Annotated in this window: 51 protein-coding genes and 1 pseudogene (1 of these 52 only partly in view); 21 read left to right on the top strand and 31 right to left on the bottom strand. The window is 63.5% G+C overall.

The genetic code is table 11. The features are described 5' to 3' along the window. The 11 genes from hutH to SB765_RS06030 all read left to right on the top strand — a co-directional run. Positions 1-79, top strand: the final stretch of a protein-coding gene (hutH, locus tag SB765_RS06080) for a histidine ammonia-lyase (RefSeq protein WP_086978649.1). The gene continues 1,454 nt to the left of window position 1, outside the view; 79 of the gene's 1,533 nt are visible here — the last part of the coding sequence; its start codon lies off the left edge, out of view; it ends in the stop codon at positions 77-79. Between the two features lie 151 nt (positions 80-230). Continuing rightward, positions 231-1,634 carry an amino acid permease gene (locus tag SB765_RS06075; RefSeq protein ID WP_016502004.1) on the top strand — a complete coding sequence of 468 codons (1,404 nt, stop codon included), beginning with the start codon at positions 231-233 and terminating at the stop codon, positions 1,632-1,634. Between the two features lie 15 nt (positions 1,635-1,649). Further along, positions 1,650-2,855, top strand: coding sequence for an imidazolonepropionase (hutI, locus tag SB765_RS06070; protein ID WP_341796980.1), 1,206 nt, complete (start codon positions 1,650-1,652; stop codon positions 2,853-2,855). A 10-nt stretch (positions 2,856-2,865) separates the two neighbouring features. Next, on the top strand, positions 2,866-3,669 hold the full coding sequence (gene hutG, locus SB765_RS06065) for an N-formylglutamate deformylase (protein WP_341796979.1): 804 nt from the start codon (positions 2,866-2,868) through the stop codon (positions 3,667-3,669). A gap of 78 nt (positions 3,670-3,747) precedes the next feature. Continuing rightward, positions 3,748-4,719, top strand: a complete 972-nt coding sequence (gene pip / locus SB765_RS06060; protein ID WP_016489576.1) for a prolyl aminopeptidase — start codon at positions 3,748-3,750, stop codon at positions 4,717-4,719. Then, on the top strand, positions 4,716-5,153 hold the full coding sequence (dtd, locus tag SB765_RS06055) for a D-aminoacyl-tRNA deacylase (RefSeq protein ID WP_410931080.1): 438 nt from the start codon (positions 4,716-4,718) through the stop codon (positions 5,151-5,153). Before pip ends, dtd begins: the two co-directional genes overlap by 4 nt. A 263-nt stretch (positions 5,154-5,416) precedes the next feature. Beyond that, the gene (locus SB765_RS06050; RefSeq protein WP_341796978.1) at positions 5,417-7,156 is read left to right on the top strand and encodes a glucan biosynthesis protein G; all 1,740 of its coding nucleotides are present in this window, start codon (positions 5,417-5,419) and stop codon (positions 7,154-7,156) included. After that, positions 7,149-9,722, top strand: a complete 2,574-nt coding sequence (gene mdoH / locus SB765_RS06045; RefSeq protein WP_410931079.1) for a glucans biosynthesis glucosyltransferase MdoH — start codon at positions 7,149-7,151, stop codon at positions 9,720-9,722. The genes SB765_RS06050 and mdoH overlap by 8 nt, the downstream gene beginning before the upstream one ends. 280 nt (positions 9,723-10,002) lie before the next feature. Further along, on the top strand, positions 10,003-10,800 hold the full coding sequence (locus SB765_RS06040; protein ID WP_024717349.1) for a transporter substrate-binding domain-containing protein: 798 nt from the start codon (positions 10,003-10,005) through the stop codon (positions 10,798-10,800). Positions 10,801-10,877: 77 nt separating this feature from the next. Then, entirely contained in the window at positions 10,878-11,840 is a 963-nt protein-coding gene (locus tag SB765_RS06035; protein ID WP_016501998.1) for an amino acid ABC transporter permease, read from the top strand. Then, positions 11,833-12,567 carry an amino acid ABC transporter ATP-binding protein gene (locus SB765_RS06030; RefSeq protein ID WP_041168148.1) on the top strand — a complete coding sequence of 245 codons (735 nt, stop codon included), beginning with the start codon at positions 11,833-11,835 and terminating at the stop codon, positions 12,565-12,567. The genes SB765_RS06035 and SB765_RS06030 overlap by 8 nt, the downstream gene beginning before the upstream one ends. A gap of 120 nt (positions 12,568-12,687) precedes the next feature. Here SB765_RS06030 and SB765_RS06025 read toward each other — a convergent pair whose 3' ends face one another. From SB765_RS06025 to ubiE, 12 genes and pseudogenes are all read right to left on the bottom strand, one after another. Beyond that, positions 12,688-14,631 (bottom strand): methyl-accepting chemotaxis protein, encoded by a 1,944-nt coding sequence (locus SB765_RS06025; RefSeq protein WP_410931078.1) that lies wholly within the window; start codon positions 14,629-14,631, stop codon positions 12,688-12,690. 199 nt (positions 14,632-14,830) lie between these two features. After that, the gene (locus SB765_RS06020; protein ID WP_371321170.1) at positions 14,831-15,544 is read right to left on the bottom strand and encodes a methyl-accepting chemotaxis protein; all 714 of its coding nucleotides are present in this window, start codon (positions 15,542-15,544) and stop codon (positions 14,831-14,833) included. A 141-nt stretch (positions 15,545-15,685) separates the two neighbouring features. Beyond that, a pseudogene (locus SB765_RS06015) lies at positions 15,686-16,630 on the bottom strand (methyl-accepting chemotaxis protein); the annotation flags it as partial. Between the two features lie 218 nt (positions 16,631-16,848). After that, on the bottom strand, positions 16,849-17,556 hold the full coding sequence (locus SB765_RS06010) for a 16S rRNA (uracil(1498)-N(3))-methyltransferase (RefSeq protein WP_341796974.1): 708 nt from the start codon (positions 17,554-17,556) through the stop codon (positions 16,849-16,851). After that, complete coding sequence (tatC, locus tag SB765_RS06005; protein WP_043198305.1) at positions 17,553-18,341, bottom strand: twin-arginine translocase subunit TatC; 789 nt, start codon at positions 18,339-18,341, stop codon at positions 17,553-17,555. Before tatC ends, SB765_RS06010 begins: the two co-directional genes overlap by 4 nt. Continuing rightward, positions 18,338-18,715: a Sec-independent protein translocase protein TatB gene (gene tatB, locus SB765_RS06000; RefSeq protein WP_258654238.1), complete on the bottom strand. Its 378-nt coding sequence runs from the start codon at positions 18,713-18,715 to the stop codon at positions 18,338-18,340. Before tatB ends, tatC begins: the two co-directional genes overlap by 4 nt. A 3-nt stretch (positions 18,716-18,718) precedes the next feature. Further along, positions 18,719-18,988: a twin-arginine translocase TatA/TatE family subunit gene (locus tag SB765_RS05995; protein ID WP_341796973.1), complete on the bottom strand. Its 270-nt coding sequence runs from the start codon at positions 18,986-18,988 to the stop codon at positions 18,719-18,721. Positions 18,989-19,013: 25 nt separating this feature from the next. Further along, positions 19,014-19,349, bottom strand: coding sequence for a phosphoribosyl-ATP diphosphatase (locus SB765_RS05990; protein ID WP_016489563.1), 336 nt, complete (start codon positions 19,347-19,349; stop codon positions 19,014-19,016). A 1-nt stretch (position 19,350) separates the two neighbouring features. Next, the gene (gene hisI / locus SB765_RS05985) at positions 19,351-19,743 is read right to left on the bottom strand and encodes a phosphoribosyl-AMP cyclohydrolase (RefSeq protein WP_019472588.1); all 393 of its coding nucleotides are present in this window, start codon (positions 19,741-19,743) and stop codon (positions 19,351-19,353) included. Between the two features lie 72 nt (positions 19,744-19,815). Next, entirely contained in the window at positions 19,816-21,438 is a 1,623-nt protein-coding gene (gene ubiB / locus SB765_RS05980; protein ID WP_341796972.1) for a ubiquinone biosynthesis regulatory protein kinase UbiB, read from the bottom strand. Beyond that, positions 21,435-22,058, bottom strand: a complete 624-nt coding sequence (locus SB765_RS05975; protein ID WP_410931077.1) for an SCP2 domain-containing protein — start codon at positions 22,056-22,058, stop codon at positions 21,435-21,437. The genes ubiB and SB765_RS05975 overlap by 4 nt, the downstream gene beginning before the upstream one ends. After that, positions 22,058-22,828, bottom strand: a complete 771-nt coding sequence (gene ubiE / locus SB765_RS05970; protein WP_043198296.1) for a bifunctional demethylmenaquinone methyltransferase/2-methoxy-6-polyprenyl-1,4-benzoquinol methylase UbiE — start codon at positions 22,826-22,828, stop codon at positions 22,058-22,060. Before ubiE ends, SB765_RS05975 begins: the two co-directional genes overlap by 1 nt. Positions 22,829-22,952: 124 nt before the next feature. Here ubiE and SB765_RS05965 point away from each other — a divergent pair, with 124 nt between their 5' ends. Beyond that, positions 22,953-23,228: a polyhydroxyalkanoic acid system family protein gene (locus SB765_RS05965; RefSeq protein WP_003249289.1), complete on the top strand. Its 276-nt coding sequence runs from the start codon at positions 22,953-22,955 to the stop codon at positions 23,226-23,228. Positions 23,229-23,246: 18 nt separating this feature from the next. Here the strand turns inward: SB765_RS05965 and SB765_RS05960 are convergent, their stop codons facing one another. Beyond that, positions 23,247-27,962: a hypothetical protein gene (locus tag SB765_RS05960; RefSeq protein WP_410931076.1), complete on the bottom strand. Its 4,716-nt coding sequence runs from the start codon at positions 27,960-27,962 to the stop codon at positions 23,247-23,249. 225 nt (positions 27,963-28,187) lie between these two features. Between SB765_RS05960 and SB765_RS05955 the strand changes: the two genes are divergently transcribed. Continuing rightward, positions 28,188-28,607, top strand: a complete 420-nt coding sequence (locus SB765_RS05955) for a phasin family protein (RefSeq protein ID WP_410931075.1) — start codon at positions 28,188-28,190, stop codon at positions 28,605-28,607. A 10-nt stretch (positions 28,608-28,617) separates the two neighbouring features. Then, positions 28,618-29,418, top strand: coding sequence for a phasin family protein (locus tag SB765_RS05950; RefSeq protein WP_410931074.1), 801 nt, complete (start codon positions 28,618-28,620; stop codon positions 29,416-29,418). Positions 29,419-29,592: 174 nt separating this feature from the next. On the opposite strand, the gene SB765_RS05945 is transcribed toward SB765_RS05950, so the two are convergent. The 15 genes from SB765_RS05945 to gshB form a co-directional block, all read right to left on the bottom strand. Beyond that, entirely contained in the window at positions 29,593-30,207 is a 615-nt protein-coding gene (locus SB765_RS05945; protein ID WP_016501984.1) for a TetR/AcrR family transcriptional regulator, read from the bottom strand. A 13-nt stretch (positions 30,208-30,220) separates the two neighbouring features. Continuing rightward, positions 30,221-31,903: a class II poly(R)-hydroxyalkanoic acid synthase gene (phaC, locus tag SB765_RS05940; protein ID WP_410931073.1), complete on the bottom strand. Its 1,683-nt coding sequence runs from the start codon at positions 31,901-31,903 to the stop codon at positions 30,221-30,223. Positions 31,904-31,945: 42 nt separating this feature from the next. Beyond that, complete coding sequence (gene phaZ, locus SB765_RS05935) at positions 31,946-32,797, bottom strand: poly(3-hydroxyalkanoate) depolymerase (RefSeq protein WP_341796968.1); 852 nt, start codon at positions 32,795-32,797, stop codon at positions 31,946-31,948. 62 nt (positions 32,798-32,859) lie between these two features. Further along, a complete protein-coding gene (phaC, locus tag SB765_RS05930; RefSeq protein WP_016501981.1) occupies positions 32,860-34,539 on the bottom strand; it encodes a class II poly(R)-hydroxyalkanoic acid synthase in 1,680 nt (559 codons plus the stop codon). Positions 34,540-34,807: 268 nt separating this feature from the next. Next, positions 34,808-35,185 (bottom strand): gamma-butyrobetaine hydroxylase-like domain-containing protein, encoded by a 378-nt coding sequence (locus SB765_RS05925; protein WP_410931183.1) that lies wholly within the window; start codon positions 35,183-35,185, stop codon positions 34,808-34,810. A 187-nt stretch (positions 35,186-35,372) separates the two neighbouring features. Further along, complete coding sequence (gene hslU / locus SB765_RS05920) at positions 35,373-36,716, bottom strand: ATP-dependent protease ATPase subunit HslU (RefSeq protein ID WP_341796965.1); 1,344 nt, start codon at positions 36,714-36,716, stop codon at positions 35,373-35,375. Between the two features lie 76 nt (positions 36,717-36,792). Next, positions 36,793-37,323: an ATP-dependent protease subunit HslV gene (hslV, locus tag SB765_RS05915; protein WP_003249309.1), complete on the bottom strand. Its 531-nt coding sequence runs from the start codon at positions 37,321-37,323 to the stop codon at positions 36,793-36,795. Between the two features lie 212 nt (positions 37,324-37,535). Beyond that, positions 37,536-38,807, bottom strand: a complete 1,272-nt coding sequence (locus tag SB765_RS05910) for a dihydroorotase (RefSeq protein WP_341796964.1) — start codon at positions 38,805-38,807, stop codon at positions 37,536-37,538. Beyond that, entirely contained in the window at positions 38,804-39,808 is a 1,005-nt protein-coding gene (locus SB765_RS05905; RefSeq protein WP_008099987.1) for an aspartate carbamoyltransferase catalytic subunit, read from the bottom strand. The genes SB765_RS05910 and SB765_RS05905 overlap by 4 nt, the downstream gene beginning before the upstream one ends. Positions 39,809-39,820: 12 nt before the next feature. Next, entirely contained in the window at positions 39,821-40,339 is a 519-nt protein-coding gene (gene pyrR, locus SB765_RS05900) for a bifunctional pyr operon transcriptional regulator/uracil phosphoribosyltransferase PyrR (protein WP_016489547.1), read from the bottom strand. Between the two features lie 49 nt (positions 40,340-40,388). Continuing rightward, positions 40,389-40,814 (bottom strand): Holliday junction resolvase RuvX, encoded by a 426-nt coding sequence (ruvX, locus tag SB765_RS05895; protein ID WP_174370678.1) that lies wholly within the window; start codon positions 40,812-40,814, stop codon positions 40,389-40,391. Continuing rightward, the gene (locus SB765_RS05890) at positions 40,814-41,383 is read right to left on the bottom strand and encodes a YqgE/AlgH family protein (RefSeq protein ID WP_016501975.1); all 570 of its coding nucleotides are present in this window, start codon (positions 41,381-41,383) and stop codon (positions 40,814-40,816) included. The genes ruvX and SB765_RS05890 overlap by 1 nt, the downstream gene beginning before the upstream one ends. Positions 41,384-41,526: 143 nt before the next feature. After that, entirely contained in the window at positions 41,527-41,919 is a 393-nt protein-coding gene (locus SB765_RS05885) for a hypothetical protein (protein WP_410931072.1), read from the bottom strand. Positions 41,920-42,150: 231 nt separating this feature from the next. Further along, positions 42,151-43,056: an energy transducer TonB gene (locus SB765_RS05880; protein ID WP_016501974.1), complete on the bottom strand. Its 906-nt coding sequence runs from the start codon at positions 43,054-43,056 to the stop codon at positions 42,151-42,153. Positions 43,057-43,147: 91 nt separating this feature from the next. Further along, the gene (gshB, locus tag SB765_RS05875; protein ID WP_341796961.1) at positions 43,148-44,101 is read right to left on the bottom strand and encodes a glutathione synthase; all 954 of its coding nucleotides are present in this window, start codon (positions 44,099-44,101) and stop codon (positions 43,148-43,150) included. A 152-nt stretch (positions 44,102-44,253) separates the two neighbouring features. On the opposite strand from gshB, the gene SB765_RS05870 reads away from it, so the two are divergent. The 7 genes from SB765_RS05870 to trhA all read left to right on the top strand — a co-directional run bounded on the left by SB765_RS05870 (position 44,254) and on the right by trhA (position 53,980). After that, positions 44,254-44,655, top strand: coding sequence for a PleD family two-component system response regulator (locus tag SB765_RS05870; protein ID WP_341796960.1), 402 nt, complete (start codon positions 44,254-44,256; stop codon positions 44,653-44,655). A 47-nt stretch (positions 44,656-44,702) separates the two neighbouring features. After that, a complete protein-coding gene (pilH, locus tag SB765_RS05865) occupies positions 44,703-45,068 on the top strand; it encodes a twitching motility response regulator PilH (RefSeq protein WP_016489541.1) in 366 nt (121 codons plus the stop codon). After that, a complete protein-coding gene (locus tag SB765_RS05860; protein WP_016489540.1) occupies positions 45,065-45,619 on the top strand; it encodes a chemotaxis protein CheW in 555 nt (184 codons plus the stop codon). The genes pilH and SB765_RS05860 overlap by 4 nt, the downstream gene beginning before the upstream one ends. A 47-nt stretch (positions 45,620-45,666) precedes the next feature. Further along, the gene (locus SB765_RS05855; RefSeq protein ID WP_410911056.1) at positions 45,667-47,691 is read left to right on the top strand and encodes a methyl-accepting chemotaxis protein; all 2,025 of its coding nucleotides are present in this window, start codon (positions 45,667-45,669) and stop codon (positions 47,689-47,691) included. 23 nt (positions 47,692-47,714) lie between these two features. Beyond that, positions 47,715-52,658 (top strand): Hpt domain-containing protein, encoded by a 4,944-nt coding sequence (locus SB765_RS05850; protein ID WP_410931071.1) that lies wholly within the window; start codon positions 47,715-47,717, stop codon positions 52,656-52,658. Further along, a complete protein-coding gene (locus SB765_RS05845; RefSeq protein ID WP_016489537.1) occupies positions 52,651-53,124 on the top strand; it encodes a chemotaxis protein CheW in 474 nt (157 codons plus the stop codon). Before SB765_RS05850 ends, SB765_RS05845 begins: the two co-directional genes overlap by 8 nt. Before the next feature lie 238 nt (positions 53,125-53,362). Then, positions 53,363-53,980 (top strand): PAQR family membrane homeostasis protein TrhA, encoded by a 618-nt coding sequence (gene trhA, locus SB765_RS05840; protein WP_341796958.1) that lies wholly within the window; start codon positions 53,363-53,365, stop codon positions 53,978-53,980. On the opposite strand, the gene SB765_RS05835 is transcribed toward trhA, so the two are convergent. The 3 genes from SB765_RS05835 to SB765_RS05825 form a co-directional block, all read right to left on the bottom strand. Then, the gene (locus SB765_RS05835) at positions 53,981-54,700 is read right to left on the bottom strand and encodes a 16S rRNA (uracil(1498)-N(3))-methyltransferase (RefSeq protein WP_410931070.1); all 720 of its coding nucleotides are present in this window, start codon (positions 54,698-54,700) and stop codon (positions 53,981-53,983) included. Positions 54,701-54,863: 163 nt separating this feature from the next. Next, a complete protein-coding gene (locus tag SB765_RS05830; RefSeq protein ID WP_410911027.1) occupies positions 54,864-56,270 on the bottom strand; it encodes an adenosylmethionine--8-amino-7-oxononanoate transaminase in 1,407 nt (468 codons plus the stop codon). Positions 56,271-56,349: 79 nt separating this feature from the next. Continuing rightward, complete coding sequence (locus SB765_RS05825) at positions 56,350-56,841, bottom strand: hypothetical protein (RefSeq protein WP_410931182.1); 492 nt, start codon at positions 56,839-56,841, stop codon at positions 56,350-56,352. Between the last annotated feature and the right edge of the window lie 197 nt (positions 56,842-57,038).

The following is a 57,038-nucleotide window of genomic DNA, read 5'->3' as shown; positions in this document are numbered from 1 at the left end:
CATCGAAAAGGCTGTGGAACTGTTGGCCAAGGGTAGTTTGACCGGTTTGCTGCCGGCAGGTGTGCTGCCAAGCCTGTAATGCCCCCTGGGGCCGCTGTGCGGCCCATTCGCAGCACAAGGCTGCTCCTGCAAAAGCGACGCGCTCCCTTGTAGGAGCAGCCTTGTGCTGCGAAAGGGCTGCATGCCAGCCCCCTGATCTCACGACCACAAAAACAATTTAAGGACGTGACATGCAACAAGCTCAAGGTCTCAAGCGCGGGCTAAATGCCCGCCACATCCGTTTCATGGCCCTCGGTTCCGCCATCGGAACCGGGCTGTTCTACGGCTCCGCCTCAGCCATCCAGATGGCAGGCCCGGCCGTGCTGCTGGCTTACCTGATCGGCGGCGCCGCTGTGTTCATGGTCATGCGCGCCCTCGGCGAAATGGCCGTGCACAATCCGGTGGCCGGCTCCTTCGGCCACTACGCCAGTACCTACCTCGGCCCCATGGCCGGCTTCATCCTCGGCTGGACCTACGCCTTCGAGATGGTCATTGTCGCCATCGCCGACGTCACCGCCTTCGGTATCTACATGGGCTTCTGGTTCCCGGAAGTGGCCCGCTGGATCTGGGTGCTGGGCATCGTCTTCCTGATCGGCGGCCTCAACCTGTGCAACGTCAAGGTGTTCGGCGAGATGGAGTTCTGGCTGTCGCTGCTCAAGGTGGGCGCCATCGTCGCGATGATCCTGGCCGGCCTCGGCATCATGGCCTTCGGTTTCAGCCAGGTGGGTACCGGGCATGCCGTCGGTGTGAGCAACCTGTTCGACCATGGCGGCTTCATGCCCAATGGCGTGGGCGGGCTGATCGCCTCCTTTGCCGTGGTGATGTTCGCCTTCGGCGGCATCGAGATCATTGGCGTGACTGCCGGTGAAGCCAAGGACCCGCAGCGTGTCATCCCCAAGGCAATCAACGCCGTGCCCCTGCGCATCCTGCTGTTCTATGTGCTCACCCTGTTCGTACTGATGTGCCTGTACCCGTGGCCGCAGATCGGCAGCGAAGGTAGCCCGTTCGTGCAGATTTTCAGCAACCTGGGGATTGGCTCTGCCGCCGCAGTGCTGAACGTGGTGGTGATTTCCGCTGCGATCTCGGCCATCAACAGTGACATCTTCGGTGCTGGCCGCATGATGTATGGCCTGGCCCATCAAGGCCATGCGCCACGCAGTTTCGGCAAGCTGTCGAAACACGGTGTGCCATGGATGACCGTGGTGGTGATGGGCGCCGCGCTGCTGATTGGCGTGCTGCTCAACTACCTGATCCCTGAGAACGTGTTCCTGCTGATCGCTTCGATCGCCACCTTCGCCACCGTGTGGGTGTGGTTGATGATCCTGCTCACCCAAGTGGCCATGCGCCGCAGCATGAGCCGTGAAGAAGTGGCCCAGCTCAAGTTCCCGGTACCATTCTGGCCATACGGCCCGGCCATGGCCATTGCGTTCATGGTGTTCATCTTTGGCGTGCTCGGCTACTTCCCGGATACCCAGGCGGCATTGATCGTCGGCGTGATATGGGTGGTGTTCTTGGTGGCGTCCTACCTGCTGTGGTGCAAGCCACGCGCAGGGCAGGGCCAGCCAGTAGCAGAGCCTGTCGAGCTGCACCGCTAGCAAAGGAGATTGTGCATGAGAACCGTCTGGCAGCATTGCCATGTGGCCACCATGGCCGAGGGCCGTTACTCGGCCATCGAAGACGCGGCCATCGTCACCAGCGCCGGGCTGATCGAATGGATCGGCCCACGCGCCGAGCTGGCGCCGGTCGACGCTGACCGCACGGTGGACCTGGGCGGCGCCTGGGTCACCCCCGGGCTGATCGATTGCCACACCCACGCCGTGTTCGGTGGCAACCGCAGTGGCGAGTTCGAGCAGCGCCTGCAAGGCGTCAGCTACGCGGAAATCGCCGCCCAGGGCGGGGGTATCGCCAGTACCGTGCGGGCTACCCGTGCGGCCAGCGAGGACGAGTTGTTCGCCAGTGCCCGCCAGCGGGTGCAGGCGCTGATGCGCGATGGTGTGACCACCATAGAGATCAAGTCCGGTTACGGCCTGGACCTGGTCAACGAGCGCAAGATGCTGCGCGTGGCCCGGCGCCTGGCTGACGAGCTGCCGGTCGCGGTGCGCGCCACCTGCCTGGCCGCGCACGCCTTGCCGCCGGAGTACGCTGGCCGGGCCGACGACTACATCGCGCACATCTGTGACGAGATGCTGCCGGCCTTGGCCGCCGACGGCCTGGTGGATGCGGTCGATGCGTTCTGTGAACACCTGGCGTTCTCCCCGGCCCAGGTCGAGCGGCTGTTCATCAAGGCGCGTGAGCTGGGTCTGCCGGTCAAGCTGCACGCCGAACAGCTGTCGTCGCTGCATGGCTCGAGCCTGGCGGCCCGCTACCAGGCGCTGTCGGCCGACCACCTGGAGTTCATGACCGAGGAAGACGCCATTGCCATGGCCGCAGCCGGCACGGTCGCCGTGCTGCTGCCGGGCGCCTTCTATTTCTTGCGTGAAACCCAGCTGCCACCGATGGATGCATTGCGCCGCCACGGGGTGAAGATTGCCCTGGCCAGCGACCTCAACCCCGGCACCTCGCCAGGGTTGTCGCTGCGGCTGATGCTGAACATGGGCTGCACGTGTTTCCGCATGACGCCGGAAGAGGCCTTGGCCGGCGTCACCGTGCATGCTGCCACGGCGTTGGGCCTGGGCGACAGCCACGGCTCGCTGGAAGTGGGCAAGGTAGCCGACTTCGTCGCCTGGCAAATCGAACGCCCCGCCGACCTGGCCTACTGGCTGGGTGGCGACCTGCCCAAGCGCGTGGTGCGCAAGGGCCACGAAATCTCCAACTGAGCGAGGCACGATGGACAAGGTTCTGAGTTTTCACCAAGGCCGCCTGCCGCTGCTGATCAGCATGCCGCACGCCGGCCTGCGCCTGAGCGACGCCGTGCGTGATGGCCTGGTCCAGGAGGCGCGCAGCTTGCCGGACACCGACTGGCACATCCCGCAGTTGTACGACTTCGCCCGCGACCTGGGCGCCAGCGTGGTAGCCGCAGAGTACTCGCGTTTCGTCATCGACCTGAACCGCCCGGATGACGACAAGCCGCTGTACGCCGGCGCCACCACTGGCCTGTACCCGGCCACGTTGTTCGAAGGCGAGCCGCTGTTCAAGGAGGGGTTGGCGCCGTCTGGCGAAGAACGGCAACGCTACCTGGAGCAGATCTGGCGCCCGTATCACGGCACCCTTCGTCGCGAACTGGACCGGTTGCGCGAGCAGTTTGGCTATGCCCTTTTGTGGGATGCCCACTCGATCCGCTCGCACATCCCGCACCTGTTCGATGGCAAGTTGCCGGACTTCAACCTGGGTACCTTCAATGGCGCCAGCTGCGATCCGGTGCTGGCCGAGCGGTTGCAGGGCGTGTGCGCCGAAGCGACAGGTTACAGTCATGTGTTGAATGGTCGGTTCAAAGGCGGACACATCACCCGGCACTATGGTGACCCCGCGAAGCATATCCATGCGGTGCAGCTGGAGTTGGCGCAAAGCACGTACATGGAGGAAACCGAGCCGTTTACCTACCGGGAAGACCTGGCGCAACCGACGCAGGTGGTTCTGAAGCAGCTTTTGCAAGCGCTGCTGGCTTGGGGGGCAGAACGATACCAGCGTTGAGTGGAAGAGGCGGTGCTCAAAGCGCAATTCAGGTTTATGATGCCCAACGGCAGTCAATATCCTCACACGGAGTGCGCAATGCAGACCCTCTACCCGCAGATCAAACCCTACGCCCGGCACGATCTGGCCGTGGAAGCGCCGCATGTGCTGTATGTCGATGAAAGCGGCTCGCCGGAAGGTCTGCCCGTGGTATTCATCCACGGTGGCCCGGGTGCTGGCTGCGACGCCCAGAGCCGTTGCTACTTTGACCCCAACCTGTACCGCATCATCACCTTCGACCAGCGCGGCTGTGGCCGCTCCACGCCCCATGCGAGCCTGGAGAACAACACCACCTGGCACCTGGTCGAGGACCTGGAGCGCATCCGCGAGCACCTAGGCATCGACAAATGGGTGCTGTTCGGCGGCTCGTGGGGCTCTACCCTGGCCCTGGCCTACGCCCAGACCCACCCCGAGCGTGTGCATGGGCTGATCCTGCGGGGCATCTTCCTGTGCCGGCCGCAGGAGATCGAGTGGTTCTACCAGGAGGGCGCCAGCCGCCTGTTCCCCGACTACTGGCAGGACTACATCGCGCCGATTCCGCCGGAAGAACGCGGCGACCTGGTCAAGGCCTTTCACAAGCGCCTCACCGGTAACGATCAGATTGCCCAGATGCACGCCGCCAAGGCGTGGTCTACCTGGGAGGGCCGTACCGCCACCTTGCGCCCGAACCCGCTGGTGGTCGACCGCTTCTCCGAGCCGCAGCGGGCGCTGTCGATCGCCCGGATCGAATGCCACTACTTCATGAACAACGCCTTCCTCGAACCGGACCAGCTGATCCGCGACCTGCCGAAGATCGCCCACCTGCCAGCGGTGATCGTGCACGGTCGCTATGATGTGATCTGTCCGCTGGACAACGCCTGGGCCCTGCACCAGGCCTGGCCGAACAGCGAACTGAAGGTGATCCGCGACGCCGGCCACGCCGCGTCCGAGCCGGGCATCACCGATGCCCTGGTGCGGGCAGCCGACCAGATGGCCCGGCGCCTGCTCGACCTGCCCCTGGAAGAAGCATGAGGGGTTTGCTGCAGCGCGTGCGCGGTGCGCGGGTTGAAGTGGCGGGGCAAGTGGTTGGCGCCATCGACCAGGGTTTGCTGGTGCTGGTGGCCGTCGAGCCTGAAGATTCCCGCGAGCAGGCCGATAAACTGTTGCACAAGCTGCTGAACTACCGTGTATTCAGCGATGAGCAAGGCAAGATGAACCTGTCGCTCAAGAATGTCGGGGGTGGTTTGTTGCTGGTGTCGCAGTTCACCTTGGCGGCGGACACCCGCAACGGCATGCGCCCGAGCTTCTCGACGGCAGCGCCGCCGGCCCTCGGGGCTGAATTGTTCGACTATCTTTTGCAGCAAGCGAAGCGCCAGCATGCCGACGTGGCGAGCGGGCAGTTCGGGGCAGACATGCAGGTGCATCTGGTCAATGATGGCCCCGTAACATTTATGTTACAAATATGAGGTCAAAAAACCCTTTGTTTAGAGGAAAACAAGGGGTTTTGTACGATAAATAGTTGTTCCAGCCTGATGCGTTGTCACGCGACCTGCTGGATAATCGCGCGCTGCATGGACCTGCGTTCGCAGGTTCGTTTCACTCTGACTCGAGCATTGTCTGGATCCGTTTGGGGAATCATTACGCCCTCACGGGGTCCGAACAGTGCTCGCCAACCCGGCATTTGTCGCTGGCCGTTGGTTTCATGATCTGTTTTCGGCGAGGGTTGCTCGTGATTGTTAGTCCCCAAAAAGCATCAAGAATCCCCGGCATCCGGCTACGCAAGGCCCTGATGGCCAGTGTGGCATTGGTCGGCCTGATGAGCGCGGGCCAGCTGTGGGCATTCAATCTTGACGATGTTGCAGCCAAGGCAAAGGATCTGGCCGGCCAGAAGTACGATGCACCAAAAAGCAACCTGCCGGCCGTGTTCCGCGACATGAAGTTCGCGGACTACCAGAAAATCCATTTCCTGCAGGAAAAGGCCGAGTGGGCCAAGGACAAGACCCCGTTCAAGCTGTCGTTCTACCACCAGGGCATGCACTTCGACACCCCGGTGAAAATCAACGAGGTCACCGCTTCCAAGGTCGAGGAAATCAAGTACGACCCGAGCCGCTTCGAGTTCGGTGACGTGCCACACGACCCGGAAACCACCAAGAACCTGGGTTATGCCGGTTTCCGTGTGCTGTACCCGATCAACAAGGCTGACAAGCAAGACGAGATCATGACCTTGCTGGGCGCCAGCTACTTCCGCGTGGTCGGCAAGGGCCATGTGTATGGCCTGTCGGCCCGTGGCCTGGCCATTGACACCGCGCTGCCGTCGGGCGAGGAATTCCCGCGCTTCACCGAGTTCTGGGTCGAGAAGCCCAAGCCGGCCGACAAGCACCTGGTGATCTACGCCCTGCTGGATTCGCCGCGCTCCACCGGCGCCTACAAGCTGACCCTGCGCCCGGGCAACGACACCGTGGTCGACGTGCAGTCCCGCGTGTTCCTGCGCGACCAGGTCAGCCGCCTGGGCATTGCCCCGCTGACCAGCATGTTCCTCTTCGGCCCCAACCAGCCGTCCAAGGTCCTCAACTACCGTCCGGCCTTGCACGACTCCGAAGGCCTGTCGATCCACGCCGGCAATGGCGAGTGGCTGTGGCGCCCGCTGAACAACCCGAAACACCTTGCCGTGAGCAACTTCAGCGTCGAGAACCCGCGTGGTTTCGGCCTGATGCAGCGCCAGCGTGCCTTCAGCGACTATGAAGACCTCGACGACAACTACCAGAAGCGCCCAAGCGCCTGGATCGAGCCGAAGGGTGACTGGGGCAAGGGCACCGTCGACCTGGTCGAAATCCCGACTGCCGACGAGACCAACGACAACATCGTGGCCTTCTGGAGCCCGGAGAAACTGCCGGAGGCAGGCAAGCCGATCGAGTACGCCTACCGCCTGCACTGGACCATCGACGAGGCGAAGTTCCAGGCGCCTGAGCTGGGCTCGGTCAAGCAGACCCTGCGCTCCACCGGTGACGTCAAGCAGTCCAATCTGATCCGCCAGCCAGACGGCAGCGTGGCCTTCCTGGTCGACTTCGCCGGCCCGGCCCTGGCCGCATTGCCGGAAGACGCCGCGGTGCGCAGCCAGATCAGCGTTGACGACAACGCCGAGGTGGTCGAGAACAATCTGCGCTATAACCCTGAGACCAAGGGCTGGCGCCTGACCCTGCGCCTGAAGGTCAAGGAAGCCAACAAATCCACCGGAATGCGTGCCGCGCTGGTGCGTGATGTGCCGGTCGAGCCCGCCAAGCCTGCCCAGGACGCAAAGCAGGACAAGGCCGCAGCCAAGCATGCCAAGGCCGAGAAAGCCGTCAAGGCTGAGCAACCTGCCAAGGCCGAACAACCTGCCGCCGATGCGGCGCCCACCAACGGGACCCCGGCCACCACCGAGAAAGTGTTGACCGAGACCTGGAGCTATCAGTTGCCTGCCGATGAGTAACTCAAACGCAAGGCCAGTATCGCTTGGCGAGTACCTGGCTCACCTGCCACTGAGTGACGAGCAACGGGCGGAACTCGCCAGTTGCACGTCGTTCAATGAGCTGCACCAACGCCTGGCGGCCGACCCGGCCGCCAGCCCCTCCGAGGCCGTGCAGGCCTCGGTGGGCCCGCGCCTCACCGTGGGCAGCGCTGCCGAACTGGAAGACGCAGAAATGCTCGGCGTCGACGGCAGCGGCCGCCTGTGCCTGAAGATCGCCCCACCGATCAAACGCACCAAAGTTGTGCCTGAGCCTTGGCGCACCAACGTGCTGATCCGCATGTGGAGGCGCATGACCGGCCGCCCCAACGCGCCGCAGCCACCCAAGCGCGAGCTGCCGCCGGCACGCTGGCGCACGGTTGGCTCGATCCGCCGTTACATCCTGCTGACCCTGATGATCGGCCAGACCATCGTCGCCGGTTGGTACATGAAGGGCATCCTGCCGTACCAGGGCTGGTCGTTCGTCGACCTTGACGAAGTCCTCAGCCAGCCGCTGTGGGATACCGTGGTGCAGGTGTGGCCGTATGCCTTGCAAACCTCCATCCTGGTCCTCTTCGGCATCCTGTTCTGCTGGGTGTCGGCGGGCTTCTGGACCGCACTGATGGGCTTCCTCGAGCTCCTCACCGGTCGCGACAAATACAAGATTTCGGGCAGCAGCGCCGGCAACGAGCCAATTGCACCCGAGGCGCGAACCGCGCTGGTGATGCCGATCTGCAACGAAGACGTGCCGCGCGTCTTTGCCGGCCTACGCGCAACGTTCGAGTCGGTGGCCGCCAGCGGCAACCTCGACCGTTTCGACTTCTTCGTGCTCAGCGACACCAACGACACCGACATTGCCGTGGCCGAACAACAAGCCTGGCTGGACGTGTGCCGTGAAACCAAAGGCTTCGGGCGCATCTTCTACCGCCGCCGTCGGCGCCGGGTGAAGCGCAAGAGCGGCAACCTCGACGATTTCTGCCGTCGCTGGGGTGGCGAGTACAAGTACATGGTCGTGCTCGACGCCGACAGCGTCATGAGCGGCGAGTGCCTGAGCAGCCTGGTGCGCCTGATGGAGGCCAACCCGGACGCCGGCATCATCCAGACCGGGCCGAAAGCCTCGGGCATGGACACCCTCTATGCACGCATGCAGCAGTTTGCCACCCGCGTGTACGGCCCGCTGTTCACCGCTGGCCTGCACTTCTGGCAGCTGGGCGAGTCGCACTATTGGGGCCACAACGCGATCATCCGCATGAAGCCGTTCATCGAGCACTGCGCGCTGGCGCCGTTGCCGGGCAAGGGCGCGTTCGCCGGTGCAATCCTTTCCCACGACTTCGTCGAAGCCGCGCTGATGCGCCGTGCCGGCTGGGGCGTGTGGATCGCCTACGACTTGCCGGGCAGCTACGAAGAGCTGCCGCCCAACCTGCTCGACGAGCTCAAGCGCGACCGCCGCTGGTGCCACGGCAACCTGATGAACTTCCGCCTGTTCCTGGTCAAGGGCATGCACCCGGTACACCGTGCGGTGTTCCTTACCGGGGTGATGTCGTACCTGTCGGCGCCGCTGTGGTTCCTGTTCCTGGTGCTGTCGACCGCGTTGCTGGCGACCAACACCCTGATGGAGCCGCAGTACTTCATCGAACCGTACCAGCTCTACCCGCTATGGCCGCAGTGGCACCCGGAGAAGGCCGTGGCGCTGTTCTCCACCACTATCGTGCTGCTGTTCCTGCCCAAGCTGCTCAGCATCATCCTGATCTGGGCCAAGGGCGCCGTCGAGTTTGGCGGGCGGATCAAGGTCACCCTGTCGATGCTGATGGAGATGCTGTTCTCCATGCTGCTGGCACCGGTGCGCATGATCTTCCACACCCGCTTCGTGCTGGCCGCGTTCCTCGGCTGGGCAGCGACCTGGAACTCGCCGCAGCGTGATGACGACTCCACGCCGTGGGGCGAGGCTATGCGTCGCCATGGCCCGCAAACCTTGCTGGGCATTGCCTGGGCTGGGCTGGTGGCCTGGTTGAACCCGGCCTTCCTGTGGTGGCTGGCGCCAATCGTTGGCTCGCTGATGCTGTCGATCCCGGTTTCGGTGATCTCCAGCCGCACCCGCCTGGGCCTGGCCGCCAAGGACGAGAAGCTGTTCCTCATCCCTGAGGAATACGCCACTCCGCAAGAGCTGCTGGCTACCGACCAGTACACCCACGAAAACCGCTGGCATGCCCTGCATGACGGCTTCGTGCGGGCTGTGGTCGACCCGCGGCAGAACGCCCTGGCTTGCGCCATGGCCACTGCCCGTCATGGCCAGGCGGCGCCGATTGAAGCGCTGCGTGCCGAGCGCGTGGCCAAGGCCATCGAAGTCGGGCCTGAAGGGCTGGACCTCAACACCCGCCTGGCGCTGCTCAGCGACCCGGTAGCGCTGGCCCGCCTGCACGAGCAGGTGTGGGCAGAGCACAACGCGGCGTGGATCGATGTGTGGCGCGCTTCTATCAAGAACGACCCGCACTCGCCGCTGTTGCCGCTGCACCCTGAGAACGAAGGCCAACCGGCACTCGTCGGCGCCTGATCGGCCTGGGGCCGCTTTGCGGCCCATTCGCCGGCAAGCCAGCTCCCACAGGTATTGCCCAAGCCTCTGGCCTGTGTGAATCCTGTGGGAGCCGGCTTGCCGGCGATGAAGGCTCCCCAATCTTCCTGCCTAATCGGATTTTGGCCAACAAAGTCCCCCCCGGCGCTAGGTCCCCGAGCCGCCATGCGTTAGCATCCCATTCCGATACGACGCCTCGGCCGGTACGGCCGTGCCAACACAATAAGATTCGCTACTTTTCTTGCTAGGGGACTTGGTGATGATCAAGCAATACCTTTCGCGACTGCTGGTCGGTGTAACCGCCCTGGTCGCTGTAACTGCGGCCCAGGCAGGCGCCATCGATGACGCGGTCAAGCGCGGCACCCTCAAGGTGGGCATGGACCCGACCTACATGCCGTTCCAGATGACCAACAAGCGTGGCGAGATCATCGGCTTCGAAGTCGACATTCTCAAGGCCATGGCCAAGTCCATGGGCGTCAAGTTCGAAGCGGTCTCTACGGCTTATGACGGCATCATCCCGGCCCTGCTGACCGACAAGTTCGACATGATCGGCAGCGGCATGACCCTGACCCAGGAACGCAACCTGCGCCTGAACTTCAGCGAACCCTTCATCGTCGTTGGCCAGACCCTGCTGATCCGCAAGGAACTGGCGGGCGAGATCAAGTCGTACAAAGACCTGAACAACGAGAAGTACCGCCTGACCTCCAAGTTGGGCACCACCGGTGAAATGGTCTCCAAGAAGTTGATCGGCAAAGCCAAGTACCACGGCTACGACAACGAACAGGAAGCGGTGATGGACGTGGTCAACGGCAAGGCTGATGCCTTCGTCTACGACGCCCCGTACAACGTGGTAGCCGTGGAGAAAGCCGGTGCCGGCAAGCTGCTGTTCCTCGAAGAGCCCTTCACCTACGAGCCGCTGGCCTTCGGCCTGAAGAAAGGCGACTACGACAGCATCAACTTCATCAACAACTTCCTGCACCAGATCAAGCATGACGGGACCTACGATCGTATTCACGACAAGTGGTTCAAGAACAAGGACTGGCTGAAGGACATGGAATAAGGCCCAGGCCACAAGCCCGGCTTTGACCCCGACGCGCAGGCAAACCCTGCGCGTTCGCATTTACGGAAGTACCCCACGTGATCAAACACAAGAAAGCCCAGTGGCCCTGGCACGGGCTGACCGCCCTGGTGCTGGTTGGCCTGGCGATCAGCCTGTACATGGCCACCTCGATGATGTCCTACGAGTGGCGCTGGAACCGCGTACCGCAGTACTTTGCCTACAAGGCCGAAGACGTTCAGCGCGCTGCCGGTTATGGCACCGTGCAGGAGATCGTCATTGCCGGCGATAACGCCCGCGTCACGCTGAAGGACGAGCAAGGTGACGAGCAGGTCCTCGAAGTGGCCAAGGACAGCCTGCAACTGAGCCGCGGCGACGATGTGGCCGAAGGCGACCAGATTGGCGTAACCCGCCATTGGGCCGCCGGCCCGCTGGCCTGGGGCCTGTGGACCACATTGTGGCTGTCGGTGGTATCCGGCGCGCTGGGCCTGGTCATCGGCTTGTTCGCGGGCTTGTGCCGATTGTCCAGCAACCCGACCCTGCGTGACCTTTCAACCGTCTATGTCGAACTGGTGCGCGGCACGCCGCTGCTGGTGCAGATCTTCATTTTCTACTTCTTCATCGGCACCGTGCTCAACCTGTCCCGCGAGTTCGCCGGGGTGGCGGCGCTGGCACTGTTCACGGGCGCCTACGTGGCTGAAATCGTCCGTGCTGGCGTGCAGTCCATCACCAAGGGCCAGAACGAAGCCGCGCGCTCGCTGGGCCTGAACGCTGGCCAGTCGATGCGCCACGTGATCCTGCCGCAGGCTTTCAAGCGCGTGCTGCCGCCGTTGGCTGGCCAGTTCATCAGCCTGGTCAAGGACACCTCGCTGGTTTCGGTGATCGCCATCACCGAACTGACCAAGAGCGGCCGCGAGGCCATCACCACCTCGTTCTCGACCTTCGAGATCTGGTTCTGCGTGGCAGGTCTGTACCTGCTGATCAACCTGCCGCTGTCGCACCTGGCCAGCCGGCTCGAGCGGAGGCTTGCGCAAAGTGATTGAAGTCCGTGACCTGCTGAAAGTCTTCGACACCCGTGGCCAAGTGGTACGGGCTGTGGACAACGTCACCACCCAGGTCGCCAAAGGCGAAGTGGTGGTAGTGCTCGGCCCATCGGGTTCGGGCAAGTCCACCTTCCTGCGCTGCCTCAACGGCCTGGAGCATTTCGACCAAGGCCATGTGGCCATCGACGGCCTGCAACTGGCCGACCCGAAGACCGACATCAACGCCTACCGCCGCGAAGTCGGCATGGTGTTCCAGCACTTCAACCTGTTCCCGCACATGACCGTGCTGGAAAACCTGTGCCTGGCGCAGAAGGTGGTGCGCAAGCGCAACAAGGCCGAGCGTGAAGCCAAGGCCCGGGCGTTGCTGGAGAAGGTGGGTATTTCGCAGAAGGCCAACGAGTACCCGTCGCGCTTGTCGGGCGGCCAGCAACAGCGCGTGGCGATTGCCCGTGCCCTGGCGATGGACCCGAAAGTGATGCTGTTCGACGAGCCGACCTCGGCGCTTGACCCGGAAATGGTCGGCGAAGTGCTGGACGTGATGAAGACCCTGGCCCAGGAAGGCATGACCATGGTCTGCGTCACCCATGAAATGGGCTTTGCCCGCGAAGTGGCGGACCGGGTGCTGTTCTTCGACCATGGCAAGCTGCTGGAAGATGCCGCGCCTGGGGCGTTCTTCGATGCGCCGAAAGACCCGCGCGCGCAGGCTTTCCTGCGCCAGGTGCTGTAAAAAGCGGGGGCGCTTTGCGCCCCAATCGCCGGCAAGCCAGCTCCCACGGGTATGGCGCTGGCCTGCTTTTTGTGGGAACTGGCTTGCCGGCGATTGGGCTGCAAAGCAGCCCCGGTAATCTTAAATGCTGAACCGCCCAACCATCCCCCGCAATTGCTGCCCCAACTGCTCCAGCTCCCCGCTCGAGGCCGCCGTCTGTTCGCTGGCCGCACTGGTCTGATCCGACACATCCCGCACATTGATCACGCTTCGGTTGATCTGCTCGGCCACCACGCTTTGTTCTTCGCTGGCCGTGGCGATCTGCTGGTTCATGCCCTGAATGCTCGACACGGTGTCGGCGATCTGGCTCAGCGCATGCCCGGCCCTGCGGCTCAGCTCCACGCTCTGCTCGGTCAGGTTCTTGCTGCTGTCCAGCAAGCGGGTCACCTCGTCGGTACCGTTGTGCAGGCTGTCGATTAGCTGGCCAATCTCTTCGGTTGCAGTCGAGGTACGCTTGGCCAAACCGCGCACTTCATCAGCCACCACGGCAAAGCCGCGCCCGGCTTCTCCCGCCCGTGCCGCCTCGATAGCCGCGTTCAGGGCCAGCAAGTTGGTCTGTTCGGACACCGACTTGATCACATCGAGGATGCTGCCAATACGCTGGCTCTCGCCAGCCAGGTGCTGCATGGCCGCCAGGCAATGGTCCATCTGCCCGGCCAGTTGCTCGATACGGCCGATGGCTTCGGATACGACCTGGTCGCCCACCTGGGCCTGCTGGTCGGCGTTGGTTGCAGCCAGCGAGGCCTGCTCGGCGTTCTGTGCCACTTCCTGAACGGTGGCGCTCATCTGGTTCATGGCGGTGGCCACCTGGTCGGTTTCCTCGCGCTGCTGGTTGATCTTCAATTTGGTGTCCTCGCTGCTGGCTGCCAGCTGTGTGGCGGCCTGTGACAGCTGGCCGACGCCTTGGTCGATACCCCCGATAAGCTCGCGCAGGCTCAAGGTCATCTCACGCATGCGGCTTTGCAACTGGCCCATCTCGTCACGCCGTTGCACCGCGTCAACCTGGCTCAGGTCGCCTTTGGCTATGCGTGCAGCCACGGCCAGCGTCTGGCGCAATGGCTGGGTGATCTGCAAGGTGATCAGCCAGGCGGCCAACACCCCCATTGCGAGTGCCAGCAGCGCTACGCCGGTCAGCAGCGAGCGGGCGGCCAAGGCTTCGCTGTCGCGCTGTTCGATCTTGCGTTCACCCAGTTGCACGCTCACTGCGGCCAGTTCATCGCCCATTTGCTCCATCGCATTCTGCAGTTGCTCAACCCGCACGGCCGCGCGGCGGTACTGGTCCAGGCTGGCCCGGTATTTGGCCAACTCGGTACCGGGTTGCTCGGTGAGCGCGTGTGGCAAGCCCAGCGGCTCAAGGTTTTGTAGCAATTGCCCAAGGCTGGTATCGGCGGCGTCCAGCGCACGTTCGCCCACCCGCGTGAATTCCTCGACGGGGGAGAAGGTATAGGCCGGCATCAGGCTTTGCTGGTTAGCGCCATCGACATGCCGGGTGAGGTTATCCATCAGGCTCAGCACGGCACTGCGCTGGCCGTCGGCCGACATGTTCAGCAAGGCCTGGGTCTGTAGATTCTCGATGACCTCGTTTAGCTTATGTTCCTGTGCCTGCATGGTTTCGCGCAGGGCAGTTCGGTTGATGACGCTGCTTTGCAGCTCGCTGAAGGTGTCGCGCAGGCGCTGCAGCATCGCCAGCTTATCGCTCAGTAACTGGCGAGACTCATCAACGTTGCTGCGTTGCTGCAGCGTGGACAGCATGGCGTCCAGCTGGTCAAGGATGCGGGTAACTTGTGCTTTGCTGGCGTCGTCGCTAAGCACGCGATACGTGATGCGCTCTGCGCGCAGGTCTTTGGTGAGGTCGTTGATCAGGCCGATCTCGCTCAGCTGTTCCGAGCGGGTAATGGCGCCATCCAGTGCGCGCCAGCCGCTGAGGGTGGTGGCCAGGGTAAGCAGCAGGACCACCGCAAAGCCGAGGGCCAGCTTGGCAGCGACACTGATGTTGCCGAGCTTGCGGTTGAGGTATCCGAGCATGATGAGTCTCCGTCCATTCAAGAAAGGGGATGCAAGCGCATTGCTGGCATCTCACCTCTGCCAATCGGCAGCGGAGCTGTAGGACTTGACCTGAAAGCCAAGTAGGAAATTTCGCTGCGAACTGTAGGAGGGTTCTTCGCACTGGCCTCTTCGCGGGTAAACCCGCGAAGAGGCCAGTACAGGTGATTCATCCCTCAGATCAAAGCTTGAACCGCCCCACCAACCCCTGCAGGTGGGTCCCCAGCCGAGCCAGCTCCACACTGGAACTGGCCGTCTCTTCACTTGCTGCGGAGGTCTGGTCGGATATATCCCGCACATTCATCACGCTACGGTTGATCTCCTCGGCCACGGCTGTCTGTTCCTCGGCTGCCGTGGCAATCTGCTGGTTCATCGCCTGGATCGACGACACTGTGCGGGTAATGGTCTCCAGCGAGCTGCCGGCGCGGCGGGTCAGCTCGACGCTGCTGTCGGTCAGCTGGCGGCTGTTGTCCATCACGCTGGCCACCCGTTGGGTGCCGCTTTGCAGGCCGGCAATCAGTTCTTCGATCTCTTCCGTCGATTGCTGGGTGCGCTGGGCCAGGCTGCGTACTTCATCGGCCACCACGGCAAAGCCACGCCCGGCCTCGCCGGCACGGGCGGCTTCGATAGCCGCGTTCAGGGCCAGCAGGTTGGTCTGCTGAGCCACCGATTTGATCACGTCGAGCACGCTGCCGATCTTGTCGCTCTCGGCCTTGAGCTGGTTCATCGCTTCGCTGGAGTTGATCACTTCACCCGCCAGCCGCTCGATCTGCGCCACAGCCTCACCCACCACCCGGTCGCCTTCACGGGCTTGCTGGTCGGCCATCAGGGCGGCTTCCGAGGCCTGCTCGGCGTTACGGGCTACCTCGTGCACGGTGGCCGTCATCTGGTTCATGGCGGTCGCTACCTGGTCGGTTTCGACCTTCTGGTTGTTGACCCCGGCGCTGGTCTGCTCAGTTACCGCCGACAGCTCCTCTGCGGCACTGGCAATCTGAGTGACACCGTCACCGATGCCGCCGATCAGTTCGCGCAGGCCTTGGGTCATGCGCTGCATGCTCGCTTGCAGCTGGCCCAGTTCGTCACGGCGGTTTACCTGCAGGTTCTGGGTCAGGTCGCCGCTGGCTACCCGCTCGGCGGCGCGCAGGGTCTGGCGCAGGGGAATGATGATCTGCCGGGTAATTGCCCATGCCGCCAGCAGGCCGAGGGCCAGGGCCAGCCCGGTGGCTACGGCGAGCAGGGTCTTGGCCTGGGTCGCGCCGGCGTCACGCACGGCGGTTTGCGAAGTGGTCATCGCCTGGCTGGTTTGTAGCAGCAGCGTACCTTGCTCGGCCATGTGCTGCAGGGCCTGCTCGCTGGCGGTCTGGGCATTGCCGAACTGGCTGACCGCATCGCGGTAGCCGCCCATGGCGGTGGCGGCATCGTCGAGACCGGCGGCATGTTCTGCCGGCACTTTGGCCGGCAATGCGCGCAGCTCGGCGAGGGCCTGGTCGATGGCTTTCAGCGCCGTTTGCTGGAACTCGGCATTGCCGCTGTAGGTGTAGCCACGCACCTGGAAACGCGCTTGTTGCAGCAGGGCGCTGACGTCTACCGCGTGCTGGTACTGGTTGATATCGCCACCTTGCAGCAGGCCCCGCAGCACGCGGCCGATCAGCTCTGCAGCCTTGTCAGCGCTGTCGCCGAGCACGCTACGGCTGGCCTCGCGGCGCTGGCCGGCCTGCTTCAGCTCGTTGAATGCCTGCTGGTAAATGCGCACGGCCTCGCGCTGCTGCTCCAGGCGCTGGCGGTCGGTGGGGTTTTCGATCTGCCCGAGCATCAGCTGCACCTGGCGGTCGAGGTTGGCCAAGGCTTTTTCCAGCTCGGCCACCGACGCGTCATCACTGCGGCGCTGGTAATGCTGGCGGGCAATGCGCAGTTCCTGGGTGTACTGCTGGATGACCGAGATGTTACCCAGCTTGTCGCCACGGTCGATGATGCTGTCCATGCCGTGCCAGCCGGCCAGGGTAATAGCCAGGGTCAACAGCAGCACCAGGCCGAAACCCAGCCCCAGTTTGCGATTCACGCTCACATTGCCCAGCGATTGGGCTAACCATTGGTACATGTACGACTCCCCGGCGGCTTGGCAGCACAAATAATTGTTGTGTTGCCAAGGCCATCGGCTCCGGAGAGGGAAACTTGATGGGCGAAAAAACGGCGTTTACGTCAGAAAATACGCGAAAGCAGCGCAGTGACGGCGGTCTCTACCCGCAGGATGCGATCACCCAGCTGCACCGGTGCCAGGCCAGCCTTGCCCAGCAGGTCAATTTCGTAGGGGATCCAGCCGCCTTCGGGGCCGATGGCCAGGGTTACGGATTGCTCCACGGCGCGTGGACAGGCGGGGTAGGGGCCGGGGTGGCCGACCAGGCCCAGGGTGCCAGCGGCGATGGCGGGTAGGCGGTCTTCGACGAAAGGCTTGAAGCGTTTCTCGATGATCACCTCGGGCAGCACCGTGTCACGCGCCTGTTCCAGGCCGAGGATCAGGTTGTCGCGAATGCTCTCGGGCTGCAGGAAAGGCGTTTGCCAGAAGCTTTTCTCGACCTTGTAACTGTTCACCAGGATCAGCCGCGATACGCCGAGGGTGGCCACGGTCTGGAACAGACGTCGCAGCATTTTCGGCCGCGGCACCGCCAGCACCAGGGTCAACGGCAGCTTGGCTGGTGGTTGCTGGTCGAAGGCCACTTCAAGTTCGGCCTCGTGCTGTTCCAGGCGCAGCACCGTGGCCTTGCCCATCAGGCCGTTGATTCGGCCCACGCGCAGGTTGTCGCCCACTGCTACGCGGTGGATTTCCTGCATGTGGGTAAAGCGCCGATCAGCAAGAACGACGCGGTCGGCCGACACGAAATCGGCCTCTTCAAGGAGCAACAGATTCATGGTTGGGTCGCTGGTGGCTGGTCGTTGTGGTCGTTGGCTTCTTCGTCGTGGGCACTGCGCTTGCGGATCAGGCTACCGCACAGCACGCCGACCTCGAACAGCAGCCACATGGGCACGGCCAGCAGGGTCTGGGAGAAGATGTCCGGCGGGGTGAGGATCATGCCGACCACGAAGCAGCCGATGATCACGTAAGGGCGGATCTTCTTCAGGTACTTCACGTCGACCACGCCAATCCACACCAGCAGCACCACTGCCACCGGGATTTCGAAGGCGACGCCAAAGGCGAAGAACAGCGTCATCACGAAGTCGAGGTAGTTGGCGATGTCGGTCATCATTGCCACGCCTGCCGGGGTGGCGGCGGCAAAGAAACTGAACATCAGCGGGAACACCAGGAAATAGGCAAAGGCCATACCGGCGTAGAACAGCAGAATGCTCGACACCAGCAGCGGAATGGCGATGCGCCTTTCATGGCGGTACAGACCCGGTGCGATAAAACCCCAGATCTGCTGCAGGATGAACGGGATCGCCAGGAACAGCGAGACGATCATGGTCAGCTTGAACGGCGTCAGGAACGGCGAGGCCACGTCGGTGGCGATCATCGTCGCGTTGGCCGGCAAATGGTCGCGCAGCGGCGCCGAGACCAGGGTGTAGATCTGCTGGGCGAAGGAAAACAGCCCGGCAAAGATCAGGAAAATGACGGCAACACAGCGCAGCAGGCGGGTGCGCAGTTCGGTCAGGTGCGAGACCAGCGGCATCGGCTGGTCGTGTTCCGGATTCTCGCTCATGGGGCTCGCGGCGGTTGAGGCGGTTCAGGGGATGCGACCGGGGTTGCAGGTGCTTCGACCGGCCTGGCCTCAAGCCCGGCAGGTGGCTGCACGCTGGCCGTGGTTACCGGCGGCTGGGCAGGGGGTGTCATCGGGTTGAGGATGCGCTTGGCTTCCTCTTCCATCTGCAGGATGTGCTCGTTATGCAACTGGCGACGGATGTCGTCGGCGCCGATTTCGCGCTCCACTTCCATCTTGATGCTGTTGAAGCTGCGTTTGAGCCGGCCGATCCACAGGCCTGCGGTGCGCGCGGCACCGGGCAGGCGCTCGGGGCCGAGCACCAGCAGGGCGACCAGACCTACGAGCAGCAGCTCGCTGAAACTGATGCCGAACATGGGTCAGTCTTTCCGCTGCGGCTCTTGGACCGGTTGGGCCTGGCCTTCGATGGTGTGGCCTTGTTGCGGCTGGGCAGTGTTTTGCACTGGCGGCACAGGCTGGGCAGGCGGCGTTTGCTCTGCCGGCTTGGTCTCTTCTTCGTTCATGGCCTTGCGAAAGCCCTTGATCGACTCGCCCAGGTCACTGCCGAAGTTTTTCAGCTTCTTGGTGCCGAACACCAAAACCACGACAACCAGCAGGACGATCCAGTGTTTCCAGTCAAAAATACCCATGGTGCTCTCCTAGAATTCGTTGTGCTCAAGCCGAAGGCTGTCGAGCGGCCTTTTCATCGTGCCCGGACAGCCCGAAACGGCGATCCAGCTCATCCAGCACGGCTTGTGGATGCTGGCCCAGCGCGCTGAGCATCACCAGGCTATGAAACCACAGGTCGGCGGTTTCGTAGATGACATCACTGTAATCCTTGCTGACGGCAGCATCCTTGGCGGCAATGATCGTTTCGACCGACTCTTCGCCGAGCTTCTCGAGGATCTTGTTCAGGCCCTTGTGGTACAGGCTGGCCACATAGGAGCTGTCAGGCGCCGCTTGCTTGCGTTCTTCAAGCACTTCGGCCAGGCGGTTGAGGGTGTCGCTCATGTCAGTGTCCTGCGCTGTAGATGGCATCCGGGTCCTTCAGGACCGGGTCGACGATTTTCCACTGGCCGTCTTCAAAGACGCGGTAGAAGCAGCTTTCACGGCCGGTATGACAGGCGATATGGCCCAGTTGCTCGACCATCAGGATGATCACGTCGGCGTCGCAGTCCAGACGCAGCTCATGCAGCTTCTGCACGTGCCCGGATTCTTCGCCTTTACGCCACAGCTTGCCCCGCGAACGCGACCAGTAAATGGCGCGCTGTTCGGTGGCGGTCAGCGCCAGCGATTCGCGGTTCATCCAGGCCATCATCAGCACGCGTCCGGTCTTGTGGTCCTGGGCGATTGCCGGTACCAGGCCGTCGCTGTTCCACTTGATCTCGTCCAGCCAGTCTTTCATCGTCGACTCCAAAGCGGGCCCGCTCCTGTATCGGGCCCTTTGCGCTAGTGTGCCAGCCACAGGCGCGGCTGGCTATTGGCGCACGATCAGGTAAAGGCCTGCGGCCAGCATCAGCCAGGCCGGCCAGGCAGCAGGGGCGGCCAGGCTGGCGGCCTCGGCGGCGCCTGCGGCCAGCACCGCGCCACCACCGAGCAGGCCGGCGCCCAGCAGGCGCAGGGCCCAGCGGTCACCCTGGCGGCGGCGTTCCGGCAGTTGCGGATCGTTCAGGTGCGGTTGCGACAGGCGTTCGAGCAGGTCGCGGGCCATGTTGGTCAGGTGCGGCAACTGCTCGACCTGCCCATGAATGTTGCCGAGCACGGCCTTGGGGCTGTAGCGGTCGCGCATCCAGCGTTCGAGGTAGGGTTTGGCGGTGCTCCACAGGTCCAGGTCGGGGTACAGCTGGCGGCCCAGGCCCTCGATGTTGAGCAGGGTCTTCTGCAGCAGCACCAGCTGCGGCTGCACTTCCATGTTGAAGCGCCGCGCGGTCTGGAACAGGCGCATCAGCACCTGGCCGAAGGAAATATCCTTTAGCGGTTTTTCGAAGATTGGCTCGCACACGGTGCGGATCGCCGCTTCGAATTCGTTGACCTTGGTATGCGCCGGCACCCAGCCCGAGTCGATGTGCAACTCGGCGACGCGGCGATAGTCACGCTTGAAGAAGGCAAACAGGTTACGCGCCAGGTAGTCCTGGTCCTCGGCGGTGAGGCTGCCGACGATGCCGCAGTCGATAGCGATGTACTGCGGGCTCCACGGCTTGACCGTGCTGACAAAGATGTTGCCCGGGTGCATGTCGGCATGGAAGAAGCTGTCGCGGAATACCTGGGTGAAGAATACCTCCACGCCTCGCTCGGCCAGCAGCTTCATGTCGGTACGCTGGTCGGCCAGGGTGGCCATGTCGGTCACCGGTACGCCATAGATGCGCTCCATCACCAGCACTTTAGGGCGGCACAGGTCCCAGTAGACCTGGGGCACGTACATCAGCTCGGAGCCTTCGAAGTTGCGCCGCAGCTGGCTGGCGTTGGCAGCCTCGCGCAGCAGGTCGAGCTCGTCGTAGATGGTTTTTTCGTAGTCACCGACGATTTCCACCGGGTGCAGGCGGCGGGCATCGGCCGAGGCGCGTTCGGCGGCCTTGGCAATCAGGAACAACCAGGCCAGGTCCTGGGCGATCACCGGCTTCAGGCCCGGGCGTACCACCTTGACCACCACCTCTTCGCCGGTCTTCAGGCGTGCGGCGTGCACCTGGGCCACCGACGCCGAGGCCAGCGGTTCGACGTCGAAACGGCTGAACACCTCGCCAACCTTCGCGCCCAGCTGCGCTTCAATCAGTGCCACGGCCTGTTTCGGGTCGAACGGCGGCACACGGTCCTGCAACAGCATCAGCTCGTTGGCGATGTCGGTGGGCAGCAGGTCGCGGCGGGTGGACAGCAACTGGCCGAACTTGATGAAGATCGGCCCCAGGTCCTGCAGCGCCAGGCGCAGGCGCGCGCCACGGCTGAGTTCGGTGGGCTTGCGTGGCAGCCAGCGCCACGGCATCAACAGGCGCAGGCTGGCCAGCCACCAGGGCAGCAAGGGTTGGTCGAACAGCAGGTCATCGAGGCGGTAGCGAATCACCACACGCTGGATGCGAAAAAGACGGCGGACGGCGAGCAGCTTCATGCGTTTTCGCTGGTATCAAGGGATCGGGAGAGGCGCTTGATGCGCGCCTCGAGGCGTTCTGTATCGAGCTTCAGGGCATCGAGTTCACTGAAGGCGGCTTCGGCTTCGCGCTTGCCTACCAAGGTGCGGGACTCTTCGGCCAGGTACTCGGAAAGGTTCTGGCTGAAGCGCGCCAGGCCCTGGCGGGTCCAGCGTGCACGCAGGCGAATGTGGCCTGCCAGCATGGCCGTGGCGACCGGGCCGAGCCAGCGTTGCAGTTCGTGCTCCCAGTCCAGCTCCAGGTCCTGCAGCACGCCGAACAGGTCGAGCAGCACGGCGCTGTCGCCATGCAGTTCTACCTGCGGGCTGTGCAACACGGCGGTCTTGTCCCTGGCCAGGGCAAGTTGCACCAGGCTGCCGGCCGGTGCGCGCAGGCTGCAGTCGACCTCGCCTTCCCAGTGGGCGGCGAGCATCAGGCCGTCTTCATCGGGCAGGATGAAGACCTGCAGGGCCGGTTGGCGGCAGTCGATCTCGATGACCTTGCCTTCCAGCGCGGCCAGCCGCGGCATGGCCGTGCTGTCCATGCGCAGGACGCGGTTCAGGCCATGTTCGACGCTGGCGAGCAGCCCGGCCAGCAGCATCAGGGTTTGATCCCCCGGTGCACGGCAACGATGCCGCTGGTCATGTTGTGGTAGGTGACGCGGTCGAAACCGGCCTCGACCATCATGCTCTTCAGGGTTTCCTGGTCCGGGTGCATGCGGATCGATTCGGCGAGGTAACGGTAGCTTTCCGAGTCGTTGGTGATCAGCTTGCCGGCCAGCGGCATGAAAGCGAACGAATAGGCGTCGTAGGCCTTGGACATCAGCTTGCTGGTCGGTTTGGAGAATTCCAGGATCAGCAGACGGCCACCGGGCTTGAGCACGCGCAGCATCGAACGGATGGCTTCGTCCTTGTGGGTGACGTTGCGCAGGCCGAAAGCGATGGTCACGCAGTCGAAGTGGTTGTCCGGGAACGGCAGTTTTTCGGCGTCGGCCTGGACGAACTCGATGTTGCCGGCCACACCACGGTCCAGCAGGCGGTCACGGCCAACCTTGAGCATCGAATCGTTGATGTCCGCCAGCACCACCTGGCCCGTCGGGCCGACCAGGCGCGAGAACTTGGCGGCCAGGTCACCGGTACCGCCGGCGATGTCCAGCACCCGGTTGCCGCTGCGCACGCCCGACAGCTCGATGGTAAAGCGCTTCCACAGGCGGTGCATGCCGCCGGAAAGCACATCGTTCATCAGGTCGTACTTGGCTGCCACCGAGTGGAACACTTCGGCGACTTTTTTCGCCTTCTGGCTTTCAGGTACGTCCTGGTAGCCAAAGTGGGTGGTGGGTTCGGCGTGGTCGCCTTTGCGCTGGTCGTTCATATCGCTTCACCGGAAAAAATTACCGCCATTCTAGGGCGAACGGGCGGATTTGTCTTGGCGGGGTGTACCAGTGGGCAGGGGCGGGCATAATGCTGATTATGTCTACATCTTCAGGAACGCCCGCATGACCCAGATCAGCGTCGAACGCAAACATTCCCTCGGCCGTGATGCCGCCCGCGCCAAGGCCGAAGCGCTGGTCGACAAGCTCAGCCGTGAGTACGACCTCAAGGCCACCTGGAACGGTGACCGCGTAGACGTTGCGCGCAGTGGCGCCAATGGCAGTGTGCACATTGGCGACGACAGCATCCGCGTCGAATTGAAGCTGGGCATGATGCTGTCGATGATGAGCGGCACCATCAAGGGTGAGATCGAACGGGCGCTGGACAAGGCCCTGGCCTGAGCCAGGGCCGCTCTCTGGCTACTGCGGCGCGTCCGTCGGGAAAGGAATGATGCCAATTACCTGCTCCAGGCGCAGATCGCCGCGGTAGATCGCGATGCGCTCGCGTGCGTCTGCGGCCTGCTCGAGCATGGCCTTGCGGCCCCTTACGCCTGCATCCCAGAACTTGAGGTGGCCCTTGACGAAGTCATGCCCTCTCGCTTCGAGGCTGGGATAGTGAAAATGCGCCTCCCATAGTAACCGCTGTGGCGCTTGCACATCGCGAATCTCGTAGACGTCGAGGTAATCATTGGCGTGACGTAGCTGCCGGCGAATCACGGTCTGCCTGATCCGAATCCGCTTCTGCTCAGCCAGGAAGCGAAGGGCCTTGCCGTCGGGATGGCGGGTGTTCAGATACGCGTCGGTGAGCAGCCGAAGCCTTTCGTGATGGATGCGGTCTACCGCTGCCCGAAGGAGGTCGACCAAGCTGGAATCCAGTGGATTGTTCAGCTCGGTCAGTTGCTGCTGCACTTCGCGCATGTCACCTGCCGGCCATTCCAGAAAGTCGGCCAGGCTGTTGGGCTCATCGGCATAGTGAGCGGCGAAGGCAATTTTCCCATCCACCTCTGCCAGCAGGCGACTTGCTCGCTGGCGCAGCTGTGCCCGGTCGTGCTGGGCCGGCCGCGCTTGCTCAGGCACGGCATGCCATACCCCGTCGCGTTGCGCGAAACTGCCCGCAGGCTCCTGATTGAATGCACTGCGCTGGATGGCCCGATTGCCCATTTGGTCGATTTCCACCAACAGCGGTCGACCTCGGTCAACACGGATGACCCGGCGCCTGATCGTTGCGGGGCGATGATAGGGCGTTGGCGAGGGGAGACTGATGCCGCTGTCGAGATTGGTCAAGGTCGCGCTCAGTTGCTGCTCCGTGATCTGGGTAATGGTGGACAGTTCGCGTATATATTCGTCCAGCACGTCAGCGACCAGCGCAGGCGAGTCCAGTGTCCTCATGTATTGGGCGCGATCCAGCACGGTACGGTATTTCTGAAGGATATCCTCAAGCAGTTCGGCTTTGACCTGGGCCGTCTCTTCGGTGGCTTCCAGACCGTCGTGGCTCCAGATCGTACGGCTGAATTCGATGCCGCTGAGCGGCGCGCGCATCGCAAGCAAATGCTCGGCCGTGTCCGCAGAGAGCCGAGTCTTGTCCACGGCGAGGTAGGCCAGGTCACTGAGCAGCTGGGCCCGAATGACCAGTGTCGAATACGTCCTGCGTCGAATGGTCTGGGCGAGTTTCGTGGCTTTGTCGGCAAAATCGATCTTGGGGTCCGGCAGTACTTGCGCCAAGGTCCGGTCCAGCCGCTGGCTGACGACAAGCAGGCGGCGGCTGGCCTGGCTGGAATCGCGTACCCGTTCGCAATAATCGAGGTATTGCTGTATCTGCTCGGCAGTCTCTGGAACGCGGGGCAGCCCGATGGACTGTGCGCTCAGTGCCTGGTGGTCGACCTGCTCCAGCAAGCGGCGGCACAGCAGCATGTCGTTTTCGATGGCTGCACCGTACCAGTTGCCGTATCGGCGTCGGCTCGGGGCTCGGGTGTCGAATTTGCTGAACCGTGGTTCGGCCATCTCCTTGAACACTTCGATATTCCCGTGTAGCAGCGTGCTTTGCCGTTCCAGGTAGAGCGCGGATGCCCTGATTTCCGGTAAGTGCCGTAGGCGCTGGGCTTTGAGTGCCTGCCTCTGAAGCTGCAAGGCTGGCGGCGGTGTATCACGCTCATGTGCAGGTAGTGCATCGACAGCCATGCTGTATTCCCGCGCGAGGTCGTCATAAACCTGCAGTTGCACTTGGCTGCGTTCCATCAGGGGTGCCATCTGATTCAGCGCTTGTTGGTTAGCCGTGGCGGTTGCGCTCAGCGTGTCGAACCGCTGGCGGTTTTCCGCGTTGATGGATTGCCTGTTCCTTGGCATGCCGCCAGAGAGGTTCAGATTCAAAGTCCATTGGCCATTCCAGCGCGTCAACCAAGGGCCTTTTTGGCGTTCACGACCAACGATATGGTAGCCGTCCCGGGCGCCATCCCATTGGGACACCCATTCGCTGCTGCTCGGCTCGGGGCCGATGATCTGCATGCCGTTCCAGGTCTCGATGACTTCATAGGCGCCATCGCCCAGTTTGACGTAGTAACGGCCGGCGATGTTGAACAACCCACGCAAACGGCCACTTGCCAGTGGTGCGTGCCCTTCCAGTGGCTGCAAGGCTTGCAGCTGTGCCAGTGACTGGCGCTCCTGCACTGACAGGTTGCTCAGGCGCTGCTCGTCATGCCAGCCATCTACACGCACCCGCGTGGGCTGCTGCGCCTCGACGGGGGCCTGCCACGGTTTCTCCTGTGGCTGCTCGAGCGCTGGGGGCGGGGATTCTTCCTTCGGCGCAGGGCCTGAAAAGCGCAACGTAACGGCCGCTTCGCTGTTGGCAGGTGGCGTTGCCGGGCGGTGGGCAAGGAGCAAGGCCAGGTTGGTGAGCAGGTCTATGGCGGCGACGATCTTATCGTCACCGCTGCGCTTGATCAGCGCCTCCACGTCTTCCTTGGCCGCCGACAGCGCCACGACCAGCCACACCAGGGTGGTCATAGGACCATGCCAAAGCTGGGTGACGGTATTGAAGATCGCCCAGGCAGCCTCCTTCACCAAAGCCCGCACTTCCTGGGCATTGGATACGCTATTGCTGGCTGAGGCCAATAGCATAGTGTCGATGCGGGCGTTGAACAGGTGGGTGTCCATTTCATCCGTCCAGGCCTGGAACGAGGCCTGTACCGGGCGTCTCAGGCGTTGCAAAAGACCGTCCAGCAGCTCGACCGGCACATTGAGCAGGTGCGTCAGCGTGGTAATGTTTGGGTGCAGGTGCGGGTGCTTGAACCCGTCGTTTTGGTAAATCGGACGCGCGTCTTCGTCGAGCCAGGCCAATACGCTCTCTTGCAGTGCGCCCCTGCTGCGGATTGCGTCCATCAGCAATTCGAGGGTCGGAAATTCCTGCAACGCCCTGTCGGCATAGAAGGGGCGGTACAAGACCCAGCTGCCGCTTGCCGGTATTTCGATGATGAACATCCCGTGTGCCACATCGCTTGCCGAAGCGCCAGGCGCGCAATGGAACGCCAGGGGGGCGATGCGCAGAAGGTCCGCGCCATTGTCCATGCCCTGGCAGAACCTTATCATTGCCTGGCTCGCCGTTTCGCCAAGCTGTCGCTCGATCTTGGCCTTCAGGGTGCTGAAGCGAAGGGCGTAACGCCACTCCCTGGCATGTTGCCTGATTCGTTCGGACCTGCGCGGTTCGGTCCTGACTTGATCTTGCAGGTAGGTGGGGTAGTGAGCGCTGATATCGACCTGATGAATCAGCGCCCTGATCTGCTCGATGCTTAGCCAGTCCTTCACGGGCGAGCCATCCTCGAAACTGAGCCCGGTCATCACCTCGCCAGCCTCAAGGCGCAGGCGGGAGATCGCCAGATCGGTCAGGGGCACCGTGTGCAAGAACAGTGATTGCCCTTGTGTGCCGGGGCCGATGATGGCTTGGGAAATGCGGATGTGCACCTCGTTCGGGTCGTGTATCGCCTTGTCTGGGTAGCTGGTCTGCAGGGTCTCACGCAAGCGGCGAGCGGCGTAATCACGGATATCTTCGACATCGCCCAGCGATGTGCAGCCCTTCGACCGACCTTGGTTCGCCGCCAGATCGAGCAGTGCAGTGTGATAGGCGTAGCGGTCCTCAGCACTGGCATTTAGCAGCCATCGCGGTGGGCTGACAGCGGGTGCAGTTCGTTCCTGCGAAGGCAGGTCGAAGAAGTAAGCTGACGGGTCGCTCACCTGACGCAGTTGTCGCTCCAGCTCGTCGACGGTTGCCAGGCCACCAATACGCAGGCGCCCGATGTCGTCCAGAATATCGTTCAGCAGTTGCCTTGCCTGGAAGGCGAAAGGGCGTCCGATCACCGGTGTGTGCGCCCAGGACAACGCTTCGAAGCGGTAGCGTTGTGCTAGCTGCCGTTGCAGCGCGGTGGCAAAGCTGGGCAGGTCGACATGGCGGTGAACCGAACCGCAGGGTTTGCATTGCAGAACCAGGTTGCGGGTACCACTTGTGGTGATGAGCAACAGATCCGGTAGGGTGACGGTGCGTGCCTCGCCATCCGTCCCGAGCGTGACTTGTATCGCCTCGACAGCCAGGCTGTCGAATACCCCGTCGAGCAAGGCGTACATGGCAGCTTTTTCATCATCTGCCAGGCCTTGGCGAGGGAGGTTCTCGAGCAATGCGGCCTTGATGGTGTGTTCCAGCCAGAGCATGCGCGAGACTTGGCTGTCTTCGTCGAGCCCGTTCCAGAAGCCGATCTGGGCTTGCTGGAAGGCGGGTATCAACGCACCAAGCACTGTATCGAAGTCATCGTTGAGCTTCGTCAGGTCCGGGATGATTTCGGGTTGGCGGATGTTGTCCGGGCCTTGCTCCTGAATTTGAAACACATGGGGCGGGCTGATGCTCAGCTTGTCTGCGGCGCTTAGTTGCGCACGTTCCTTGGCCAGAAAATGCCTGAGAAGCTCGTCCACCAGCCCGCTCTGACGTGGGAGATCACCTGTGCTGGCCGGTGCATGCAGGATGACGAAAGGATCGAGCGATGTGATGTGAGGGTGGTTACGGTGCAACCATGGATACCGGTCGTTGAAAATCTGGAATGCTTCTTTTGATAAAACGTCCCGCACGCTGGGTCGTTTGGAGAAACAGGCTGCCACGCTTTGCTTGAACGTCAGCCTGGGTGGGTTTGCTACAGCAGTCATGGCGTCGATGTCCGTGAGGTGAAGCCTGCGACGCTAGCGCTATGGCCAACGGTGCTTGCGGTATATAGATGCGACAACGATGACCTTAGGGTGAGGTTTCTAATTTTCTTCCCTACCTTAATGCTCAAGCCCAGCCTCCATGGGCGGTTTTCCAACACTCATGAGCATGAGGTACACAGCATGGCCAAAGTGAATGTGAAGAAAAAAGACGAAGCCCTGGGCACGCTTGGCGAGGTGCGCGGCTACGCGCGCAAGATCTGGTTGGCCGGTATCGGCGCCTACGCCCGCGTCGGCCAGGAAGGCTCTGACTACTTCCAGGAGCTGGTCAAGGCTGGCGAAGGCGTCGAGAAGCGCGGCAAGAAACGCATCGACAAAGAGCTCGATGCCGCCAACCACCAGCTTGACGAAGCCGCTGAAGAAGTGAGCCGCGTACGCGGGAAGGTAGAAATTCAACTCGACAAGATCGAAAAAGCTTTCGACGCACGGGTCGGTCGCGCCTTGAATCGCCTGGGTATTCCGTCTAAACATGACGTTGAGGCGTTGTCGGTCAAGCTTGAGCAGTTGCATGAGCTGCTTGAGCGCGTCGCGCACAAACCATAAGGAGAGCAGGATGGCTGGCAAGAAGAATTCCGACAAAGAAGGCAGCTCCTGGGTCGGCGGGATCGAGAAGTACTCCCGCAAGATCTGGCTGGCGGGGCTGGGTATCTATTCGAAAGTTGACCAGGACGGCCCGAAGCTGTTCGACTCGCTGGTGAAAGATGGCGAGAAGGCCGAGAAGCAGGCGAAGAAGGCGGCTGAAGATGTAGCCGAAACCGCCAAGTCGTCGACCACTTCGCGCGTGTCTGGCGTGAAGGACCTTGCGCTGGGCAAGTGGAGCGAACTCGAAGAGGCCTTCGACAAGCGCCTGAACAGCGCCATCTCTCGCCTGGGCGTGCCGAGCCGCAACGAGATCAAGGCCCTGCACCAGCAGGTGGATAGCCTGACCAAGCAGATCGAGAAGCTGACCGGTGCTTCGGTTACGCCGATTTCGTCGCGCGCTGCGGCGTCCAAGCCGGCTGCGAGCAAGGCAGCGGCCAAGCCACTGGCCAAGGCAGCGGCGGCCAAGCCTGCTGCTAAAACGGCGGCGGCCAAACCTGCAGCTAAAACGGCAGCGGCCAAACCTGCAGCAAAGCCTGCGGCCAAACCTGCAGCTGCCAAGCCGGCGGCAAAACCGGCAGCAAAACCGGCAGCGGCCAAGCCAGCGGCAGCGAAGAAACCTGCGGTGAAGAAAGCACCGGCCAAACCGGCAGCCGCCAAACCTGCAGCGCCAGCGGCCAGTGCCGCCCCGGCCGCTACCCCAGCCCCGGCACCTGTAGCCGCCCCGGCCGGCAGCGCACCGTCGGCACCAAACGGCACCGGTACCCTGATCTGAAAGCAGATTGCCTTCCGGGCAAACACGGTCAGCGTAGGAGCGGCCTTGTGCCGCGAATGGGCTGCAAAGCAGCCCCGGGATCTTTGCCTTGACGCTGAGATCGCGGGGCCGCTTTGCGGCCCATTCGCGGCACAAGGCCGCTCCTACAATGACGGCGTTGTCAGCATGTTGTTTCTACCCTTCCAGATAGCGCACCGCCAACTGCTCCGCCGCCGCCCGCGCCTGTGGCTGCAGATGCGGCGCCACCAGCATCATCACCTGGTACACCACAATTCCCACATCCGCCTCGCGTCCCAGCACCCGCTGGTAATCCAGCGAGAACAGCAGCGTCATTGTGATCTGCTCCACCAGTTGCCCCAGCGCCTGGGTCTCACTCTCTACCAACCCCTGGCCCTTGAGGCTGGCGAGCAACGCCGCCAGCGTACGCTTGAGTGCATTGATCAGGCTGCGCATGCCGCGCGCCAGCTTGGGCAGGCGGCCGGTGAGGTTGGACAGGTCCTGGAACAGAAAGCGGTACTGGGCCATGTGCTCGACGATCAGGTGCAGGAACAGCCAGTAGTCCTCGGCGTCCAGGCGCACGTCCAGGGGCGGGTCGAGCAGGGGCATCAGCGCTTCTTCGAAGCGCTCGAACAGGCCCAGCACCAAGGGCTCCTTGCCATGGAAGTGGTAGTACAGGTTGCCCGGGCTGATACCCAGTTCGTTGGCAATCTCCAAGGTGGATACGTTCGGTTCGCCCTGCTGGTTGAACAGTTGCAGGGCGCATTCGAGGATACGGTCGCGGGTCTTCATCCAGTCGTAGGGCTCATCGGGTCAGGACATAGGTGCCTGGCGCCGGGCCGAGCGGTGGATAGGTACTGTTGCCCAGCTCGGTACGGGGAGCCTTGAGCGGGCCGGAGCGCGGTGTGATCCATTCCAGCCACAAGGGCCACCAACTGCCGTCGCTGCGTTTGGCCTCGTAGAACCAGGCGCGCGGGTCGCCGGACAGTTTGGGGTTTTCCAGGTAGTAGGCCTTGGGGTTGCCCGGCGGGTTGATGATGCTCTGGATGTGCCCGCTGTTGGCCAGCACGAAACGCCGGTCGCCACCAAGCAGCAAGGCCGAGCGGTACACGGCGTCCCATGGAGTGATGTGGTCGTTGCTGCCGGCCACGGTAAAGCTGTCCAGGTCGACCTGCTTGAGGTCGATGGGCGTGCCGCACACTTCGAGGCCTGCCGGGTGGGTGAGCGGGTTGTGCTTGAAAAAGTCCAGCAAGTCCCCGTGCAGTGCCGCGGGCAGGCGTGTGTTGTCGGCGTTCCAGTACAGGATGTCGAACGCGGGTGGGGCTTTGCCCAACAGGTAGTTGTTGACCCAGTAGTTCCAGATCAGGTCGTTGGGGCGCATCCAGGCGAAAATCCTGGCGACTTCGCCGCCGTCCAGCACGCCCCGTTGATAGGATCGGCGCTTGGCGGCCTCTACCGTCTGCTCGTCGGCGAACAGGCTGGCCGGGCTGTCGAACTTGCTGTCGAGCAGGCTCACCAGGTAAGTGGCGCTGCGGATCTTGCGCAACTGATGCTTGGCCTGCAGGTGGCCCTGCAGCGCGGCCATGGTCAGGCCGCCGGCGCAGGCACCCATCAGGTTGGGGTCGCGGTTGCCGCTGATGCTGCGGCAGGCGTTCAGCGCTTCTTCCAGGGCCTGTACGTACGTGGACAGGCCCCATTCGCGGTGGCGCGGGTCGGGGTTGCGCCAACTGATCATGAACACCTGCAGGCCGTTCTTGAGCATGTACTGGACGAAGCTGTTGTGCGCCTGCATGTCGAAGATATAGAACTTGTTGATTTGCGGCGGCACCACCAGCAAAGGCCTGGCGTGCTGTTTTTCGCTCATCGGCTTGTACTGGATCAGCTCCAACAGCTCGTTGCGAAACACCACCGCACCGGGCGTTGCCGCCAGGCTGCCACCCACCTCGAAGGCACGTTCGTCCACCTGGCGCGGCAGGCCGTCGTTGTGGCGCAGGTCGTCGAGCAAGTGGGCCACGCCACGCACCAGGCTTTGCCCGCCGGTGTTCAGCAGTTCTTTGACCGCCAGCGGGTTGAGCAGCGAGTTGCTCGGTGCCAGGGCGTCATTGATCATGCCAAACAGAAAGTGCGCACGGGCGCGGTCATCGTCGTCCAGGTGACTTTCGTCGATCCACTGGCGCGTCTGCTTCTGCCAGGCCAGATAGGCCTGCAGGCCACGGCGATAAAACGGGTTGTGGCTCCAGGTCGGGTCGCTGAAGCGGCCATCGCGAGGGTTGGGCTGGTAGGGCGTGTCGCCCAGCATCACGCGGCCCAGCTGGCTGCCGAACGCCAACAGATGCCGTGCCGTGTGCAGCGGGTTGGTCAAGCCGTGGCGGCCAACCCTGCGCAGGGTCGACACCAGGTCGCGCCCGCGTAGGCCGAGTATGGCGTTCTGCACGTTCATGCTGGTGGCGGGAAGCGTTTTCGTTCCTTTGCCCGGTTTGTCTGTCATGGCAACACTCCCTCGTCTTACCCGATGCTTGGGCAGCGACAATCAACCGCCAGAGGCGGGGCGCGGATGCATGACCGCGCGCTGACGTTCTTCCTGGAGAAACTTCATGATGATCGGTGCGACGGCCTCGGCCCGGGTAATCAGGAACAGGTGGCCATCGTCAATTATGTGTAGCTGGGCATTGGGAATCCGCCAGGCGAGCAGGCGCATGTTGACCAGCGGGATCAGCGGGTCGTCGTCACCGGCCAGCACCAGCGTTGGCTGGTGGATCTTGTGCAGCCAGTGGATGCTGGTCCAGCCCAGGCCGGCGAACAGCTGCCAGTAATAGCCCAGCTTGCCCCCGGAGCGCACCTTGGACGCATGGTGCATGGCCAGGTCCGGGTCGCGGCGGAAGGCGCCGCCGTAGATCAGCGGTGCGATGCGGATCACATGGGAGGGCTGCACGTAGCGCCTGGGGCTCGCCATCATCCACAAGACTTTAGGTTTGCCCGGCACCATGACTGCGCCGGCGGCAGTGGCGGCCAGCACCAGTTTCTTGCAGCGCTCCGGGTAGTCGTGGGCAAACTGCTGGGCCAGGGCGCCGCCCCAGGACACGCCGATGGCGCTGACCTGGCCGTAGTTCAGGTAATCGAGCATGCGTGCTGTGAGCTTGGCCAGCCCAGGAAAGCGATAGGGATGACGCGGGGTGGATGAACCACCCACACCGGGCACGTCGAAGGCGATGACCTCCAGGTCCGGGTCCAGCGCCTCGATGAACGGGAACACCAGCTCCAGGTTGGCGCCGATGCCGTTGAAGATCAGCAACGGTGTCAGGTGTGGCTTGCCCGGGCGGACGGCGGTGCGAATGGACTGGTCGTCCAGTTCGACGGTCCTGAAGATGTAGGGTTCCGGCATGCGTTCGACTCTGTCGTGAAAAAAGCGCCGTGGCGCGCTCATGGCGGCCACGGCAACGCAACTCAGCGCTCGTGAACGTAGGTGCCTGGTGCGGCTTCGCCAGCGGCATAAGCGCGGTTGCCCAGGCGGGTTGGCGCTTTTTTCAGCTCCCCGGCACGTTCGCTCAGCCAGCTCTGCCAGTGCAGCCACCAGGAGTCGGCGTGCTTGGTGGCGTTTTCCTGCCAGGCCAGCGGGTCACCCGGGCGGTCAGCGCCAGTCATGAAGCGCGCCTTGGGGTTGCCTGGCGGGTTGAGGATGCTCTGGATATGGCCGCTGTTGGACAGCACGAACTCGATCTTGCCGCCGAACAAGTGCGCCGAGCGGTAGCACGATTGCCACGGGGTGATGTGGTCTGCAGTGCCTGCAACGCTGAAGATGTCGCACTGCACATTTTTCAGGTTGATCGGGGTGCCGCACACTTCCAGTGCATCCGGGCGGATCAGTGGGTTGCTCTTGAACATTTCGATCAGGTCGCCGTGGAAGGCGGCCGGCAGGCGCGTGGTGTCGTTGTTCCAGAACAGGATGTCGAACACCGGCGGCTCGTTGCCAAGCAGGTAGTTGTTGACCCAGTAGTTCCAGATCAGGTCGTTGGGGCGCATCCAGGCGAACACCTTGGCCATTTCGCTGCCTTCCAGCACGCCAGCCTGGTAGGAGTGGCGCTTGGCACTTTCCAGGGTTTGTTCATCGACGAACAAGGCGACCTGGTTGTCCATGGTGGTGTCCAGCACGCTGACCAGCAGGGTCAGGGCATTGACCTTGTTTTCGCCAATGGCGGCATAGTGGCCCACCAGCGCAGTGCAGGTAATGCCACCGGAGCAGGCACCGAGCATGTTCAGGTCTTTGCTGCCGGTAATCGCCAGCACCGCGTCGACGGCTTCTTTCAGCGCATCGATGTAGGTGGACAGGCCCCATTCACGCTGGGCCTTGGTCGGGTTGCGCCAGCTGATGATGAAGGTTTGCTGCTGCGAGCGCAGGCAGTAGCGTGCCAGGCTCTTTTCCGGGCTCAGGTCGAACACGTAGAACTTGTTGATCTGCGGTGGCACCACCAGCAGCGGGCGGGCATGCACCTGCTCGGTGATGGGGCTGTACTGGATAAGCTCCAGTACATCGTTGCGGTACACCACCGCGCCTTCGCTGGTGCCCAGGTTCTTGCCCACTTCGAAGGCGTCCATGTTCACCTGGCTGGGCATGCCGCCGTTGTTGACCATGTCCTTGGCGAGGTTGGACAGGCCGTCGAGCAGGCTCTTGCCGCCGGTTTCGAAGAAGCGTTTGACCGCTGCCGGGTTGGACAAGGTATTGGTCGGCGCCATGGCTTCGGTCATCAGGTTGATGACGAATTGGCCGCGGCTGATGTCCTGGGGTGGCAGGTCGCTGTTGCCGATCCAGTCCTGCAACTCGTTGCGCCAGGCCAGGTAGGTTTGCAGGTAGCGGCGGTACAGCGGGTTGTTGCTCCAGGCCGGGTCGTTGAAACGGCGGTCGTCGCTTTCCGGGGCCAGGCTGGACTTGCCCAGCAGCACGTTTTTCAGTTCCAGGCCAAAGTGGGCCACATGCTTGGCACTGTGCAGCGGTTGGCGCACGGCCTGGCGCAGCACAGTGCGTGCCGAGCTCAACAGGTCCTTGCGGCGAATGCCGATGACCGGGTTCAGCCCCAGGGTGTTTTCCGAGGCCTGCCGCTGCAGCTCATCGTTGTTCTTGTTACTCATCTACGACGCTCCGTTGTCCTGAGACGAGTACCGGTTGCTGTGACAAGCGCACAGCCCTGAGCCCGGTACTGCTACTCGGGTGACCAGTGATAAGGAACAGCGGTGCTGCGGGGGTTCTGACTGCCTGCAAAGTGATGCAGGGAACTTGCCACACCCATTGGTTACCCGACTTTCATGTAATGCGCAAGACAGCCCTTCACTGGGCTGTCTGCAAGTCATTCAAACAGATGAATTTAGAAAATGCGCTCTAAACCCTGCAGGCCTTGGGCTAGAGCATGAGTTTCACAACCGATGCGGCCGGGTCGCGGGATTTTCCGGCCTTGTGCAGCTCGTCGAGGTAGTCGGTCCACAGCTGTTCCTGGCGCAGGCACAGCTGTTCCAGGTATTCCCAGGTGAACAGGCCGCTGTCATGGCCGTCGTCGAAGGTCAGTTTCAGTGCATATTGGCCGGCAGGCTCCAGGCCGACCAGGCCGACGTTGATCTTGCCGAACTGCAGGATGGGGTTGCCGTGGCCCTGGACCTCGGCGGAGGGGGAGTGCACGCGCAGGAGTTCGGCGGGCAGGTGGTAGACCTCGCCGGGGGCGTAGGTGAGGGTGAGGGTTTTCGAGGCTTTGTGCAGGTTTATGGCGGTGGGCATGCGGGCCATGGCTGGAATCTCTCGGGAGCTGATGATGCACAGCTTCGGGACATTCTGGGGATTGCGCAAGGGGGGCTGCTTTGCAGCCCAATCGCCGGCAAGCCAGCTCCCACAGGTGCTTCACAGCATTCAGGATCGTGATAATCCTGTGGGGGCTGGCTTGCCGGCGAAAGGCCGCGAAGCGGCCCCTGCGGTCTTACAGGATGTAACGCGACAGGTCTTCGTTCTGCGCCAGTTCACCCAGATGGCTGTTCACATACGCAGCGTCGATCTGGATCGGCGTTTCGTCATGGGCACTGGCCAGGTCGCCAGCGCTGAACGACACCTCTTCGAGCAAACGCTCAAGCAGGGTGTGCAAGCGGCGGGCACCGATGTTCTCGGTCTTTTCGTTGACCTGGTAGGCAATCTCGGCCAGGCGCTTGATGCCATCGCCGATGAACTCGATGTTCAGGCCTTCGGTCTTCAGCAGGGCCTGGTACTGCTCGGTCAGCGAAGCGTGCGGCTCTTGCAGGATGCGCTCGAAGTCTTCAGGGGTCAGTGCCTTCAGCTCGACACGGATCGGCAGGCGGCCTTGCAGCTCGGGTACCAGGTCGCTTGGCTTGCTCAGGTGGAACGCACCCGAGGCGATGAACAGGATGTGGTCGGTCTTGACCATGCCCAGCTTGGTGTTGACGGTGCAGCCTTCGATCAGTGGCAGCAGGTCGCGCTGCACGCCTTCACGGGACACATCGGCACCGCCAACGTTGCCGCGCTTGGCAACCTTGTCGATTTCGTCGATGAACACGATGCCGTGCTGCTCGACCGCTTCCAGGGCCTTGGCCTTGAGCTCTTCCTCGTTGACCAGGCGGCCCGCTTCTTCGTCGCGAACCATCTTCAGCGCTTCTTTCACCTTCAGCTTGCGCGCCTTGCGCTTGCCTTTGCCCATGTTGGCAAACAGGTTCTGCAGCTGGTTGGTCATCTCTTCCATGCCAGGCGGCGCGGCAATTTCGACGCCCACGGCATCGGCCACTTCGATTTCGATTTCCTTGTCGTCCAGCTGGCCTTCACGCAGGCGCTTGCGGAACAGCTGGCGGGTGTTGGAATCGCTGCTGGTCTGCGCGGCTTCTTCCGAGAAGCTGCTGACCCGCGCCTGCGGCAGCAGGGCATCGAGGATACGGTCTTCAGCGGCGTCCTCGGCGCGGTGGCGCACGCGGATGATCTCCTGCTCGCGCAGCATCTTCAGCGCGGCGTCGGCCAGGTCACGGATGATCGACTCGACGTCGCGGCCCACGTAGCCTACTTCGGTGAACTTGGTGGCTTCGACCTTGAGGAACGGCGCGTTGGCCAGCTTGGCCAGGCGACGGGCGATTTCGGTCTTGCCGACGCCGGTAGGGCCGATCATCAGGATGTTCTTCGGGGTCACTTCGGCACGCAGCTCGGCAGGCAGCTGCATCCGGCGCCAGCGGTTGCGCAGGGCAATGGCGACGGCGCGCTTGGCGTCGTCCTGGCCGATGATGTGGCGGTTGAGTTCGTGGACGATCTCGCGGGGGGTCATGGACATGATCAATAGGGTCCTGGGGCAGGTGAGTCAGCGTGGAAAAGCCCCTTCACCGGGAAGAGGCGCCAAAGCAACTGAATCAGTCGGCCAGGTCCTGCTCCTCGATGGTCAGGTTGTGGTTGGTGAACACGCAGATGTCGCCGGCGATGTTCAGGGCAGTTTCAGCGATTTCACGGGCCGAAAGGTCGGTCTTGTTCAGCAGGGCGCGGGCTGCTGCCTGGGCGTAGGCACCCCCGGAACCCATGGCGATCAGGCCGTCTTCGGGCTCGACCACGTCACCGTTGCCGGTGATGATCAGGGAGGCATCCTTGTTGGCCACGGCCAGCATGGCTTCCAGGCGGCTCAGGGAACGGTCGGTACGCCATTCCTTGGCCAGCTCGACGGCGGCGCGAACCAGGTGGCCCTGGTGTTTTTCCAGCTGGCCTTCGAAGCGCTCGAACAGGGTGAAGGCATCGGCGGTGGCACCCGCGAAGCCGGCGATGACCTGGCCGTGGTACAGGCGGCGCACTTTCTTGGCGTTGCCTTTCATCACGGTGTTGCCGAGAGATACCTGGCCGTCGCCGCCCATGACGACTTTGCCGTTACGGCGGACAGAAACGATGGTGGTCAAGGGGAGAGTCTCCACGCAGCGGGGCGAAAGTGCCTGATGCAGACTCATATGGGGGTTGGGGGAAGGATTTCAACCGTGGGGGATGAATGGTTGGTGCTCTCCTGCAAAGGCCTCATCGCCGGCAAGCCAGCTCCCACAGGTCATCACAGGGCCTGAGGGCAGTGATTTCCTGTGGGAGCTGACTTGCCGGCGATGAGGCCTGTGAGGGTTACTCAGGCCTCGTGGCAGATGTGGCCATCGACCAAGGTATAACGCACCGCACCCGGCAGGCAGTGGCCGATGAACGGGCAGTTCTCGCCACGCGAGAACCACTGCTCGCCGGCAACGGTGGAGGCTTGCGGGTCGAACAGCACCAGGTCGGCCGCACCACCCACTTTCAGCTCACCGGCCGGCAGGCGCAGGGCGGCAGCCGGGCCGCTGCTCAGGCGGGCGAGCAAGGTCGGCAGGTCGAGCAGGCCGTCCTGTACCAGGGTCATGGCCAGTGGCAACAGCAACTCGACGCTGCTGATGCCCGGCTCGGTGGCGCCGAACGGGGCCAGCTTGGCGTCGCGCTCATGGGGCTGGTGGTGGCTGGAAATCGCCTGGATCACGCCCGATTTGACCGCGGCACGCAGGCCATCCCGGTCTTTGGCAGTGCGCAGCGGTGGCTGCACGTGGTACAGGCTGGAAAACTCGCGCAGCGACTCATCGGTGAGTATCAACTGGTACAGCGCCACATCTGCGGTCACCGGCAGGCCGAGTTCCTGCGCCTGGGCAATCAGCTGTGCGCCACGGGCGCTGGTGATCTGGCTGAAGTGCGCACGCACGCCGCTTTGTTCCACCAGCAGCAGGTTGCGCGCCAGTGCCACGGTTTCGGCGCTTTCCGGGATGCCCGGCAGGCCGAGGAAACTGGCCATGGCACCTTCGTGGGCCAGGCCGCCCTCGGCCAGGTCGCGGTCCTGGGAGTGGAACACCACGGTCAGGTCGAAGGTGGCGGCGTATTCCAGGGCGCGGGCCAGGGTACGGTTGTTGGGGATTTGTTTCAGGCCATTGCCGAAGGCCACGCAACCGGTGTCGCGCAGGGCCACCAGCTCGGCCAGTTGCTCGCCTTCGAGGCCTTTGGTCAGGGCGCCGATCGGGTACACCTTGCTGTTGGCAGCCTCACGGGCGCGGTCCAGGATCAGCTCGGCCACCGCCGAGGTGTCCAGCACCGGCTTGGTCTGTGGCGGGCAGCACAGGCTGGTGACACCGCCGGCCACGGCTGCGCGGGTTTCACTCGCGATGTTGCCTTTGCGGCTGTAACCCGGCTCGCGCAGGGACACGCCCAGGTCGACCAGGCCCGGTGCGGCGACCAGGCCATCGGCCTGGATCGTGCGGCTGGCGCTGAAGCCGGCCGGCGCAGCGCCGATGGCGGCAATGCGGCCACCGTCCAGGTGCAGGTCGGTGACCTGGTCCAGGCCGGTCTTGGGATCGATGACCCGGGCGCCAAGAATACTGATGGTCACTGGGCGTTCTCCTGGTCGAATTGACGTTGCGCGTTCTGCCCGCTCATGGCCATGGACAGCACGGCCATGCGCACGGCGATGCCGTAGGTGACCTGGTTGAGGATCACCGAGTGCTTACCGTCGGCCACCGCCGACTCGATTTCCACACCACGGTTGATCGGGCCTGGGTGCATGACGATGGCGTCAGGCTTGGCCCCGGCCAGGCGCGCGGTGGTCAGGCCGAACAGGCGGTAGAACTCACCTTCGCTGGGCAGCAGGCCGCCGGCCATGCGCTCGCGTTGCAGGCGCAGCATGATCACCACGTCGACATCCTTCAGGCCTTCGGCGAGGTCGGTGTAGACCTTTACGCCGTACTGCTCGATGCCGATCGGGATCAGGGTTTTCGGGCCGATCACGCGGATGTCCGGGCAGCCCAGCGCTTTGAGCGCCAGCATGTCGGAACGGGCCACGCGTGAGTGCAGGATGTCGCCGACGATGGCTACCGAGAGGTTCTCGAAGCTGCCCTTGTGGCGGCGAATGGTGAGCATGTCGAGCATGCCCTGGGTCGGGTGCGCGTGGCGGCCGTCACCACCGTTGATTACTGCGACGTCCGGGCACACGTGCTCGGCGATGAAGTGCGCCGCGCCGGAGTCGGAATGGCGTACCACGAACATGTCGGCCGCCATGGCTTCGAGGTTGCGCAGGGTGTCGAACAGGGTCTCGCCCTTGCTGGTCGAGGAGGTCGACACGTTCAGGCTGATCACGTCGGCCGACAGGCGCTGGGCCGCCAGTTCGAAGGTGGTGCGGGTACGGGTCGAGTTCTCGAAGAACACGTTGCACACGGTCTTGCCGCGCAGCAACGGGACTTTCTTCACGGCCCGGGCACCGACTTCCAGGAAGGAGTCGGCGGTGTCGAGGATCTCGGTGAGCAGTTCGCGGGGCAAACCGTCGAGCGAGAGGAAGTGGCGCAGCTGGCCCTGATCATTGAGCTGCAGCGGGCGCTTGGCGTCGATTGGCGTCATCGCGGGGGACTCTTAAAGGGCGGAAGCGGAGGCGAGGTCCTGGCGCTCGAGGGCGAGCGGTGCGGGTCCGGTCAATTTTACCCGTTCATGGGCGGCCAGCGACAGGGTGGCACCGAGCACATTCGGACGGATCGGCAATTCGCCGGCATCCAGGTCCAGCAGGCAGACCAGGGTGACGCTGGCCGGGCGGCCGTAATCGAACAGTTCGTTGAGCGCCGCGCGGATGGTGCGACCGCTCATCAGTACGTCATCCACCAGCACCAGGTGCTGGCCCTCGACCTCGAACGGCAGCTCGGACGGGCGCACTTGTGGGTGCAGGCCGTTCTGGCTGAAGTCGTCGCGGTAGAACGAGACGTCCAGGGTGCCCATGGGGCTGCTGTCGCCCATGGCTTCCTGCAGGGCCTGGGCAACCCAGACACCGCCGGTGCGGATACCGATGTAACGGGGCTCGGTGATTGCCCGGCGCGCCAGGTGGGCACGAAGGTCGACAGCCATCTGCCGAATCAGGTCGGCGGGATTGGGTAGGCTCATTGCGGGCTCCTCGGAAGGGTGCGCCGGGCGGGCCCGGCGGCAAAGATGATCAGGTATTGGCCTCCAGCCAGCCTTGCAGCAACAGGGCGGCGGCGATGGCATCGACCGGGTTGTCGCGGTAGCTGCCGCGCTGGCCGCCACGGGCCATGCGCTCGCCCTTGGCCTCGAAGGTGGTCAGGCGTTCGTCGTGGGTATGCACGGGCAGGTTGAAGCGGCCGTTCAGGCGGCGGGCGAACTTTTCGGCGCGGGCGCTCATCTCGCTGGCCGTGCCGTCCATGTTCAGCGGCAGGCCGACGACAATGGCATCGGGTTTCCACTCATTGATGAGCTTTTCCACCTGAGCCCAGTCCGGCACGCCGTTCTGCGCCTTCAGGGTGCACAGCTCGCGTGCCTGCCCGGTGATCACCTGGCCGACGGCCACGCCGATCTGTTTGCTGCCGTAGTCGAAACCCAGCAAGAGGCGTAGTTCGGCCATCAGGCGTGGCCCGCCTGGCTGGTCAGCAGGTGCAGGTTGATGCCCAGGCTGGCGGCCGCTGCTTCCAGGCGCAGGTCGCTGGCCCGGTCAAAGATGATTTCCGGGTCGAACGGGCAGTTGAGCCAGGCGTTGTCGGCCAGCTCCGCCTCCAGTTGGCCCGCTTCCCAGCCGGCATAACCGAGTGTGATCAGGCTCTGTTTCGGGCCCACCCCGGCGGCGATGGCCAGCAGCACATCCTGCGATGTGGTCAGCGACAGGCCTTCGAGGGCCACGGTGGCCTGGAAGCTGCATTCGCTGCTGTGCAGCACGAAGCCGCGGTCGGTCTGCACCGGGCCACCCTGGTAGATCGGCACCTGCAAGGTGCTGGCCGGCGGCGTTTCGTCCGGGCGCAGCTGCTCGAGGATGTCGGCCAGGCTCAATTCCTGCGGCCGGTTGACCACCAGGCCCATGGCGCCATGCTCATTGTGCTCGACAATGTACGTGAGGGTCTGGGCGAAGTTCGGATCGGCCATGTGCGGCATGGCGATCAGGAACTGGTGCTTGAGGTAGCTGGGTGCGAGGGTTTTCATGCCTCTAAGTGTGGCGTCGGGACGCCGGGCTGACAAGGTCAAGAGCGCATTATCGACAGGATGGCGCGGTGATGGGGTGAGCAAGCGCGCCGTCGAAGCGTGTGCCAAGGCTGGGGGCAAGGCCAGCCTTGGCGTTGAGTTCATTAGGTTGGGGCGGGCACGGGGTAATGAACTTCAACCTCATGCTTAAGACTGTGTGCGGTGAAGGTGAATGAGGATCGAACAAGTGTCAGGTGCGTGACCTTGTCGTAGGTGACGGTGCCACTGCCAATCTCGGCGTTGCCGTCAGCGTCTTCAAAATAGGCGAGGTGACCATAGTCCGGAATTAGTTGCGTAGTCAGTTTGAACTCGCCATTTTCCAAGGGCCTGGTATTGTTCAAAATGCTAATGCTGAACTGCATTTCTTTGCTTTGGAATGCTGCATCGAAATAGCTGTAATTGCTGAAGTCATCATACTTGGTAACATGCCATTCCATGGATTCACCGGTCAGCTGGATTGCTTGCTGACCCCCAATCGTTAGCGTCACACGGGGCATGGGCGGTTCATTTACCTTGGGGCTCGTCCGCGTTGTCACCCTGGTGGGTTTCTTAATGTTTAACTTATTGCAAATTTCCTGTCTGCGGGGCATGGGTGGCGAACCTATTCTTGTGGAGTGGCTCGAACTCTAGGAAGAAACTGGTGACCGGTAAACTGGTAAAACTACCAGTTGACGGGCGTTGGCAAGGGGGCTGGGCTGACCACACGCTGCGGATCAGCCAGTCGTGCCCTAGTTGCTCGACAACCGGTCCCCACGGGCAAACCGCCAGGTACGAATGATCTCCAGCCGGTCAAACTCGGCCAGATCCCCGGTAAACGGTGCAAACGGCGCGGCCAGCCGCACGATGCGTTGCGCCGCCTGGTCCAGCACCTGCTGCCCGGACGATTCCAGTACCAGCACTTCGTACAGAGAACCGTCGCGGTTGATCGACACCATCATCCGCAAGTTGCCGTAAATCTGTTGCCGACGTGCTTCGTCGGGGTAGTTCAGGTTGCCCACCCGCTCGACCTTCTTGCGCCACTCTTCCTTGTACCAGGCGCCCTTGTCGCGCATGGTCGAGGCGGCATTCAGGCGATGGATGCGCGGGCGCTTGGCGTACATCTGCTGCTCGTTGGACAGCTCCGCCTCCAGGCTGGCGATCTGGCTGGACAGCTGCGAGCTGTCGAAGTCGGGCGCTGGCGCCGCCGGCTTGGGCTGGGCCTTGCTTTCCTTGGGCTTGGGTTCGACCTTTTGTGGCTTGGGCGCAGTCGTCACTACCGCCGACTTTTGTGGGGTAGGGGGTGGTACTACCTCGGGCCTGGCGGCGGGTGGCGGGGTGATCTTGTTGATCTTGCTGTCCTGGAACGGCGCCAGTTCGGTGGTGGTGGGCACCGCTTTCTTGTCCAGCGTGCCGCTGCCCTGCTGGTTGTCCTGAGCCTGGAAATCGGCCTTCTCGGGCGCTTTCTCGCTCTTGAAGGTGGCCAGGGTGATGTCCATGGTGTGGCGGATTTCGGCAGGCTTGACCACGGTGAAGCCGACGCCAAGAATCAGCGCCAGGTGCACCAGGGCAGCCAGGAACAGGGTAAAGCCGAGCCGGTCCACCGGGCGAACACGGGGCGGCAGCAGGTCGGAGGGGATGTCAGCGGGCAGCGTCATCAGGTATCCAGCAACTGCTGGGCGGGGCAGCAGCTCAGTCGAATAGGACCGGCATCATACCCCACTCTGCGGCTTTGCTTCGCGTTGGCTGTCAGCGCGCCTTGAGGTGGCGATCAATGGCATCCATCAATTTGCCACCGATATCGGTGTTGTAGGCAGCATCGATCTCGCGGATGCAGGTGGGGCTGGTGACGTTGATTTCGGTGAGGTAGTCGCCGATCACGTCCAGGCCCACGAACAACAGGCCCTTCTCGCGCAGGGTCGGGCCGACCTGGGCGGCAATCCAGCGGTCGCGCTCGGTCAGCGGGCGCGCTTCGCCACGTCCGCCAGCGGCCAGGTTGCCTCGGGTTTCGCCGCTGGCCGGAATACGCGCCAGGCAGTAGTCCACTGGCTCGCCGTCGATCATCAGGATGCGTTTGTCGCCGTCCTTGATCGCTGGCAGGTAAGCCTGGGCCATGATCTGCTGGGTGCCCAGTGCGGTCAGGGTTTCGAGGATCACCGACAGGTTGGGGTCGCCAGCGCGGTGACGGAAGATCGACGTACCGCCCATGCCATCCAGCGGCTTGAGGATCACGTCCACATGCTTGGCCGCGAATTCGCGAATGATGTCCGGGCGGCGGCTGACCAGGGTTGGGGTGGTGCACTGCGGGAACAGCGTGGCGAACATTTTTTCGTTGCAGTCGCGCAGGCTCTGCGGGCGGTTGACCACCAGCACGCCATCATTCTCGGCCTGCTCCAGCAGGTAGGTGCTGTAGACGAACTCCATGTCGAAGGGTGGATCCTTGCGCATCAGGATCACGTCCAGCTCGGCCAGCGGGCTGTCTTGCTCCTCGCCAAGCTCGAACCAATGCGCCGGGTCGGCAAACACCTTCAGCGGGCGCATGCGGGCGCGGGCCTTGCTTTCGCCCTGGTACAGGTCTTGCTGTTCCATGTAGAACAGACTCCAGCCGCGTGCCTGGGCGGCCAGCAGCATGGCCAGCGAACTGTCCTTCTTGTAGGAGATGGACGCGATGGGGTCCATGACAATGCCGAGGCGAACGCTCATGGGGTGGTTCCTCTTGGCGGCAGGTGGCCGCGATGGCGAAAGAAAAGTGGCTCAGGGTGGCGCCGCGAACGCCGCCGGTCAAGGGGCGGCGCAGATGGAATGGCCACCCGGAGTATGCTAAAAGTGCAGCTAATTTCCATTGGTAGGCGTCTATGGAACAACCCCTGAAGGTGATGGTGATCGACGATTCCCGCACGATCCGCCGCACCGCGCAGATGTTGCTCGGTGAGGCGGGCTGCGAGGTGATCACCGCCAGCGACGGCTTCGATGCCCTGGCCAAGATCGTCGACCACCAGCCCAGCATCATCTTCGTTGATGTGCTGATGCCGCGCCTGGACGGCTACCAGACCTGCGCCGTGATCAAGCACAACAGTGCTTTCAAGGACACCCCGGTGATCCTGCTGTCGTCGCGCGATGGCCTGTTCGACAAGGCCCGCGGCCGGGTGGTCGGCTCTGATCAGTTCCTGACCAAACCGTTCAGCAAGGAAGAGCTGCTCGACGCGATCCGCGCCCACGTGCCCGGGTTTACCGCGCCTCCACAACACGTACCCTGACCGCGCCCCGCCATGGCACGGCCTTACTTTCCTGATGGGGAAACAGCATGGCCCGAGTTCTGATTGTCGACGACTCGCCGACAGAGATGTACAAATTGGCCGGATGGCTTGAAAAGCACGGTCATGAGGTGCTCAAAGCCAGCAACGGTGCCGATGGCGTGGCGCTGGCGCGTCAGGCAAAGCCCGATGCAGTGTTGATGGATATCGTCATGCCTGTTCTCAACGGCTTCCAGGCGACCCGGCAATTGAGCAAGGACCCCGAGACCAGCGCCATTCCAGTATTGGTCGTTACCACCAAAGACCAGGAAACCGATCGCATCTGGGCAAAGCGCCAGGGCGCGAGGGGTTTCGTGACCAAGCCCGTGGAAGAAGACGACCTGATCGCCAAGCTCAAAGAAGTGCTAGGCGCTTGACCACCCGCCCGCAAGGCGCGTCGCTGACCGCCTTCGAGCTGTTGCTGGACATTGACCGGCGCTGCCGCCTGCTGGTCGCCGACCAACCGCCGCAAGACAACCGCCTGCAACAGTGGAGCGGTATCGGTTTTCGCATTGCCGGGCAGTGGTTTGTCGCGCCCATGGGCGAGGTGGCCGAGGTGCTGCGTGAACCGCGCAGCAGCCGCGTCCCCGGTGTGCAGCCATGGGTGTGCGGGGTAGCCAACCTGCGCGGCCGGTTGTTGCCGGTGATGGACCTGAGCAGCTTCTTCGGCCTGGGCCACGCCGCCCCGGGCAAGCAACGGCGGGTGCTGGTGCTGGACCACGAGGCACTGTTCGTCGGCCTGCTGGTGGACGAGGTACTGGGCTTGCAGCACTTTGACCTGGACAGCCTGCAGCTGTCGCCGCCCCAGCCACTGCTGCGCGCCGCTGCACGTTTTGTGCAGGGGCATTTCCCGCGTGAACGCAATTGGGCGATCTTCAGCCCCTTCGCCCTGGCCCAGGCGCCGGGCTTTCTCGATGTGGCGTTATAGGACCTGCGAACGTGAACAAGCCTGCCACCTCCGTTACCGCAACCACCGTGAGCCCGCGTACCCGCAGCATCGCGCAGATCACTGTGCTGTTTTTGATCCTGATCCTGTCGATCATCCTGTTGTTCGCCAACTTCGCGTACCTGAACACCCAATCCAATTACGACAAGCAGTACATCGGCCATGCCGGGGAACTGCGAGTGCTGTCGCAACGCATCGCCAAGAACGCCACTGAAGCCGCTACCGGCAAGGCCCTGGCCTTCAAGCTGCTGTCGGATGCGCGCAACGATTTTGAGCGGCGCTGGGGCTACCTGCGCCAGGGTGACAAGTCCACCGGCCTGCCGCCTGCGCCGCCCACGGTGCGTGACGAGATGGAATCGGTACGCCGCGACTGGGAAAACCTGCGCAAGAACACCGACACCATCCTGGCCAGCGAGCAGACTGTGCTGTCGCTGCACCAGGTAGCGGCGACCCTGGCCGAAACCGTGCCGCAGTTGCAGGTGGAATACGAGAAGGTGGTCGAGATCCTGCTGCAAAGCGGCGCCCCGGCCAACCAAGTGGCGGTGGCCCAGCGCCAGCTGTTGCTGGCCGAGCGCATCCTCGGTTCGGTCAACACTGTGCTGGCCGGTGACGATGCCGCAGCCCAGGCGGCCGACGCTTTTGGGCGCGATGCCGGGCGCTTTGGCCAGGTGCTGGAGGGCATGCTCAGCGGCAACGCGGCAATCCAGATAACCCGCGTCGAAGACGCCGACGCCCGCGCGCGGCTGGCGGAAATCGCCGAACTGTTCCAGTTCGTCGCCGGTTCTGTGGATGAAATCCTCGAAACCTCGCCCGAACTGTTCCGCGTGCGCGAAGCTGCCGGCAACATCTTCAGCCTGTCGCAAACCCTGCTCGACGAAGCGTCGCACCTGGCCAACGGTTTCGAGAACCTGGCCGGCGGGCGCACCCTCGATACTGTGGGCGGCTATGCCCTGGGCGTGCTGGCGCTGGCCTCGATCATTCTCATCGGCCTGATCATGGTGCGCACCACCAACCGCCAGCTGCGCGAAACGGCGGAAAAGAATGAACGCAACCAGCAGGCGATCATGCGCCTGCTCGACGAAATCGAAGAGCTGGCCGATGGCGACCTGACCGTGACCGTATCGGTAACCGAAGACTTTACCGGCGCCATTGCCGACTCGATCAACTATTCCGTGGACCAGCTGCGCGACCTTGTGGCCACCATCAACCACAGCGCCGTGCAGGTGGCTGCGGCTGTGCAGGATACGCAAAACACCGCTCGCCAGCTGGCCAAGGCGTCCGAGCACCAGGCCGAGCAGATCAGCGAGGCCTCCGAGGCCGTCGGCGACATGGTCGAGTCGATCGACCGGGTGTCCGCGCATGCCTACGAATCGGCCAAGGTAGCCGAACGCTCGGTGGCCATCGCCAACAAGGGTAACGAGGTGGTGCACAACACCATCAATGGTATGGACAACATTCGCGAGCAGATCCAGGACACCGCCAAGCGGATCAAGCGCCTGGGTGAGTCTTCCCAGGAAATCGGCGACATCGTCAGCCTGATCGACGACATTGCCGATCAGACCAACATCCTGGCCCTTAACGCGGCGATCCAGGCCTCGCTGGCCGGTGAGGCTGGCCGTGGTTTTGCCGTGGTCGCCGACGAGGTGCAGCGCCTGGCCGAACGCTCGTCATCGGCTACCCGCCAGATCGAGGCGCTGGTGCGCACCATCCAGGCGGACACCAACGAGGCGGTGATCTCCATGGAGCAAACCACCGCCGAGGTGGTGCGCGGCGCGCGCCTGGCCCAGGATGCCGGGGTGGCGCTGGCCGAGATCGAAGGGGTATCGCAGAACCTGGCCGACCTTATCCACAGCATCTCCGACGCTGCCCAGCTGCAAACCTCGTCGGCCGGGCAGATCTCCCACACCATGGCGGTCATCCAGCAGATTACCGCGCAGACCTCCGCCGGCTCCGGTGCCACTGCCGACAGCATCCGCCACCTGGCCCGCATGGCCAGCGAGATGCGCCGTTCGGTGTCCGGTTTCACCCTGCCACCACCTGCCGAGCCCAAGTGAGGCGCCGCGCCGAGGAAGTGACCATGGCATCTGCTGCTGTAAGCCCCGAGCGCCACGACACGGTGGCGCTGGCCTGGACCAAGGCTGCCATTCTCGACTGCCTGGGCCAGGCGCGCCAGGCGCTGGAGCGTTTTGCCGGCGAGCCCGGCGACCTGTCGATATTGGCCTTCGTGGTCGACAACCTGCACCAGGTGCACGGCTGCCTGCGCATGCTCGAACTGCGAGGTGCGACGCGCCTGGCCGAAGAGCTGGAACTGTTCGCCAAGGCTCTGGCCGACGGCCAGGTGAGCCCGCGGGGTGATTGCCTGGGTGCGTTGTTCCGCGGCCTGGAGCAATTGCCCTCATACCTTGAGCGCTTGCGCGGTGCACGCCACGACCTGCCCTTGGTGATGCTGCCGCTGCTCAACCAGCTGCGCGCCTGCCGTGGCATCGAGCCGCTGGCCCAGGCCAGCCTGATCAGCGGTGCTGCGCAGCGCTTTGCCGGCTCCGACGACCTGGCCAACCTCGACCTGTCGCTGGGCAACTGGCGCGATCAATTACAGGCCGGGCCTGGCCGCGATGCCCTGCGCTCGGTGGTGACCGCGCTGTGCGACGACCTGATGCGCATAAAGGAGCGCCTCGACCAGTTCGTGCGCAGCGACCGTCAGCACAGCGAGCAGCTCGATGCCCTCCTGGCGCCGTTGCGCCACGTGGCCGACACCCTGGCTGTGCTGGGCTTCCAGCAACCACGGCGGGTGATCATCGACCAGGTGCTGGCGCTGCAGGCCCTGGCCCAGGGCGAACGGGCGGTAGACGACGCGGTGTTGATGGATGTAGCGGGCGCCCTCTTGTATGTGGAAGCCTCCCTGAACGGCATGGTCGGCCCGCTGGAGGAAAACGGCCAGGGCGGGCTGCCAGGTTCGGACCTGGCCGAGATACGCCAGTTGGTGCTGAACGAATCGCTGAACGTGTTGCAGCAGGGCAAAGACCTGATCGGCGATTACCTGGAGTCCGACTGGCCCCGGCAGCGCCTGCAACCCCTGCCAGGGTTGTTGCAGCAGGTTCGCGGGGCGTTGGCCATGTTGATGCTGCCCGCCGTGGCCGAACTGATTGCCGGCTGCGCAAGCTATGTGCAGCGTTGGTTGCAGCACCTGGAGGATGAGCCACCCGCTGACGAGCTGACCCACCTGGCCGAGGCCCTGAGCGCCGCTGAGTGCTACCTGCAGTGGCGGGTGGCCGACCCGCTGGCGGATGGCCAGCCGTTCATCGACATGGCGCGTGCCAGCCTGGCGGCGTTGGGCGTGCACTGTGCGCAGGCGGACGCCCGCGCGGGCCTGGATGCCGAGGGCGATGGCATCGATGACGAGCTGCGCGAGGTGTTCCTCGAAGAAGCGGGCGAGTTGCTGCCGGAAATCGAGCGCCACTGGTTGCGCTGGCGTGCCGACAACCAGCAGCGCGGGGCACTCGGGGAAGTGCGCCGTGCGCTGCATACGCTCAAAGGCAGTGGACGCATGGTGCATGCCGAGGCGGTGGCGGAACTGGCCTGGGGGGCCGAGCACTTGCTGAACCGGGTGCTGGAGGGCCGCAGTGTGCTCAGCCCTGAAGGCGTGGTGGCCCTGCAACAGGTGTTCGTCCATCTGCCCGATCTGCTGGCCGACTTTGCCGCCGGCCAGCTGCCGCAACTGACCGAAATCGAACAACTGGCGGGGCACCTGCATGCCTTGGCTGAAAACGACGCACCCGCGGCGGCCCATATCGATGGCCTCGATCCGCAGTTGCTGGATATCTTCCGCAGTGAGGCGCAGGGCCACCTGGCCAGCCTCGATGATTTCCTGCAGGGCGCCGACGGCCATGACACGCCGGTCAGCGATGGCCTGCAACGTGCCCTGCACACGCTCAAAGGCAGTGCCGCCATGGCCGGTGTGATGCCGGTCGCCGAGCTGGCCACTGCCTTCGACCGCCTGGCCCGTGAATACAAGGGCCATCAACTGCCCCTGCAAATGGCCGAGATCGAATGGCTGGAAGCCGCGCGCTCGCTGTTCCATCTGGGCCTGGCGCAACTGGATAGCACGCCGCTGGCAGCCATCCCTGGCGCAGCGGAGCTGATCGAAACAGTTGGCCAGGCAGTAGATAACCGCCTGGCCACCGTGCATGACGAACCGCAGCATCCCCGGCGCAGCAAGCGCGACCCGCAGTTGGTTGCCAGTTTCCTCGCCCAGGCCATGGACATTCTGCTCGATGCCGAGTCGTTGCTGTCGCGCTGGCAGCAACAGCCTGGCCAGCGTGACGCACTGGATACACTGCTCGACCAGATGACCACCCTGGGCCACGCCGCGCACCTGGCCGACTTGTGGCAAATGGATGAGGTGTGCGAGGCCTTGCTGGACCTGTATGGCGCGGTAGAAGAGGGCAGCCTGCCCGCCGATGCCCGCTTTTTCGCCCAGGCGCAGCACGGCCATGAAGCCCTGCTGGACATGCTCGACGAAGTGGCGGCCGGGCAGGATATCGCGTCACGGCCAGAGCTTGTCGACAGGCTGCGCAACCTGCTGGACCAGGCCCTGGCCCCGGATGCCACCGGCCTGGTGGGCATCGACACGGTCACCCCGCTGCACCCGGACATGGACCTGACGGGTACCCTGGGGCTGTCGCATACCCCTTTGCAGCCAGAGGTGGCCGAGCCACTGCCTGAAGAGCCGGAAAGCCCCGGCGAAGAGCTGCTGGAAGTGTTCCTCGAAGAAAGCTCGGACATCGTCGAGAGCGCCGCCGCATCCCTGGCACGCTGGCAGGCCGACCCGCGCAGCAGCGTCGAGGTGGACAACCTGATGCGCGATCTGCACACCCTCAAGGGCGTGGCGCGCATGGTCGAAATTGCCCCGATCGGAGATTTGGCCCACGAACTGGAGTTTCTCTACGAGCTGCTGGCTGCCGGGCGTTTGCCGCCGAGCCCGCCACTGTTCGCGTTGCTGCAGAACTGCCATGACCGCCTGGCGCACATGCTTGATGCCGTGCGCCTGGGGCAGCCATTGCATGCTGCCACGGCGCTGATCGACTATATCCGTAACTTCAGCAGCGCAGCCCTGACCGACAGTGCAGCCGGCCAAGGGCCGGTCGAAGCCGCCGCCAGCGAGGTGCCGGCGACAGCGCCAGAGCGGGCGCCAGGCGACATGGTCAAGGTTGACGCCGAGTTGCTCGATGACCTGGGCAACCTGGCCGGCGAACACTCGATCATCCGTGGGCGCATCGAGCAGCAGGTCAACGATGCGCAGTTCACCCTCAACGAGATGGAAACCACCCTGGAGCGTATGCGCGACCAGTTGCTGCGCCTGGACATCGAGACCCAGGGGCGGATCTCCAGCCGCCAGCCGTTCGAAAGCGATGCCTATGATGACTTCGACCCCCTGGAAATGGACCGCCACTCGCAGTTGCAGCAACTGTCGCGGGCCTTGTTCGAGTCTGCCTCGGACTTGCTCGACCTGAAGGAAACCCTGGCCCAGCGTGCCCAGGAGGCCTACAGCCTGCTGCAGCAGCAGGCGCGGGTGAACAGCCAGTTGCAGGAAGGCCTGACCGCCACCCTGATGGTGCCCTTCGAACGCCTGGTGCCACGCCTGCAGCGTGTGGTGCGGCAGGTGGCCAGCGAGCTGGGCAAGCAGGTGGAACTGGTGGTCGGCAACGCCGAAGGCGAACTGGACCGCAGTGTGCTCGAACGTATGGTGGCGCCGCTGGAGCACATGCTGCGCAACGCAGTCGACCATGGCCTGGAAAGCCGCGAAGCGCGGCTGGCCGCTGGCAAGCCGGAGCAGGGCACCATCCACCTGAATTTGCTGCACGAAGGCGCCGATATCGTTATCGAAATGATTGACGACGGTGCCGGTGTGCCCCTGGACGCGGTGCGGCGCAAGGCCATCAAGCGCGGCCTGCTGGACCCGCAGGCGGACTTGAGCGATCACGAGATCCTGCAGTTCATCCTGCGCCCGGGCTTTTCCACCGCCGAGAAGATCACCCAGATATCCGGGCGCGGCCTGGGCATGGACGTGGTGCACGAGGAGGTCAAGCAGCTGGGTGGCTCGATGAGCATCGAGTCGGCCCAGGGCAAGGGTGCGCGCTTCTTGATCCGGCTGCCGTTCACCGTATCGATCAACCGTGTGCTGATGGTGCACTTGGGCGAAGAGCAATACGCCATCCCGCTCAACACCATCGAGGGCATCGTCCGCGTACCGCCGGCAGAGCTGGCGGCTTGTTATCAGCTGGACACGCCCCGCTATGTCTACGCCGGCCACGAATACGAGCTGCGCTACCTGGGCGAGTTGCTGCAAGGCCTGCCGCGCCCCGCGCTGCTGGGGCAGAGCGTGCCGTTGCCGGTGCTGCTGGTGCATTCCAAGGAGCAGTCGTTCGCCATCCAGGCCGACAGCCTGTCGCCCAGCCGCGAGATTGTGGTGAAGAGCCTGGGGCCACAGTTTGCTGCGGTTGCCGGGTTGTCGGGGGCGACGTTGCTGGGCGATGGCCGGGTCGTGCTGATTCTCGACCTGCTTGGCCAGTTGCGCGGCCAGCAGCGGCGCCTGGCCCGCTTGCCCGGCGGCGGCACCCAGCGCCAGCTGCTCGGCCCCGCGCCGCGGCGTGCGTTACTGGTGATGGTGGTGGACGATTCGGTAACCGTGCGCAAAGTTACCAGCCGCCTGCTGGAGCGCCACGGCATGAGCGTGCTCACGGCCAAGGACGGAGTCGATGCCATGGCCCTGCTGGCAGAGCACCGCCCCGACGTGTTGCTGCTGGACATCGAAATGCCACGCATGGACGGCTTCGAGGTGGCCACGCGCATTCGCCGTGACGAGCGGCTGAAGGACCTGCCGATCATCATGATCACTTCGCGCACCGGGCAGAAGCACCGCGACCGTGCCATGGCCATTGGCGTCAACGAGTACCTGGGCAAGCCGTACCAGGAGTCTCTGCTGTTGCAGAGCATTGCCCACTGGAGCCAAACCCATGCTTGAACTGATCTCCGGCCAGCGCAGCAGCCTGACCGGGCTGTTGCTGCCATTGGGTGACCGTACCCTGGTGCTGCCCAACGTGGCGGTGGCCGAGCTGAGCGGCCAGCGCAACCTGGTGTGCCAGCCCGGCGACCCCGCCTGGCACCTGGGCTGGATCGACTGGCGGCAGCAGCGCCTGCCGCTGATCGGCTTCGAGGCGGCGTGCGGTGGTGAAACACCGTGCGGTGAGCGGGCCCGGGTGGTGGTGCTCAATGCACTGGGTGATACCGGCCTGCGCTACCTGGCGCTGTTGCTGCAAGACATCCCGCGCTCGTGCAAGCTCGACAGCCAGCTGAACTACGTGGATGTGGCGCTGGGCAGGCTGGAGCTGGCGGCGGTGCAGGTGGGCGAGCAGGTGGCCCGGGTGCCGGACCTGGTTGCCTTGGAAAGGCTGGTGCGTGACGCGGATCTGCAACCTGACCTTGGGTAGGATGTAAGGCACAGGGCGTAGTCGTCTGGATGTGGGAATCGGGCTACCGCAACACCCTGTAGGAGCAGCCTTGTGCTGCGAAGAGGCCGGTAAGGCTGAAGGTCATCTTCGGCTGCTATGGCCTCTTCGCAGCACAAGGCTGCTCCTACAGGGCTTGTGTTTACCTTGAAATCGACACCGGGTGAGGCCATCAGCATCACATCAGGAACCCAGCCCACCTGAAGAGGTCTGTGTTTGCATGTATTACGGTGAACGCTTCAACGCCTGGACCCACCTGGTCGGTGCTGTCCTGGCCTGTATCGGTGCCATCTGGCTGATCGTGGTCGCGGGCCTGCAAGGCGACCCGTGGAAGATCGTCAGTTTCTCCATCTACGGCGGTACGCTGCTGTTGCTGTACAGCATCTCCACCCTGTACCACAGCACCCGCGGGCGGGCGAAGGTGATCATGCGCAAGCTCGATCACCTGTCGATCTACCTGCTGATCGCCGGTAGCTACACGCCCTTCTGTCTCGTCAGCCTGCGTGGCCCCTGGGGCTGGAGCCTGTTCGGCGTGGTCTGGGGGCTGGCGGTGATCGGCATGTTGCAGGAGATCAAGCCGCGCTCCGAAGCGCGGGTCCTGTCTATCATCATTTATGCCGTGATGGGCTGGATCGTGCTGGTGGCAGTGAAGCCGTTGCTGCACTCGCTGGGCGGCGTCGGCTTTGCCTGGCTGGCCGCCGGCGGGGTGTTCTACACCGTGGGCATCATCTTCTTCGCGCTCGACAGCCGTTTGCGCCACGCGCACGGCATTTGGCACCTGTTCGTGATTACCGGCAGCCTGCTGCACTTCGTGGCGGTGTCGTTCTACGTGCTCTAGTTAAAAATCGCCCCACAATTGCTGTGCCACCGACAGCGCCACCACTGGCGCAGTTTCGGTGCGCAGCACCCGTGGCCCAAGGCGGGCGGCGTGGAAGCCGGACGCTTTGGCCTGCTCGACTTCGGCCTCGCTCAGGCCGCCTTCGGGGCCGATCAGAAACGCCAGGGTCGCAGGTTTTTCGTGGCTGGTAAGCGGCTCGGCCACCGGGTGCAGGACCAGTTTCAGGTCCGCCTGGGTGCTGCCCAGCCATTCGGCCATGGTCACGGGTGGATGGATGACCGGCAAGGTGGAGCGGCCGCATTGTTCGCAGGCGCTGATCGCCACTTGGCGCCAGTGGGCCAGGCGCTTGTCGGCGCGCTCGTCTTTCAACCGCACTTCGCAGCGTTCGCTGACGATCGGGGTGATCTCGTTGGCGCCAAGCTCGGTGGCTTTCTGGATCGCCCAGTCCATGCGCTCGCCACGGGACAGGCCCTGGCCGAGGTGCACGTGCAACGGTGAATCGGCCTGGCCGGCGAGGGCCCGGTCGAGGCTGACGCGTACGGTTTTCTTGCCCACTTCAAGCAATTGGCCGAGGTATTCCTGGCCGCTGCCGTCGAACAGCTGCACGGCGTCGCCGGGGGCCATGCGCAGTACGCGGCCGATGTAGTGGGCCTGGGCTTCGGGCAGGTCGTGCTCGCCAAGGCTCAGGGGGGCGTCGATGAAGAAGCGGGACAGTCTCATGGGTTTGCTCGGTAAATAGAGAGACACAGATTCCCTGTGGGAGCGGGCGTGTCGATGCGTCGAACCGCCGCGAATCAGGCGCTGCGGTGCCTGGCAAGGGCTTCGCCCTTGTTCGCCGGCACGCCCGCTCCCACAGGAAAAGTGGTGTGGCGAATTGCCGGGCCTAGCCCGGGTCGCGGAAGTCGGGGTGGAAGTTGGCCGGCACGGCAACACTGACGCTGTCGCGGGTGGCGATGTCGATGCCTTCGCTGGCAACTTCTGCAAGGAAGTCGATCTGCTCCGGGGTGATCACGTACGGCGGCAGGAAGTACACCACGCTGCCCAACGGCCGTAGCAGGGCGCCGCGGGTCAGGGCGTGTTCGAACACCTTCAGGCCACGTCGCTCCTGCCAGGGGTAGGCTACCTTGCCAGCTTTGTCCTTGACCATCTCGATGGCCAAGGCCATGCCGGTCTGGCGGATTTCGGCAACGTGAGCATGATCGGCCAGGTGCGCAGTGGCGGTGGCCATGCGCGTGGCCAGGGCCTTGTTGGCCTCGATCACCTTGTCTTGCTGGAAAATGTCCAGGGTCGCCAGCGCCGCAGCGCACGCCAGCGGGTTGCCGGTGTAGCTGTGCGAGTGCAGGAACGCGCGCAGGGTCGGGTAGTCGTCATAGAACGCCTGGTAGACCTTGTCGGTGGTCAGGCAGGCGGCCAGCGGCAGGTAGCCACCGGTCAGGGCCTTGGACAGGCACAGGAAGTCTGGCCGGATGCCGGCCTGTTCGCAGGCGAACATCGTGCCGGTACGGCCAAAGCCCACGGCAATTTCATCGTGGATCAGGTGCACGTCGTAGCGGTCGCAGGCCTCGCGCAGCAGCTTGAGGTACACCGGGTGGTACATGCGCATGCCGCCGGCACCCTGGATCAGCGGCTCGACGATCACGGCGCTGATCGAGGCGTGGTGCTCGGCCAAGGTCTGCTCCATGGCGGCGAACATGTTGCGCGAGTGCTCTTCCCAGCTCATGCCCTCTGGGCGCAGGTAGCAGTCGGGGCTAGGCACCTTGATCGTGTCCAGCAGCAACGCCTTGTAGGTTTCGGTGAACAGCGGCACATCACCTACCGACATGGCGGCGATGGTTTCGCCGTGGTAGCTGTTGGTCAGGGTGACGAAGCGCTTCTTGTCCGGTTTGCCGACGTTCTGCCAGTAGTGGAAGCTCATCTTCAGCGCTACTTCGATGCAGGACGAGCCGTTGTCGGCGTAGAACACCCGGTCGAGACCGGCCGGGGTCATGGCCACCAGGCGCTCGGACAGCTCGATGACCGGCTGATGGCTGAAACCGGCCAGGATCACGTGCTCCAGTTGGTCGACCTGGTCCTTGATGCGCTGGTTGATGCGCGGGTTGGCGTGGCCGAACACATTGACCCACCAACTGCTCACCGCGTCCAGGTAGCGTTTGCCTTCGAAGTCCTCCAGCCACACGCCTTCGCCGCGCTTGATCGGGATCAGCGGCAGCTGCTCGTGGTCTTTCATCTGGGTGCAGGGGTGCCACAGAACCTTGAGGTCGCGTTGCATCCACTGATCATTGAGGCCCATGGGCACTTCTCCTGGCTTTGCGGCGTGGTTCGACCGCGTAAGCCTAAGCAATGCGGCAAGGCAGGACAACCGCTGCCTTTCAATGGTGGTGGGTGCCGGTCCATTCGAGCCGCCGGATGTGCACGGTACCGGCCTGCGAAGTGGAGATGGTCAGGCGGCGGAAGGGGCCGTCGATCACCTGGTGGTAGGGGTTCGTGGCGATGGGGCCAGGGCGCAAGTCGCGAAACCCGCTGCCTTCCACGGTGAGCCAGTAGAAGTTGCGCGGTATCGGGGTGGCCAGGTCGCAATCTACTCTTTCAGCATCGAACAGCATGTGCAGGTCGTCGCAGAGAAAGTCGCTGACTACGTAGTATTCCAGGCGCAGGCACTCGACTTCCTGGGCGAACACGATTTCCACGTCGCTGTGTTCCCCGATGACCAGTTCGGTACCGTCTTCACCCCTGAACGCTTCATGAAAGCCGGTCCATGAGGTGCTGTTGGAGCGGATACTCAGGCCGGAGGCTGTATGCAGCGTCTTTTTGTGCCACAGAAACTGCCGTTCGACGTGTTGGAAGTGCTCCTCGAAGATCATGCGCATGCCCTCCTGGCGGGGCTTCTGGCCAGTTTCGCCAGCTTCGCCTGCCGCCGTGTGACATGGCTACTGGCAAAAATGTCAGTTGCCAAAAGGACTTGATGTCACTGCGCTGGCAGGGTGGTCGGACCTGACGTATTCTTAACGCATCTTCCCGGGGCATTCCTGCCTCTCCCCGTTTGTAACCTCTGACTCGG

The organism is Pseudomonas sp. SIMBA_067 (assembly GCF_046534675.1).
Taxonomy (GTDB): Bacteria; Pseudomonadota; Gammaproteobacteria; order Pseudomonadales; family Pseudomonadaceae; genus Aquipseudomonas; species Aquipseudomonas putida.
This window is presented reverse-complemented; position numbering and strand designations above follow the sequence as displayed.

What these genes read in the sequence shown, in the direction of transcription:
- tatB (WP_258654238.1), bottom strand. Translation starts at nt 18,715, where the DNA reads ATGTTCGGCATCAGTTTCAGCGAGCTGCTGCTCGTAGGTCTGGTCGCC.
- SB765_RS05990 (WP_016489563.1), bottom strand. Translation starts at nt 19,349, where the DNA reads ATGAGCGACACCCTCAACCGCCTGGCCGAAGTGCTTGAAGAACGCAAG.
- ubiB (WP_341796972.1), bottom strand. Translation starts at nt 21,438, where the DNA reads ATGAAGCTGCTCGCCGTCCGCCGTCTTTTTCGCATCCAGCGTGTGGTG.
- pip (WP_016489576.1), top strand. Translation starts at nt 3,748, where the DNA reads ATGCAGACCCTCTACCCGCAGATCAAACCCTACGCCCGGCACGATCTG.
- SB765_RS05925 (WP_410931183.1), bottom strand. Translation starts at nt 35,185, where the DNA reads ATGGCCCGCATGCCCACCGCCATAAACCTGCACAAAGCCTCGAAAACC.
- SB765_RS05945 (WP_016501984.1), bottom strand. Translation starts at nt 30,207, where the DNA reads ATGAAGACCCGCGACCGTATCCTCGAATGCGCCCTGCAACTGTTCAAC.
- phaC (WP_016501981.1), bottom strand. Translation starts at nt 34,539, where the DNA reads ATGAGTAACAAGAACAACGATGAGCTGCAGCGGCAGGCCTCGGAAAAC.
- hutI (WP_341796980.1), top strand. Translation starts at nt 1,650, where the DNA reads ATGAGAACCGTCTGGCAGCATTGCCATGTGGCCACCATGGCCGAGGGC.
- pyrR (WP_016489547.1), bottom strand. Translation starts at nt 40,339, where the DNA reads ATGAGCCTACCCAATCCCGCCGACCTGATTCGGCAGATGGCTGTCGAC.
- hisI (WP_019472588.1), bottom strand. Translation starts at nt 19,743, where the DNA reads ATGAAAGACTGGCTGGACGAGATCAAGTGGAACAGCGACGGCCTGGTA.
- SB765_RS05880 (WP_016501974.1), bottom strand. Translation starts at nt 43,056, where the DNA reads ATGACGCTGCCCGCTGACATCCCCTCCGACCTGCTGCCGCCCCGTGTT.
- SB765_RS06075 (WP_016502004.1), top strand. Translation starts at nt 231, where the DNA reads ATGCAACAAGCTCAAGGTCTCAAGCGCGGGCTAAATGCCCGCCACATC.
- SB765_RS05905 (WP_008099987.1), bottom strand. Translation starts at nt 39,808, where the DNA reads ATGACGCCAATCGACGCCAAGCGCCCGCTGCAGCTCAATGATCAGGGC.
- hslU (WP_341796965.1), bottom strand. Translation starts at nt 36,716, where the DNA reads ATGTCCATGACCCCCCGCGAGATCGTCCACGAACTCAACCGCCACATC.
- phaC (WP_410931073.1), bottom strand. Translation starts at nt 31,903, where the DNA reads ATGACAGACAAACCGGGCAAAGGAACGAAAACGCTTCCCGCCACCAGC.
- SB765_RS06025 (WP_410931078.1), bottom strand. Translation starts at nt 14,631, where the DNA reads ATGCTCGGATACCTCAACCGCAAGCTCGGCAACATCAGTGTCGCTGCC.
- SB765_RS05950 (WP_410931074.1), top strand. Translation starts at nt 28,618, where the DNA reads ATGGCTGGCAAGAAGAATTCCGACAAAGAAGGCAGCTCCTGGGTCGGC.
- hutG (WP_341796979.1), top strand. Translation starts at nt 2,866, where the DNA reads ATGGACAAGGTTCTGAGTTTTCACCAAGGCCGCCTGCCGCTGCTGATC.
- ruvX (WP_174370678.1), bottom strand. Translation starts at nt 40,814, where the DNA reads ATGGCCGAACTACGCCTCTTGCTGGGTTTCGACTACGGCAGCAAACAG.
- SB765_RS05885 (WP_410931072.1), bottom strand. Translation starts at nt 41,919, where the DNA reads ATGCCCCGTGTGACGCTAACGATTGGGGGTCAGCAAGCAATCCAGCTG.
- pilH (WP_016489541.1), top strand. Translation starts at nt 44,703, where the DNA reads ATGGCCCGAGTTCTGATTGTCGACGACTCGCCGACAGAGATGTACAAA.
- SB765_RS05825 (WP_410931182.1), bottom strand. Translation starts at nt 56,841, where the DNA reads ATGATCTTCGAGGAGCACTTCCAACACGTCGAACGGCAGTTTCTGTGG.
- gshB (WP_341796961.1), bottom strand. Translation starts at nt 44,101, where the DNA reads ATGAGCGTTCGCCTCGGCATTGTCATGGACCCCATCGCGTCCATCTCC.
- SB765_RS05975 (WP_410931077.1), bottom strand. Translation starts at nt 22,058, where the DNA reads ATGCTGCTGGCCGGGCTGCTCGCCAGCGTCGAACATGGCCTGAACCGC.
- SB765_RS05830 (WP_410911027.1), bottom strand. Translation starts at nt 56,270, where the DNA reads ATGGGCCTCAATGATCAGTGGATGCAACGCGACCTCAAGGTTCTGTGG.
- phaZ (WP_341796968.1), bottom strand. Translation starts at nt 32,797, where the DNA reads ATGCCGGAACCCTACATCTTCAGGACCGTCGAACTGGACGACCAGTCC.
- trhA (WP_341796958.1), top strand. Translation starts at nt 53,363, where the DNA reads ATGTATTACGGTGAACGCTTCAACGCCTGGACCCACCTGGTCGGTGCT.
- SB765_RS05835 (WP_410931070.1), bottom strand. Translation starts at nt 54,700, where the DNA reads ATGAGACTGTCCCGCTTCTTCATCGACGCCCCCCTGAGCCTTGGCGAG.
- SB765_RS05995 (WP_341796973.1), bottom strand. Translation starts at nt 18,988, where the DNA reads ATGGGTATTTTTGACTGGAAACACTGGATCGTCCTGCTGGTTGTCGTG.
- dtd (WP_410931080.1), top strand. Translation starts at nt 4,716, where the DNA reads ATGAGGGGTTTGCTGCAGCGCGTGCGCGGTGCGCGGGTTGAAGTGGCG.
- SB765_RS05965 (WP_003249289.1), top strand. Translation starts at nt 22,953, where the DNA reads ATGACCCAGATCAGCGTCGAACGCAAACATTCCCTCGGCCGTGATGCC.
- ubiE (WP_043198296.1), bottom strand. Translation starts at nt 22,828, where the DNA reads ATGAACGACCAGCGCAAAGGCGACCACGCCGAACCCACCACCCACTTT.
- SB765_RS05955 (WP_410931075.1), top strand. Translation starts at nt 28,188, where the DNA reads ATGGCCAAAGTGAATGTGAAGAAAAAAGACGAAGCCCTGGGCACGCTT.
- tatC (WP_043198305.1), bottom strand. Translation starts at nt 18,341, where the DNA reads ATGAGCGAGAATCCGGAACACGACCAGCCGATGCCGCTGGTCTCGCAC.
- SB765_RS06020 (WP_371321170.1), bottom strand. Translation starts at nt 15,544, where the DNA reads ATGAACCAGATGACGGCCACCGTGCACGAGGTAGCCCGTAACGCCGAG.
- SB765_RS06010 (WP_341796974.1), bottom strand. Translation starts at nt 17,556, where the DNA reads ATGAATCTGTTGCTCCTTGAAGAGGCCGATTTCGTGTCGGCCGACCGC.
- SB765_RS05845 (WP_016489537.1), top strand. Translation starts at nt 52,651, where the DNA reads ATGCTTGAACTGATCTCCGGCCAGCGCAGCAGCCTGACCGGGCTGTTG.
- SB765_RS05890 (WP_016501975.1), bottom strand. Translation starts at nt 41,383, where the DNA reads ATGAAAACCCTCGCACCCAGCTACCTCAAGCACCAGTTCCTGATCGCC.
- SB765_RS05850 (WP_410931071.1), top strand. Translation starts at nt 47,715, where the DNA reads ATGGCATCTGCTGCTGTAAGCCCCGAGCGCCACGACACGGTGGCGCTG.
- SB765_RS05870 (WP_341796960.1), top strand. Translation starts at nt 44,254, where the DNA reads ATGGAACAACCCCTGAAGGTGATGGTGATCGACGATTCCCGCACGATC.
- mdoH (WP_410931079.1), top strand. Translation starts at nt 7,149, where the DNA reads ATGAGTAACTCAAACGCAAGGCCAGTATCGCTTGGCGAGTACCTGGCT.